This window comes from uncultured Mailhella sp. (assembly GCF_944324575.1).
In the GTDB taxonomy this organism is placed as follows: Bacteria; Desulfobacterota; Desulfovibrionia; order Desulfovibrionales; family Desulfovibrionaceae; genus Mailhella.
Genome location: NZ_CALUWV010000002.1, coordinates 1 through 57,671 on the forward strand (window position 1 = coordinate 1; position 57,671 = coordinate 57,671).

General features: G+C 60.2%; 44 protein-coding genes and 1 tRNA gene (1 of these 45 running past the window's edge). 21 read left to right on the forward strand and 24 right to left on the reverse strand.

All coding sequences use genetic code 11. The annotated features are described in order from the left end of the window. Positions 1-79: 79 nt before the first annotated feature. Positions 80-1,639 carry a 5'-nucleotidase C-terminal domain-containing protein gene (locus Q0J81_RS00320; protein WP_294445395.1) on the reverse strand — a complete coding sequence of 520 codons (1,560 nt, stop codon included), beginning with the start codon at positions 1,637-1,639 and terminating at the stop codon, positions 80-82. Positions 1,640-2,253: 614 nt separating this feature from the next. Between Q0J81_RS00320 and Q0J81_RS00325 the strand changes: the two genes are divergently transcribed. The 6 genes from Q0J81_RS00325 to Q0J81_RS00350 all read left to right on the forward strand — a co-directional run bounded on the left by Q0J81_RS00325 (position 2,254) and on the right by Q0J81_RS00350 (position 9,117). Then, a complete protein-coding gene (locus Q0J81_RS00325) occupies positions 2,254-2,502 on the forward strand; it encodes a helix-turn-helix transcriptional regulator (protein ID WP_294445396.1) in 249 nt (82 codons plus the stop codon). Positions 2,503-2,865: 363 nt separating this feature from the next. Next, a complete protein-coding gene (locus tag Q0J81_RS00330) occupies positions 2,866-4,407 on the forward strand; it encodes a sigma-54 dependent transcriptional regulator (protein ID WP_294445397.1) in 1,542 nt (513 codons plus the stop codon). 102 nt (positions 4,408-4,509) lie between these two features. After that, on the forward strand, positions 4,510-5,391 hold the full coding sequence (locus Q0J81_RS00335) for an amidohydrolase family protein (RefSeq protein WP_294445398.1): 882 nt from the start codon (positions 4,510-4,512) through the stop codon (positions 5,389-5,391). Between the two features lie 336 nt (positions 5,392-5,727). Then, positions 5,728-6,609 carry an amidohydrolase family protein gene (locus Q0J81_RS00340; RefSeq protein WP_294445399.1) on the forward strand — a complete coding sequence of 294 codons (882 nt, stop codon included), beginning with the start codon at positions 5,728-5,730 and terminating at the stop codon, positions 6,607-6,609. Between the two features lie 73 nt (positions 6,610-6,682). Further along, entirely contained in the window at positions 6,683-8,095 is a 1,413-nt protein-coding gene (locus Q0J81_RS00345; protein WP_294445400.1) for an SLC13 family permease, read from the forward strand. Between the two features lie 23 nt (positions 8,096-8,118). Then, on the forward strand, positions 8,119-9,117 hold the full coding sequence (locus Q0J81_RS00350) for a nitronate monooxygenase (protein WP_294445401.1): 999 nt from the start codon (positions 8,119-8,121) through the stop codon (positions 9,115-9,117). Positions 9,118-9,336: 219 nt separating this feature from the next. Here Q0J81_RS00350 and Q0J81_RS00355 read toward each other — a convergent pair. Further along, positions 9,337-9,421 (reverse strand) — tRNA-Leu (locus Q0J81_RS00355). 309 nt (positions 9,422-9,730) lie between these two features. Here Q0J81_RS00355 and Q0J81_RS00360 point away from each other — a divergent pair. Both Q0J81_RS00360 and Q0J81_RS00365 read left to right on the forward strand, forming a co-directional pair. Then, positions 9,731-13,330: a DUF3626 domain-containing protein gene (locus tag Q0J81_RS00360; protein WP_294445402.1), complete on the forward strand. Its 3,600-nt coding sequence runs from the start codon at positions 9,731-9,733 to the stop codon at positions 13,328-13,330. A gap of 89 nt (positions 13,331-13,419) precedes the next feature. Next, entirely contained in the window at positions 13,420-13,887 is a 468-nt protein-coding gene (locus tag Q0J81_RS00365; protein WP_294445403.1) for a type III secretion system chaperone, read from the forward strand. Positions 13,888-13,964: 77 nt separating this feature from the next. Here Q0J81_RS00365 and proB read toward each other — a convergent pair whose 3' ends face one another. From proB to groES, 7 genes are all read right to left on the reverse strand, one after another. Next, positions 13,965-15,107 (reverse strand): glutamate 5-kinase, encoded by a 1,143-nt coding sequence (proB, locus tag Q0J81_RS00370; RefSeq protein WP_294445404.1) that lies wholly within the window; start codon positions 15,105-15,107, stop codon positions 13,965-13,967. Continuing rightward, the gene (gene obgE, locus Q0J81_RS00375; RefSeq protein WP_294445405.1) at positions 15,107-16,210 is read right to left on the reverse strand and encodes a GTPase ObgE; all 1,104 of its coding nucleotides are present in this window, start codon (positions 16,208-16,210) and stop codon (positions 15,107-15,109) included. Before obgE ends, proB begins: the two co-directional genes overlap by 1 nt. A gap of 299 nt (positions 16,211-16,509) precedes the next feature. Then, complete coding sequence (rpmA, locus tag Q0J81_RS00380; protein ID WP_294445406.1) at positions 16,510-16,785, reverse strand: 50S ribosomal protein L27; 276 nt, start codon at positions 16,783-16,785, stop codon at positions 16,510-16,512. A gap of 33 nt (positions 16,786-16,818) precedes the next feature. Then, entirely contained in the window at positions 16,819-17,127 is a 309-nt protein-coding gene (rplU, locus tag Q0J81_RS00385; protein WP_294445407.1) for a 50S ribosomal protein L21, read from the reverse strand. A gap of 692 nt (positions 17,128-17,819) precedes the next feature. Continuing rightward, positions 17,820-18,233, reverse strand: a complete 414-nt coding sequence (locus tag Q0J81_RS00390; RefSeq protein ID WP_294445408.1) for a DUF1232 domain-containing protein — start codon at positions 18,231-18,233, stop codon at positions 17,820-17,822. 210 nt (positions 18,234-18,443) lie between these two features. After that, complete coding sequence (gene groL / locus Q0J81_RS00395) at positions 18,444-20,075, reverse strand: chaperonin GroEL (RefSeq protein ID WP_294445409.1); 1,632 nt, start codon at positions 20,073-20,075, stop codon at positions 18,444-18,446. A 29-nt stretch (positions 20,076-20,104) separates the two neighbouring features. Beyond that, on the reverse strand, positions 20,105-20,386 hold the full coding sequence (gene groES, locus Q0J81_RS00400; protein ID WP_294445410.1) for a co-chaperone GroES: 282 nt from the start codon (positions 20,384-20,386) through the stop codon (positions 20,105-20,107). A 611-nt stretch (positions 20,387-20,997) separates the two neighbouring features. Here groES and Q0J81_RS00405 point away from each other — a divergent pair. The 9 genes from Q0J81_RS00405 (at position 20,998) to Q0J81_RS00445 (ending at position 34,858) form a co-directional block, all read left to right on the forward strand. Beyond that, complete coding sequence (locus Q0J81_RS00405) at positions 20,998-21,732, forward strand: carboxymuconolactone decarboxylase family protein (RefSeq protein ID WP_294445411.1); 735 nt, start codon at positions 20,998-21,000, stop codon at positions 21,730-21,732. Positions 21,733-21,846: 114 nt separating this feature from the next. Continuing rightward, positions 21,847-22,299 (forward strand): CBS domain-containing protein, encoded by a 453-nt coding sequence (locus tag Q0J81_RS00410; RefSeq protein WP_294445412.1) that lies wholly within the window; start codon positions 21,847-21,849, stop codon positions 22,297-22,299. After that, positions 22,296-23,090 carry a hypothetical protein gene (locus Q0J81_RS00415; RefSeq protein WP_294445413.1) on the forward strand — a complete coding sequence of 265 codons (795 nt, stop codon included), beginning with the start codon at positions 22,296-22,298 and terminating at the stop codon, positions 23,088-23,090. Before Q0J81_RS00410 ends, Q0J81_RS00415 begins: the two co-directional genes overlap by 4 nt. 50 nt (positions 23,091-23,140) lie before the next feature. Next, on the forward strand, positions 23,141-23,881 hold the full coding sequence (locus tag Q0J81_RS00420; RefSeq protein ID WP_294445414.1) for a SprT family zinc-dependent metalloprotease: 741 nt from the start codon (positions 23,141-23,143) through the stop codon (positions 23,879-23,881). Between the two features lie 280 nt (positions 23,882-24,161). Continuing rightward, positions 24,162-25,814: a phosphoglucomutase (alpha-D-glucose-1,6-bisphosphate-dependent) gene (gene pgm / locus Q0J81_RS00425; RefSeq protein WP_294445415.1), complete on the forward strand. Its 1,653-nt coding sequence runs from the start codon at positions 24,162-24,164 to the stop codon at positions 25,812-25,814. An 844-nt stretch (positions 25,815-26,658) separates the two neighbouring features. Then, positions 26,659-27,168, forward strand: coding sequence for a hypothetical protein (locus Q0J81_RS00430; RefSeq protein ID WP_294445416.1), 510 nt, complete (start codon positions 26,659-26,661; stop codon positions 27,166-27,168). 21 nt (positions 27,169-27,189) lie between these two features. After that, on the forward strand, positions 27,190-28,890 hold the full coding sequence (locus Q0J81_RS00435) for a carbon starvation protein A (RefSeq protein WP_294445417.1): 1,701 nt from the start codon (positions 27,190-27,192) through the stop codon (positions 28,888-28,890). Positions 28,891-28,978: 88 nt separating this feature from the next. Further along, a complete protein-coding gene (gene hrpB, locus Q0J81_RS00440; protein ID WP_294445418.1) occupies positions 28,979-31,465 on the forward strand; it encodes an ATP-dependent helicase HrpB in 2,487 nt (828 codons plus the stop codon). Between the two features lie 3 nt (positions 31,466-31,468). Continuing rightward, the gene (locus tag Q0J81_RS00445) at positions 31,469-34,858 is read left to right on the forward strand and encodes a DUF3553 domain-containing protein (RefSeq protein WP_294445419.1); all 3,390 of its coding nucleotides are present in this window, start codon (positions 31,469-31,471) and stop codon (positions 34,856-34,858) included. An 8-nt stretch (positions 34,859-34,866) separates the two neighbouring features. On the opposite strand, the gene Q0J81_RS00450 is transcribed toward Q0J81_RS00445, so the two are convergent. Next, on the reverse strand, positions 34,867-35,241 hold the full coding sequence (locus Q0J81_RS00450; protein ID WP_294445420.1) for a DUF2493 domain-containing protein: 375 nt from the start codon (positions 35,239-35,241) through the stop codon (positions 34,867-34,869). Positions 35,242-35,410: 169 nt separating this feature from the next. Between Q0J81_RS00450 and Q0J81_RS00455 the strand changes: the two genes are divergently transcribed. The 3 genes from Q0J81_RS00455 (at position 35,411) to Q0J81_RS00465 (ending at position 37,345) form a co-directional block, all read left to right on the forward strand. Further along, positions 35,411-36,385 carry a hypothetical protein gene (locus Q0J81_RS00455; RefSeq protein ID WP_294445421.1) on the forward strand — a complete coding sequence of 325 codons (975 nt, stop codon included), beginning with the start codon at positions 35,411-35,413 and terminating at the stop codon, positions 36,383-36,385. 118 nt (positions 36,386-36,503) lie between these two features. Next, positions 36,504-36,947 carry a Fur family transcriptional regulator gene (locus tag Q0J81_RS00460; protein WP_294445422.1) on the forward strand — a complete coding sequence of 148 codons (444 nt, stop codon included), beginning with the start codon at positions 36,504-36,506 and terminating at the stop codon, positions 36,945-36,947. 2 nt (positions 36,948-36,949) lie between these two features. Further along, positions 36,950-37,345, forward strand: a complete 396-nt coding sequence (locus Q0J81_RS00465) for a secondary thiamine-phosphate synthase enzyme YjbQ (protein ID WP_294445453.1) — start codon at positions 36,950-36,952, stop codon at positions 37,343-37,345. A 120-nt stretch (positions 37,346-37,465) separates the two neighbouring features. On the opposite strand, the gene cfa is transcribed toward Q0J81_RS00465, so the two are convergent. Further along, complete coding sequence (gene cfa, locus Q0J81_RS00470) at positions 37,466-38,614, reverse strand: cyclopropane fatty acyl phospholipid synthase (protein WP_294445423.1); 1,149 nt, start codon at positions 38,612-38,614, stop codon at positions 37,466-37,468. Between the two features lie 222 nt (positions 38,615-38,836). On the opposite strand from cfa, the gene Q0J81_RS00475 reads away from it, so the two are divergent. Then, a complete protein-coding gene (locus tag Q0J81_RS00475) occupies positions 38,837-41,311 on the forward strand; it encodes a DUF2157 domain-containing protein (RefSeq protein WP_294445424.1) in 2,475 nt (824 codons plus the stop codon). Between the two features lie 55 nt (positions 41,312-41,366). Here the strand turns inward: Q0J81_RS00475 and Q0J81_RS00480 are convergent, their stop codons facing one another. The 13 genes from Q0J81_RS00480 to mfd form a co-directional block, all read right to left on the reverse strand. Then, entirely contained in the window at positions 41,367-42,032 is a 666-nt protein-coding gene (locus Q0J81_RS00480) for a CatA-like O-acetyltransferase (RefSeq protein WP_294445425.1), read from the reverse strand. Between the two features lie 175 nt (positions 42,033-42,207). Further along, positions 42,208-42,513: an AzlD domain-containing protein gene (locus tag Q0J81_RS00485; protein WP_294445426.1), complete on the reverse strand. Its 306-nt coding sequence runs from the start codon at positions 42,511-42,513 to the stop codon at positions 42,208-42,210. Beyond that, positions 42,506-43,258: an AzlC family ABC transporter permease gene (locus Q0J81_RS00490; protein WP_294445427.1), complete on the reverse strand. Its 753-nt coding sequence runs from the start codon at positions 43,256-43,258 to the stop codon at positions 42,506-42,508. The genes Q0J81_RS00485 and Q0J81_RS00490 overlap by 8 nt, the downstream gene beginning before the upstream one ends. Positions 43,259-43,465: 207 nt before the next feature. Continuing rightward, positions 43,466-45,535, reverse strand: coding sequence for an excinuclease ABC subunit UvrB (uvrB, locus tag Q0J81_RS00495; protein WP_294445428.1), 2,070 nt, complete (start codon positions 45,533-45,535; stop codon positions 43,466-43,468). A gap of 286 nt (positions 45,536-45,821) precedes the next feature. Beyond that, positions 45,822-46,346: a flavodoxin family protein gene (locus Q0J81_RS00500; protein ID WP_294445429.1), complete on the reverse strand. Its 525-nt coding sequence runs from the start codon at positions 46,344-46,346 to the stop codon at positions 45,822-45,824. Position 46,347: 1 nt separating this feature from the next. Next, positions 46,348-47,040 carry a Crp/Fnr family transcriptional regulator gene (locus tag Q0J81_RS00505; RefSeq protein ID WP_294445431.1) on the reverse strand — a complete coding sequence of 231 codons (693 nt, stop codon included), beginning with the start codon at positions 47,038-47,040 and terminating at the stop codon, positions 46,348-46,350. 453 nt (positions 47,041-47,493) lie between these two features. Next, a complete protein-coding gene (rpsT, locus tag Q0J81_RS00510; RefSeq protein WP_294445432.1) occupies positions 47,494-47,760 on the reverse strand; it encodes a 30S ribosomal protein S20 in 267 nt (88 codons plus the stop codon). A gap of 135 nt (positions 47,761-47,895) precedes the next feature. Then, positions 47,896-49,992: a glycine--tRNA ligase subunit beta gene (gene glyS / locus Q0J81_RS00515; protein WP_294445433.1), complete on the reverse strand. Its 2,097-nt coding sequence runs from the start codon at positions 49,990-49,992 to the stop codon at positions 47,896-47,898. Positions 49,993-49,995: 3 nt separating this feature from the next. Continuing rightward, positions 49,996-50,868: a glycine--tRNA ligase subunit alpha gene (gene glyQ, locus Q0J81_RS00520; RefSeq protein WP_294445434.1), complete on the reverse strand. Its 873-nt coding sequence runs from the start codon at positions 50,866-50,868 to the stop codon at positions 49,996-49,998. Positions 50,869-50,964: 96 nt separating this feature from the next. After that, positions 50,965-51,714, reverse strand: a complete 750-nt coding sequence (gene recO, locus Q0J81_RS00525; protein WP_294445435.1) for a DNA repair protein RecO — start codon at positions 51,712-51,714, stop codon at positions 50,965-50,967. A 306-nt stretch (positions 51,715-52,020) separates the two neighbouring features. Next, positions 52,021-52,962, reverse strand: a complete 942-nt coding sequence (locus Q0J81_RS00530; protein ID WP_294445436.1) for a helix-turn-helix domain-containing protein — start codon at positions 52,960-52,962, stop codon at positions 52,021-52,023. A gap of 8 nt (positions 52,963-52,970) precedes the next feature. Continuing rightward, the gene (locus Q0J81_RS00535; RefSeq protein ID WP_294445437.1) at positions 52,971-53,912 is read right to left on the reverse strand and encodes a SurA N-terminal domain-containing protein; all 942 of its coding nucleotides are present in this window, start codon (positions 53,910-53,912) and stop codon (positions 52,971-52,973) included. Positions 53,913-54,187: 275 nt separating this feature from the next. Then, a protein-coding gene (gene mfd, locus Q0J81_RS00540; RefSeq protein WP_294445438.1) for a transcription-repair coupling factor crosses the window boundary here: on the reverse strand, positions 54,188-57,671 show its 3' portion. Its footprint extends 20 nt past the window's final position; 3,484 of the gene's 3,504 nt are visible here — the last part of the coding sequence; its start codon lies beyond the right edge, outside the window; the stop codon is at positions 54,188-54,190.

Sequence of the window (57,671 nt, forward strand, 5' to 3'; positions counted from 1 at the left end):
TGGGGGAAGGGGGAAACTTTTTCAAAAGTTTCCCCCTTCCCCCACGTTCTTCCTTATCTCCCTATCCCTCTTCCGCCGCTCATCTGACTCTTACGATGCGTCCGCTGCGGGGCGCGGAGAGGGGATCATGGACGCGGAGGTAATCCGTGACGACGTCGAGCACGAGGGGGTCTTGAGCGGGGACGGGGCGGCCTTTTTTGAGCATGGCATAGCCGTCGCCGCCGTCTGCGAGATAATCGGAGAGGGTGACGATATAGGAGGAGGCAGGGTCGACCGGGCGGGCGCGGCCCTTCTCATCAATGATTTCTGCGCGAAGCACGCGCGCTCCAACCGGACGTCGGGCATCCACCTCATAGCGAAGTCCGGCGACCTGCAGAAGGCGCGGCCCCTCGGCTCTCTCGTCCGCCACGCCGTGTTCCAGGGCATCGAGCAGATCTTGTCCGCTGTACGCACGCACCAGCACCGCATTGCCGAAAGGGTGAACGGAAAGCACGTCGCCCCGGGTGATCGTTCCCGCTGGAAGCGCCGCGCGCAGTGCTCCGCCGTTGCAGAGCGCAACCTCGGCGCCGAAGGGCCGGGCATATTCCAGCATGGCGTCGGTGGTGACCATGCCGCCGAGGCAGTCTTCCTTCCGGCACAGGTCCATGCCGTCGGGCAGGGACAGGGCGTGTCTTCCCACCACCTCTGAGCGCAGGTCTTCCAGCGTAGCCGCGTAATGCGTGATGAGATTCTGCACGGCCGGGTCCACAGGCATGCCGGCCGTCAGCTCAGCGGCGGAACCGCGCCACGAGCGAGGAACGCCGTCTTCATCAAAATCCACGGTGAGCTCGCCGAGATACCTTGCCCCGCGTCCGGCCGTCACCACCAGCACGGGAGAACCGTCCGGCGAATGCTCCACCACGGGATACGGTCCGTCGGAAGGCGCGGGACCAAGAAAGCTGTGCGTATGCCCTCCCACGATGACATCCACGCCGTTCACGGAACGGGCAAGCGCCCTGTCTTCAGGAAGTCCGAGATGCGTGACGGCAACGATGTGCTTCACGCCCTCTGCCTCAAGCAACTTGACCTCCCGGGCGAGTGTCTCCGCCGCCGGCAAAAAAGCCGTGTGCGGACAGGCGGCGGCAAGCGTGGCGACCTTGTCGTTCGCCAGTCCCACAATGCCCACCTTTTCGCCGCGCACGCTCCTTACAATGTGAGACTGCACGCGGCTTTCGCGGAGCGGACAGCCCTGCTCCGGCGCAAGATTGGCCGCCAGCACAGGCAGGGGCGTTGCCGCAACAAAACGGGCCAGCTCTTCGCAGCCCTCGTCGAATTCGTGATTGCCCAGCGTCATGGCGTCCCAGGGGACCTCGGCGTCGACGTCTGCAATGAGCGGCCACTTGTTTACGCTGTAGAAGAGCGTGCCCTGAAACTGATCCCCGGCATCCACGGCAATCACGTTGTCGCGGCCCTCACGGGCTGCCTTCATGGCTGCTGCCGCGCGGCCGAGTCCTCCCGAGCTTCCCGTGCCGTCAAGGCTGGCGTTGCCGTGTCCGTCCGTGCCCGCAAGATATGAATGCGTGTCGTTGGTATGCAGCACGACGAGTTCAAGTCCCGGACGTTCTGCATTCTCACCGTTTTTCAGCGTGCATCTGGACATTCCTCCAAGGCCAAGCAGAACCGCCAGGGCAAGACACGCCAGGGCTTCCGCCTGTCCCTTTCCGAAATTCTTCCGTAAATTTTTCATGCCGCTATGACTCATGAATGGCTTATACCTTCATTGTTCGAGGTATGCTCTTTTCCTCTCCGGTATTTTCCTATCAGAACACGGACAGAATGTCTTTCGGCCTTCTTCGGAACCGGCATGCCTACAGGCTCCGAAGCATCTGCTCCGGCGGAATGCTCGAGACCATTTCTCCGTCTATGAACATGGCAAAAACATCGAACTGAAACTGCGCCATCAGGCATTCCCACGACCTTTGCGGACGTAACGTCTCGGAACATGAGGTTCCTCCGCAACGTCACGGCAGTGCCTCCTGCCCCGGTCACCTTCAAGACCACCACTGTCGGCCTGCTTCCTGCCATGCAGAAAAAATATCCCGCCAATGCACCACGGCCATGGACAAAACACATTGAAGCCCCATTTGATCAACGATCATCCTGTACCGTTCCTTTTCCCGTAACTCGAAAAGCCTCTTTGGAAAAAAACCTCTTTCTTTTATAATGTATACTTCAATATACTTTTTCAATCAGGTTACCGGCTACTTGTGACCCATGGAATCCAATCCCCTTCTCCAGACGGCCATAGGCACCGTACTTCTTCGCGAACGGCAGAAAAGGCATCTCACCCAGCAGGCGCTGGCTGATCATGCCGGACTGCAGCGCGTCTACATCGTGGGCATTGAGGGAGGCAGGCGCTCCGTAAGCATGACCACCGTCTTTGCCCTGGCCCACGCCCTCGGCATTTCTCCTTCCGATTTCGTCAAGAAGGTTCAGGAAGAAATGAAGCTTCGAGCAAACTGACCGTCTGCCTGTGTTCTTTCCGCAGGAATTCCCTGCCCGGAACATTGACTTCCATTCTGCTCCATCTCACGTCGAAAAGCCGCCTTCATCCTTTCGGCACCATCCATCATCCCGCAGGCACGCCGTGTCCGCATCCTGTTCGGCAAGCGTCCCGCCCCAGGCTGGCAAATCTCGCAAAAAACGTGTGCTGCTCTGCTCGCAGGACTGTCGTCATGCACGGGCAAAAGGGCGTTCTGCAAAAGCTCCACCTGCGACGCGCGCCTTCCTCGCTTTTCTGGTGCGTCATTCTTTGCTATCATCCCACCATCACACAACGAAAAGCATTCTGCGCCGTTTCTCATCAGTGCATGGCAAGGTTATCCCATGAGCGTACATAAGGCTGAATTTTTTGAGCAGGCTACGGAACATCTGCTGAAGACCCTCAATCTTCAGGAAGGCCTCGGACAGCTTCTCTCCTATCTCTCCACCGTCATGCCGTGTCAGGAGATCAGGCTTGCCACCTATTTCATGCAGGAACAGGGATCAGCCAACAATCTGCACCTGCGGGCTTCCCTGACGGGCACGTCCACCTACTACGGTCCGCTGCTCAGCAAGGCGCGTCTCGATGAGATGATATCGCTGAAGAATCACGGCGGAGAACTCATCAGCGATGCGCATCACCCGCTCGTCATCTTCTGCCGCAGATGCACCATGAGCGACCATCCGCCCATGCCGCTGCCCTGGTACGACATCGTGCTGTGGGACAAATCCCGACCCATCGGCGAATGCCGCTTCTCCGGCCCGTTCTCGCCCGACGAGCTCAAGCTGCTCGACACCCTGCGCCCCGTACTGTGCATTGCCGTGAGCAACTACCAGAAATGTCAGGAACTGGAAAACAATCTCAAGGACGCCCAGCGGGAGAATCAGCGCCTCAAAAGAAGCCTCCATACCAGTCAGGCCCGCGACATTCTTCAGGATCAGCTCGGATTGCAGCAGGTGATCGAACGCACGGGCCTTGTGGCCATGCACGACATTCCCGTTCTTGTCACCGGCGAAACCGGCAGCGGCAAGGAACTCATCGCCCGCATGATACATGAACAGTCTCCCCGGCACGACGGGCCTTTCATTGCGCTCAACTGCGGCGCCATTCCTTCCGCCCTCATCGACAGCGAACTGTTCGGCCACCGCAAAGGTTCCTTCACGGGCGCCATGCGTGATCACAAGGGCTACTTTGAACGGGCCGACGGCGGCACGCTTTTTCTGGACGAAGTCGGCGAGCTGCCCATGGACATGCAGGCCCGCCTGCTGCGCGTGCTGCAGGAACAGGAAATCGTGCCCGTGGGAGCCTCGCGCCCCATCCGCATCAACACGCGCATCGTAGCGGCCACCAACCAGGATCTGCCCGCCATGATAGAAGAAGGCAAATTCCGCGCCGATCTCTACTTCCGCCTCAACGGCGCGCACATCGCACTGCCGCCCCTGCGCGAGAGGCTGGACGATCTGCCCGTCATCGTGCATCACCTGCTCGAAAAGCTCTGCCGGGACTTCAAGATTCCCTCCATGCACCTGGCCGACGGAGAAATGGAAAAACTCCATGCCCATTCCTGGCCGGGCAACATACGAGAACTGCAGAACGTGCTCATGGAAGCCATGGCCATTTCGCCCGATCACGACCACATGCGCCTCTCCTGCGACTTTGCCGCAGGCCCCACCACGCAGCGTCACGCAGCGCTCGGAAAAGCGGAACCGGCACGGACGCAGCGCTCCATGCGCTCCTCCGACGTCATGGCCGAGCATTACCGAAACGTGATGGAATCCTGCAACTGGAAGATCAAGGGGCCGAACGGCGCCGCCGCCGTGCTCGGACTCCACCCCAGCACCCTGCGCTTCCGCCTCAGAAAGCTCGGCCTGCTCGGCGGCAAGTGACGCCCGCCGGGACGTCATGCCTTTCTGGTACGATTTTTGCATGACGTTTTCCATCCACTCTCCGACAGGGAGAGAAACGTTCCGTCAAAAAAGGAGACCGTCATGAGAACCATCGATATGCGCTGCCGTCCCCCGCTCCGCTTCAACGTGAACACCGTAGCCTTCACGGAAAAGAAATTCCAGGGCGCGCCCCTGTTCGGAGGCTGCCCCGTGGCCGAATCCGCCAGACAGAAATCGTTTGACATGTTCATGGCCGAAATGAAGGCGGCAAACATCGTGAAGGGCGTATGCGCGGTGCGTCGAGGCAAGACCACGGACGCCAACGAAGAAATCAAAGAGCTCATTGAAAAGATGCCGAACACCTTCTACGGCATGGTGGGCGTGGACGTGTACGACATGGAAACCTGCCTCCGCGAAGTGGAGGAATATGCCGTCAACGGTCCCTTTACCGGCGTCAACGTGGAACCTGCCGTCTCCCCCGCAGGGCAGAGCGCCATGTATTTCGACGATGAGCGCCTCTCTCCCGTGTTTGAGCTGTGCCAGGATCGCAACCTGCCGGTTTCCGTGACTTTCGGCGGCCCCGGCTATCCCGACGTCACGGCCTACATGCCCCAGAGAGTGGAAGCCGTACTCAAGCGCTTCCCCCGCATGAAGCTTTGTCTGTACCACGGCGCATGGCCCTGGTTCACCCAGATGAGCGCCGTATGTGCCATGTATCCCAATCTGTTCGTGTGCATCGACCGCTATCTGGTCAACATGCCCGGCTGGCAGGCCTATGTGGATGCCGCCAATTACCTGCTGCAGGATCAGCTCATGTTCGGATCCGCCTACCCGCTCCAGGATCAGAAGTTCATCCGCGACTTCTACCTGAAGGCCGGCTTCCGTCAGGAAGTGCTGCCCAAGGTGCTCTATGACAACGCCGCACGCTTCCTCGGACTGGAAGAAGGCAATCCCGGCGTAACGCTGTACGACACCTTCAAGTAAGCCTTTTTCCGCACAAACGCAGGCATGACCTTTCGGGGTCATGCCTTTTTTCATGCCGTAAGGGACAATATATTGTCCCTTTTGTCCCTGTCTGTCCCTCAGAAAACCGGCCTTTTTCCCACATATTCACCTTCAGTTCACAAAAAAGGACAAGTCGCATTGTCCCTTCTTTTGCAGAACGGTGCATATATTGTCCTTTTTTGAACATGATCATCTTTTCTCTTTTTATGGCAATATATTGAAATAAATGAAAAACTTTACAATGGCCCGTATCTTGCAACAGTACAGGCAAACATTGTCCCCGTATACTGCAACCATCAATAAGCGAGGTTCCTTATGCGTTACGGTATGAAGATAGCCGACATGCGCTGCCGTCCCCCCTTCAAGGCCTTCATGAATGAAGGTCATCCCTTCTGCCTTTTCGACAAGGAAAGCACTCTCCGCAAGGGCAACTTCCAGAGCGGCTGCCCCGATCTTTCCCGTACCATCGATTCCCGCAGCATGGATGACTTCATCCAAGAAATGGATACCGCCGGCGTGGATCTGGCCGTGGCACCCTACCGTGCCGCCTGGGGCGACCCCTGCAATCACCGCGCTCCCACCGACAACGGCGAACTCGTGGAACTCATGGAAAAGTATCCGGGCCGCATTCTCGGCGTTCCCGGCATTTCCCCCGTCTATCACACGCCGGATGAAATCGAGGCTCAGATCAACAAGTACGTGGTCAACGGTCCCTGCCGCGGCGTGGCCGTGGAACCCGCCATCGACAAGCCCAACTGGATGCTCAACGACAAGCGCGCCATGTTCATCTACGACATCTGCGCGCAGCACGGCATTCCGGTGCTCATCACATTCCGCTCCATGTCCCTGGAACAGCTCGCCGCACTGGAAGAAATTTCCGGCATCTACCGCAACAAGGTGAACTTCGTGCTCTGTCACGGCGGCGGTCCCCGTACGCTGGAAGTCATCGATCTCGCCTTCTGGAACGGCAACATCTACATCTCCCCCGACGGAACCATGCCGAACTCCCCTGCCGGCATGCTGCTCGCCAAGGCGGCGAACTACATGCTTCGCGACCGCATTCTCTTCGGCTCCGCCTTCCCCCGCTGCACCATGCAGTTCGCCGTGGACTACTGGCTGAGCTGCGGCATCCGTGAAGAGGTACTGCCGGACATCATGTACGGCAACGCCGCCCGCCTGTTCGGACTCGAAGACTAGCTCCCCACCGTCCGCCCCGCACCGGAACGGGGCGGACGCCCCCATTCTCTTCCGCATCTCGAACGAGGTTCACATGGCAATCAGCATCTCCGGCAGCGACCGCACCGTGCTCATCAAGTGGATCATCACCTTCGCACTGGCAGCAGCCGTCACCTGCATTCCCGCAAGCGAATACTTCACCCCGCAGCTGCGTTTGTTCTTCTCCTTTTCCGTATTCTTCATCAGCATACTCGCTTTTGAGCTGCTGCCCGTCGTAGCGGCATCCATGCTGCTCAGCACGCTCTTTATCGCGAGCGGACTCGTGCCGGAATCCGTGGCTCTCAAACCGTGGACCAACACCGTCATTTTCATGAGTCTCGGCGCGTTCATTCTGGCAAACGTCATGGAAGAAGTCGGCATTCTCAGGCGCATATGCATGTGGTGCATCAGCAAAACCGGCGGCACCTATACCGGAGCGCTGTACGGTTTTCTCTTCGCCGGCATCATTCTTTCCATTCTCACGTTCACACGCGGCTACATCATCATCGCCACGCTGGCCTTCGGACTGTGCAAGGTGTTCGGCTATGAGAAGCCCTGCAAGGAATCGGCCATCATTATGATTGTGGCCGCCGTGGGAGCGTTCGGCTCTTCGGCCTTCATTTACACCCCCGTTACTCTGGGTCTGCTGGAACAGGGCATGCGCCTCGTGCCCGGTCAGGAAAGCACCATGCTGCCCTGGTACACCTGCATCATCTACAACTGGCCCCAGCTTTTCGCTGACGTCTTCTTCGTATGGCTGCTGACCAAGCTGTTCAAGACCGAAACCTTCGTCACGCAAGGCAACGGACGAGAATATTTCGAAGAGGAACTCAGGAAGCTCGGTCCGCTCACGTCGGAAGAAAAACACATCTGCGTCGTGGTGACTGCCCTGTTCATTTATGTTCTCCTGCAACCGGTGCACGGCTACTCGCTGAACTATGCCTTCATGGTGTTGCCGTACCTTCTGTTCACTCCAGCGCTGCGCGCCGGCACGACCAAGTCCATCAGCCGCGTCAACATCAACGTGCTGGCCTTCATGGCCGCCTGCATGAGCATCGGCGTCGTGGGCATGGAACTGGGATTCACCCCCTTCATCAAGGAAACCGCCCTTCCCCTGCTGACGTCCCTCTCCCCGAGCATCGTGTTCATCATCATTCTCGTGATATGCGCCCTCGCCAATTTCGTCCTCAGCGCCAGCGCCATGTTCGCAGCCCTCAGCGCCCCGTTCACGCAGATAGCCCTTTCTCTGAATCTGCAGCCGGTTACGGCAATGATGTGCATCGTGCTCGGTGCGGATATGTATTTTCTGCCCCATGAAATCACCACGCTCGTGGTCATCTTCAGCTTCGGCATGATGACCATGCGCGACTTCATCATGCTCGCCAGCATCAAAAGCGCCGTCACCTTCGTCTCATTCCTCGTTCTTCAGCTGCCCTACTGGTATCTGATGGGCTGGATTTTCAATTAATCCTCTTTTCCAAGGAGAACATCATGAACAACAGCCTCTGCCGAGTCCTCGGCGTGGAAAAACCCATCATTCAGGGCCCCATGGCGTGGATCAGCACGGCACCCCTCGTCGCCGCCGTCGGTGAGGCCGGCGGGCTCGGCGTTCTCGGAACCGGCGCGGGTGTGCCGGATTTCATCCGCGACCAGATCGCGAAGACAAGATCGCTCACCGACCGCCCCTTCGCCGTCAATCTCGGCTTCCATCCCCGCTTCATCTCCGACGAAAAGCTGAACACGATCACAGCTCTGCTGAAAGAGGAAGGAGTCCGTTATCTTCATCTGGACACGCTCTGCGACGAAACCCATCATCTGGATCCCGACTTTGCGTGCAGGCATTTTGAAAACTTCAAGAAGGCCGGACTGACCATTCTGACCAAGGTGTTCACCGTACAGGACGCGCTTGTCGCCCAGGAAGCGGGCACGGACGTGCTCATCGTAAAAGGCCGCGACGGCGGCGGACACATCACTTTTCAGGGCACCATGGCGGCCGTCCCGCAGGTAGCAGACATCGCTACCGTCCCTGTGGCGGCCTCCGGCGGCATCTCCGACGGACGCGGCATGGCGGCTGCCCTCATGCTCGGCGCCTGCGGCATAGAAATGGGCACCGTATTTCTGGCGTCCGAAGAAGCCGACATTCATCCCGACTCCAAGGCAGCCATCGTGAACGCCGGAGACTTCGCCACCACGGAAGCGGGCTTCTGCACCGGAGAACCCTGCCGTCAGATGAGAAACGCCCTGACCGCCAAAATCGCCGCCGCAGAGGCCGATTACCCCTGGACTGAAGCCAAGGCCAAAGTGCTCGCTCTTGCCGCCAACTCCTCCCGCCGGGGAATGCTGGAAGGCGATCATGCCAACGGCGCCATCATGGCAGGCCAGAGCACAGGCCTGATTCGAAGTGTTCGCCCCGTTCGGGACATCATCGACGCCATACTGCACGACTGCCGGGTGCTGCTTGACCGCGCGCCGAATATTCCCCTGAACTGAGCCGTCCCCTCCCATGCCGGAATACGAAGCCGTTCCGGCCGTCTGGAGAACGCAGCTCCAGACCTTCCCCACGCCCGCGGAAGCACAGTCCCCTGTCTGCCGCGGGCGTTTGTCGTTTGTCCACGGCTTTTGCGTCTGGAGACGCACACTACTCACAGATTTTTACGCGATTAAAAACGAAAAAGCCGCAGATCCATGTCTGCGGCTCTTGCTTTCTGCTGGTGCCCAGGGGGAGACTCGAACTCCCACGCCATTCGGCGCTACCACCTCAAGATAGTGTGTCTACCAATTCCACCACCTGGGCACGAGCTGCAACTTATAGAAAATCGTCCTGACTGGCAAGCCTTTTTTTGCTGCTTTCAAAAATTTTTCCGTTTTTTCTTATTTTACCGACTTCTGGAAAGATTTCGTCTTCCTTTGCTTCCCTCGACCGCACTCATGCTGACGGGAACTTTCCCGAACGCCTTCCGAACAGCCCTCCCCGGTAGACAACCCCTGTACAACCAGCTATTTTTTTCATGAAGGCTTCTGACCTGTGAAGAAGTCTGCCTCTGGCATGAAACTTGCTACATGACAGGTAACTCCCATCACCTTTCATCCAGGAGGACCCCGTATGCCACGCATACAGCCCGACCAGATATTGCATAATCAGCTTGCATCCCGCGGTGTTACAGAAAAAACCGGCGTATTCGGCGAACATAAGGTACAGCTCGGCAAGGGAGAGCCCATCCGTCTGGATTCCATAAAGGCCAACAAGGTTCCCTTTCAGGGCTTTACAGCTGCCACAAAAGTTGTCAGAGGCAAGGAAGGTCTCACAAAAACCGCCAACGACACACTTCAGGTGCTCAAGGAGCCCGGAACGCTGAACGCCAAGTCTCTTCTCGGCTGCCTCAAGACGGCGCAGGACTTCATGACAAGGCTCGACAAGCTCGGTCAGCTTTCGCCTCAGCAGAAGGAAAGCACGCTGTGGGCCTTTGCGCCCGCCGTGGAGAACCTGAGCAATGCGGAACTCGCCGCCGTGTACCAGGCCTTCACCTCCGGAGACATGGACCTGCTGCAAAGCGCGCTCATGCGCGAAGGACAGATCAACGCCAAAGCCGGAGACGCCCGCAGCGCCGCCTCGCTGCTGTTCGATCTTCAGGCACTCGTACTCAAGGAAGTGAGCAACCGCTCCGTGCGCGGCATGGTGGACGACCTTGCGACCGCGCATCCAGAAGACGCCTCACTCACGGCCCTCAGAATGCCTCCGCGTCTCAGCGAGGAATACGGCGCTCAGGGCGCGGCCATGGCCCCGGCGCAGCCCCACGACATTTCGCCCGCCAACCTCCGCACGCTCGTGGAGACTGCGGCCGAAAGCGCCACGACGAGAGAAAAGACGGCCGCCAAAGAAGCGGAAGCGCTTCGCCGCAGGGATCTTCCTTCCGTGTCCGTAAAGGAGATGGCCGACGTTCTGCGCAGCGCGGAACTCACCATCAACGTCGACGTGGACGTGCTTTTGAGCGAGAGCGGCATCATGGCGCATCCCGACGAGCCCATGAAGAACATCTTTCATCTGGCCGAAGAAGAGACGCTGATCAAGGGCGAAGGCTACCTTGCCCGCCGCGACGCCGCGGAACGGCTGCTGTTCCCCGAGCTGGAAGGACACGCCGTGCAGGCCGACGAGCGCCCCGTGTACGGCGCGCTCAACGTTCAGGGCCGCAGAATAGGCGCCGTATCCGCAGGAGCGGGCTACGGATCGGCGGCCATAGTGCTGAAGGACGATGTGGCAAGACGCGCGACCTACATTGCCGAAGACACATTCTATGCGCCCGTGGTCAACATGTCGCAGGAGCGACGCACCAGCTTCTACGCTCTTCTGGACGGCGCGGGACTTCCGGAAGAATTCACCACGGCCTGCCGGGACGTGAACTCCAAGGAACACAAGGCGCTGGAAAACTGGTTCGACAGCATTGCAAAAGTGCCGGACGCCCGCGCTTCAGCCTTCATCGCCCTGCCCTCGGACATCAATCTCACCGACATGGACCAGGCGGCGCGCTTCAAGGGACTGCTCCTGGACTGCTTCGGCGACCGCGCCGCCACGCGCAGCCTTCTGGCCACGCACGACAATCTCGAAGCGCTCATTCCCCATATGAGCAATTTTGACGGCAATGCCCTTGCCATGGCCGCCATGAAGAACGCCGACGGCAGTCACCCCCGCGTGCACCTGACCGGAGCGCAGTACATAGAAGCGCAGATACAGGGCCCGCTCATTCCCTCCCGCGACATTGCCGAAATACGCATCAACATCGACGACGTGCCGGAAGAGAACCTCGAAGCCCTGAAGATCCGCATGGCCGCCTTTGAGGAACGCACGGGCATCCATGTGAACCTCATCGAAAACTTCGACCTCGGCAGGGAAGTGGAAGGCATCAACAGGCTGCATCAGGAAGAACAGACGTTCCAGCTCAGTCATCTGGACAGAGAACGCATTGACGCCGAAGTCGAAGCCGTGCTCACGGATCTCCCGGGACATATCGCACAGTTCATCGAAGCCGAGCAGATAGGCGGCAATCTTGCTCCGGGAACGCTCCGTCTCGAAGGCAACGCCCTCGGCAGTCTGGCCGAAAAGTTCGTGCAGACCGTCAAGGCAGACATGAAGAACCGGGGGCTGGCAAGCCTGGAGCCAGAGAGTCTGGTCCGACATGCCTTCCAGAAGATGGCGAAGCCCATGCTGCAGCAGAAGGCCAAACTTCTGGCCGAACTTGAGCATCTTCCCTTCGCCACAGAGGCGCAGAAGGATGCCTTCGCCTACTGGGTATGCAGCGCAAGGGTTCTGCGCTCTCCGGAAGAACTGCGCATCATCCATACCCATGCCACGGCACAGGCCGAGATGCTGCGCGAGCTCATAAACGCCGATACCGCACCTTCCCCGGACGATGTCTTCCGGCGTACCGGAGCGCTCATGCAGCGCGCTTCCGATGATCTCAACGCCTTCATCACATCGCTCGGAGACGCCGACTTCGGCGCGGACGACAAGGCCGCCGAACTCGACCGCATCTCCTTCATGTCTCTGGCCATGCTCGAGAACGGAACTCCCGCCGTGGACAAGCAGGCCATGCAGCGTCTTCAGACCCGTCTGAATGCTCCCGAACAGCTGCAGCTCATGGGTCAGCTCCTGCAGATCGGCCAGCGCTCCGGAGACGAAGCGCTGGCGGATTCCGAGGATTTCGGCGTGATGAACGCCACGGTACTGCTCATGCAGCGCAACGCCTTCAATACCGCGAGAGTAACCAATGTCGAGTTCAAGAACGTGCCCACCTTCACGGCAGAACTGTCGCTGATCCCGCAGTCCGCCCGCGAAGCCCTGCACGAGGTGGCCCCGCAAACAGCCGCCGCTCTCGACCGGACGCATCCGGGCTATCCGGCCTTCCCCACCGCAGCCATGCCTGCGGCCATGCCCGCAAACGGTACGGAGAGAAGAGAGTTTCTCCTTGCCAATCTCGATACCTACATGAACCATGAACGGACCTTCGAGCGCGGCACCTCAGTGCACGGACGCGGCCACATCGCCCGCGCGTTCATCTTTGCCTCGACCATGTGCTCCATACTGGAAGAACAGGGCGTTCCCATTGACCGCAACGCCGTTCTGTGCGGCATCACGGGACACGATCTCGGCAGACAGGGCGGCGGAACCGACCGCTGGGAGGACAGAAGCGCCAACATGACCGTGGATGCCATGAAGGCTGCCTTCGGCGCGACGGCCATGGGCGCGGACTACGAACAGGCCGTGAAGGACAGCATCGACGCCCACCGCGGGCAGACGCTGGAAGCCATGCTGCTCAATGCCGCGGACTCTCTGGACATAGGCCGCACGCAGGAATTCAACCCCGAGCGCTTTGCCTTCCTGCACGGCAAGGCGGGCGAGAAGCCCACACGAAACGCGGAGGCCATACGGAGAGAACTTGCCCTGGAGGCCGACAGACTTCAGCGCCTCACCAATCCGCTCTGCCAGTCCCGCAACGTACTGGACAAGCTCGTGCAGACGGCGGCCACCGCTCCCGCGCCCCTGGCCGAAAGATGCATGCAGGACAGGCAGGAGCTGCTCGACGCCATACGGGAAGAGTTCGCCAGGGAATGGAACAAGGACGCGGACTCCTTCATGCGCGGCATCGAAAAGGTGATAGCCGACCATGCGGACCTCTTCCCCCTGCTTTCCAAGTACTACAGACCGTAAGCATGACCGGGGAAGGAGCCGGGCTCCTTCCCTCCCGAGGACAGTCCCGGAATAAAAGCATGAGCCCACGCTCATCAAGGAGTTTTGCCATGGAATGGAACACCGCGCTCGAGAGCTTCGGCAGCTCTCTGGGCATTGACGGTCTTGCCCCCGACGTGGACGGCAGCTGCGCGCTGCTGTTCGACAGTCGGGACGAAGTCACCTTCACCCACGACGGGGAAGATCACGCGCTCTTCATGTACTGCGAAATAGGCGACGCCTCCGCCCTCTCGAAAGACGCCTGTCTTGCGCTGCTCGAAGCCTCACTGCTCGGCGCCAAAACCGGCGGCGCGGCGCTCTCCGTGCACGGGGCGCTCGGCCGCGTCGTGCTCTGGAAAAGATTCGACGACAACGCCCTCACCCCCGACACGCTGAGCCTTGCCGTGAACGACTTTCTGGCGCAGGTCTCGGTCTGGAAAAAGAGGCTGGCCGAGCTCAACGCCGCACCCGACGTGGAAGAAGCGCCGTCGGAAGGCACGTCTCTCGACACCATGAACAACTTCGGCATGTTCGTCTGATCATAAAAGACTTAAAACATCAGGGCCGGCGCTGCACAAGGCAGATGCCGGCCCTTTTGTGTCCAAAAAACACGCGACTATACTGCCGCGTTGATGAGCAGATTGTCGCGATGGATGACCTCGGGATAATGGGCATCACCGAGAACGGCGGCCACTTCCACGCGACGAAGCCCCTTGATGCGTTCAAGGTCCTCCGAAGAATAGTTGGTGAGGCCAACGCCTATGTGATGCTCCCCGCAGATGACGCGCACGAGAGCTCCGGGCTCAAAGCTGCCTTCCACGGCCGTCACGCCGCCGGGCAGCAGACTTCCGCCCTTTTCTTCCAGCGCACGGGCCGCGCCCTCGTCAACCAGAACGCTGCCCTGAGGCTCGGACTGATAGGCCATCCAGTACTTGCGGCGGGATACGGACTGTTCCGCAGGACATACCCAGGTACCCACCTGCTCGCCGGCAAAGGCGCGGTCAAGAATGTCGGGACGACGCCCGGGCAGAATGAGCGTGGGCACGCCGAGCTGAGCCGCCCGACGGGCGGCCATGAGCTTGGAGCGCATGCCGCCGGTTCCCACGCTGGTCTTGGCGCCGCAAAGAGACTCTATGTCCAGAGAGGCGATGTCCTCTATGCTGTCAAGATAGGGAACAACCTCGCCGGGAGCCACCTTTTCGGGATTGATCGCCAGAACGCCGTCTGCGCTCGTAAGATTGATGTAAAGATCCCCTTCCACCAGATTGAGCAGAAGACTCGCAAGCTGGTCATTGTCGCCGAACTTGAGTTCCTGCACGGCCACGGTATCGTTCTCATTGACAATGGGCACCACGCCCCAGTCGAGCAGGTTCATGAAGGTGTTGCGGGCATTGAGAAAGCGGGTGCGACTGCGCAGGTCATCCCTGGTGAGCAGCACCTGAGCGCACAGAAGTCCCTGCGAGGCAAAGGCGTGCTCGTACTCGCGCATGAGGCAGCCCTGACCTATGGCGGCAAGAGCCTGCTTGCCGGAAAGCCCTACCACGGTGCGGCCGCGGTCGGGCAACGCCGTTCTTCCGGCCGCCACGGCGCCGGAACTGACCAGACAGACACGCCTGCCCTGACGAACCAGACGGGCCAGTTGTTCCACGAGATTGTACAGCACGGAAAGGTGCAGACCGTCGGCCGTGGTAAGTACGGCGCTGCCCACCTTCACCACAAGGGTGTGCGCCGTTTTCAGCGTCTTTTCACGGGTATTCATTATTCACGCGTCCATATCACTTCAATGTCGGGGAACTCTTCATCAACCACCACTTCCTCCTGATAATGGACGAAGGGGTCATTGAAATCCAGTTCGTCGCGCAACTTCCACATACGTTCCACAAGCTCGTCGAGCCCTATGCTCTCACGGGCGGAAACGAACACGATGTCGCGCCCGTCGGCCTTCGCCCGGGCTTTGACGGCCTCAAGCTCCTCCGGCGTGCGCAGGTCTATCTTGTTGACGACCTCTATCTGACGACGCAGCGCAAGTTCCGGATCAAAGCGGGAGAGCTCTTCGTTGATGAGGTCAAAACCTTCCCAGGGATTCTCCGACTCGAGGTTCACGTCCTCAATGCTGAGAATGTGCACGAGAAAACGCGTGCGCTCCACGTGACGCAAAAAGCGGTCACCAAGGCCCTGACCGGCGTGCGCGCCCTCAATGAGGCCGGGGATGTCGGCAATGACCATGCGCCTGTCGGGATCACAGTCGTCAATGAGCACGCCGAGGTTGGGGGTCAGCGTGGTAAAGGGATAGTCCGCAATCTTGGGACGGGCCGCGGACACACGGGAAAGAAAGGTGGACTTACCGGCATTGGGCAGACCGAGAAGTCCGGCGTCGGCCAGAATCTTGAGTTCCAGACGGAAGCTGCGTTCCTCGCCGGGTTCGCCCTTCTGCGCAAAGCGCGGCGCACGCATGGTGGAGGACTTGAAATGCTCGTTGCCCTTGCCGCCGCGACCGCCCGCTGCAAGCAGCACCAGCTTTTCGGGATCGGAAATATCGGCAAAAAGCACTTCGCCTTCGCCGGTGCGTTCATAGAGCTGCGTTCCCGCGGGAAGCTCAATGATGAGATCCTCGCCCTTGTGACCGTCACACTGACTGCCCATGCCCCCCTGACCGTTGGGAGCCTCGTAAATACGCTTCAGACGGAAATCGTACAGACTGTACAGTCTGGTAGAGGCGCGGGCGTACACGTTGCCGCCGTCGCCGCCGTTGCCGCCGTCAGGGCCGCCCTTGGCCACGAACTTTTCACGGCGGAAGGAAACACAGCCGTTTCCTCCCTTGCCGGCCTTTACCTGAATGGTGGCTTCATCCACAAATTTCATATGCTTTCCTCACGATTGGGACGCAACACCGCATGGCGGCGGCAAAAGGATTCCGTCCGCCGCCCGGGACGCGGAGACTGTTCTGCTCACTAACGAAACGACATCCTTCTCACGAAGCAGAAAACGGCATTCGCTCGACGGACGCCGCCGGCAGATGCGGCACGCGTCGGATTCAGAGAGGGGGATGCCGCCGGGCAAGCCGCCGGATGCGGCAAAAGGCCTGCTTCCCCGAAAAAAGACACAAAGGGCGAGAAGAGCCATGGCCCTTCTCGCCCCAACAAATCATGCCGTAAGCGCAATTACGCCGCGGCTTCCGCGGGCACGATGCTCACGCGCTTGTGCACGCGACGCTTGCGGAGGAACTTTTCAAACTTCACCACGCCGTCGCACTTGGCGAAAAGGGTGTAGTCGCGGCCCATGCCGACGTTGGCGCCGGGATAAACCACGGTGCCGAGCTGACGAACGATGATGTTGCCGGCAAGAACATGCTGGCCGCCGAAGCGCTTCACGCCTCTGCGCTGACCTTCACTGTCACGACCGTTGCGGGAGCTGCCGCCTGCTTTTTTATGTGCCATGATGAAACTCCTTGGAAAATAACGGTACGCCCGTTAGGCGACGATACCGGTAACAGTAAGAACGGTGTATTCCTGACGATGGCCCTGGGTGCGACGTTCGGCCTTGCGGCGCTTGTGCTTGAACACCACGATCTTGTCGCCGAGGATGTGATCAACGACCTTGGCGGTCACCTTGGCGCCTTCCACGACAGGGGTGCCGATCTTGGTGTTTTCGCCGCCGATCATGAGCACGCGGTCGAGGGACACTTCGCTGTCCTTTTCAGCGTTCATGAGGTCGACAACCACCTTGTTGCCTTCCTGAACGCGGTACTGCTTGCCGAGCACTTCAACAATAGCGTACATTAAAACCTCCGAAAAACGGGTCAGAAATGAAGCCTGCTTCCCATATTACAGGTAAACCGGCGAACCGGAAGCCGCTTTATGCGGCGCACACTCCCTGAATGATGCTGGCAGGCATGATGACCTGTTCCCGTCGGTCGGTGCAGGTGCGCCGCTCAAAAGAGAGGCGACTTTTTCCATTACAGGCAAGTGCTGTGCATGTCCCTGCGGACATACGAAGGACGTACATATCCCGTTTTTCCGAAAATGGCAAGCCTTTTTCCCTGCCTCGGAAAAATTCTTCACTCGATGATGGACGGCATGCTTCTCTCCAAAAGCAGACCGGCCCAGAAACGGAAGCCCGTCTGCCGTCGGCGTCTGCTTCAAAAATCCGCCTCAAGCCTGAATCCGCCCTTTCCCAGCTTCTGAGCGGATGATGACGGGAACTGTTCTCCGGATGTTTTGCCATCTGCTGCGTAATTCCGAACGAAACGAACTGAGGGAAAAAGCATTCCGCAACGCTCCTCCAGTTTTCGGAAAGAGCACAGGAATGTCACGCCGTTCGGCCGATCGAAGAGACTCTTTTTTCGGACAGTCCGCAGGACTGGACGGACATTTTCCTCTCAGGCTCTTCTGCAACGGACCCAAAACGGGCCCCTGCAAGCCTCCGCTCTTTCCGTCTTTTGGGAACAGCAGCAGCCATTTTCAAGAAAACGCTATTCTTTCCCGAGCACCTTTTCTGCGGCGCCAAGCCAGCGCTCAAGCGCGGCGTCAGCCTGTGCCCTGGTTTCGTCGTCCACGTACATGGCCACGGCGGCAAGCGCAGCGGCAAGAATACCTATGTCATCGGTAAAGCCAAGAACGGGAACAAGGTCGGGAATGACATCTGCAGGCAGGATAAGATATCCCAGCGCCCCTAAAATGATGGCCCGCGTCTTTGCCGGCAGATCCTTGCGCCTCAGCGTATAATAAAGGATGAGGGCAGAACGGAGCCCTTCCCTGCCTATCTTTCCGGCAAAGCGCAGCAGCTTGGAATGAAAGGCCTCGTCGGAGTACGCCTTCCGGTATGTTCCGTTCACCAGAATTTCCGGCTCCACGACTCTGCGACCTTCGTCGTCATATTCCGTCATGACATCTCTCCTGAACATTGATCGGAGTCCGTCCCTACACCAGTCCGGTGCAGGACAAAAACGCCCACGACTTCAACGCATCATGTCAGCCGTGCTTTCCATGCCGCAGCGTCAGGTCCTCATCCCCGACGCCTGATAAAAAAGGGGAGCCGCAAAGACGGTTCCCCTTTTTTATCAGGCGCGGCGGGCAAAAGCCCGCCGGGGCATTTTTTAGTACATGCCGCCCATGCCGCCCATGCCGGGCGCAGCGGGAGCAGCAGGCTCGGGCTTGGGCAGTTCAGCAATGGCGCATTCGGTGGTCAGCAGGAGAGCGGCCACGGAAGAGGCATGCTGCAGAGCGAAACGGGAAACCTGCTTGGGGTCGATGATACCGGCAGCCATGAGGTCTTCGTATTCGCCGGTAGCGGCGTTGAAGCCGAAGCCGTCCTTGCCTTCGCGGACCTTTTCCACGACCACGGAGCCTTCAAAGCCGGCGTTGGCGGCAATCTGACGCAGAGGTTCTTCCACGGCGCGGCGAACGATGTTCACACCGGCCATTTCTTCTTCGGAAGCCTCGATGTCGTCGAGAACAGGCAGGCAACGGATGTAGGCAGTACCGCCGCCAGGCACGATGCCTTCGGCAACGGCGGCGCGGGTAGCGTTGAGGGCGTCCTCGACGCGGTCCTTCTTTTCCTTCATTTCGGTTTCAGTAGCAGCGCCGACCTTGATCACAGCCACGCCGCCGACCAGCTTGGCCAGGCGTTCCTGCAGCTTTTCACGGTCGTAGTCGGAAGTGGCTTCGCCGATCTGAGCGCGGATCTGAGCCACGCGGGCCTTGATGTCGGCAGACTGGCCGGCACCGTCGACGATGGTCGTGTTGTCCTTGTCGATGTGCACGCGCTTGGCAGTGCCGAGGTTGGCCAGGGTGAAGTTTTCGAGCTTGACGCCCATTTCGTCGGAAGCCACGGTACCGCCGGTAAGAATGGCGATGTCCTGCAGCATGGCCTTGCGACGGTCACCAAAGCCGGGAGCCTTGACGGCGGCAACCTGAAGGGTTCCGCGCAGCTTGTTCACCACGAGGGTAGCCAGAGCTTCGCCTTCCACGTCTTCGGCGATGATGAGCAGAGGACGGTTCATCTTGGCAACCTGTTCGAGGACAGGCAGCATTTCCTTCATGCCGGTGATCTTCTTTTCCTGGAGCAGGATGAAGGGGTTTTCAAGATCGCACACCAGCTTTTCGGGATCGGTCACGAAATAGGGGGACAGGTAACCGCGGTCGAACTGCATGCCTTCCACGGTTTCGAGGGTGGTTTCAAGGCCCTTGGCTTCTTCAACGGTGATGACGCCTTCCTTGCCGACCTTGCTCATGGCTTCGGCAATGATGTTGCCGATGGTGGCGTCGGAGTTGGCGGAAATGGTGCCGACCTGAGCGATTTCCTTCTGGTCGCGGGTGGGCTTGGCAATGTTGCCGAGCTCAGCGGTGATGGCAGCCACGGCCTTGTCGATGCCGCGCTTGATGGGCATGGGGTTGCGACCGGCAGCCACAAGCTTCACACCTTCATGATAAATGGCCTGAGCCAGAACGGTGGCGGTGGTGGTACCGTCGCCGGCGGCGTCGTTGGTCTTGGAGGCCACTTCGCGGACGAGCTGAGCGCCCATGTTCTCGAACTTGTCTTCAAGTTCGATTTCCTTGGCCACGGTCACGCCGTCCTTGGTGATGACGGGAGCGCCGTAGGCCTTTTCAATGAGCACGTTGCGGCCCTTGGGGCCAAGGGTAACCTTCACGGCATTGGCAAGCTTATCCACGCCCATGGCCAGACGTTCGCGGGCCTTGGCATCAAAAAGAATCTCTTTAGCAGACATGATATGTTCTCCTGAAAAAATAGAGGAAGTTAGTCGAGGATGGCGAGGATGTCTTCTTCGCGCATGATGATGTGATCGGCGCCGTTGACCTTGATTTCGGTACCGGCATACTTGGCGAAGAGCACGACGTCACCGGGCTTCACTTCCATGGCGACGTGCTCGCCCTTTTCATTCAGCTTGCCGGGACCGCAGGCAATGACTTCACCCTTGGAGGGCTTTTCCTTGGCGGCATCGGGGATGAACAGACCACCGGCGGTCTTTTCTTCGGATTCAAGGCGTTTCACGAGCACACGGTCATTCAGGGGTTTCATTACCCATATCCTCCCAAAAAGATTGTTGTAAAAGAATAGCTCCCGCGCTTCACCGACAAATGTCGGACGAAGTACAAAAGAAACAGCGCGGGAAGCGCTGCCCCCGGGAACCTTCGCTCCCGGCGACGAACCATAAATAAGCCCGGTTTTGGAGTTGAAAAGGGGCAGAAACGATTTTTTTTGTCCTTTTTACGTAAAAAATAAAAAATGTGTTATATATCAGTATGATAAAAATAAAAATAATTTTTATTTTTTCCTCTTTTCCCCTCTCTGTCTCCAGATCGGGCGCTCTTTTGGACAGGCGCAGGAGGACTTGTGAAGCCTGCCAGCATTTGTCTTTCAAGCTGTTTTCCCTGGCCGCCTTCACACTCCCGTCCGACAGAAAACACTCCGGCAGACAGCATGATGACGCTCCACAACTCGGCAGATTCAGGCAAGAATCAGAGAGAAACAAGACTTGCCGTCCGATACGGGAGCTCTATGATGTCATGTCAGCCCGGAAAGTCGCGTCACAGGCTCCGCCTTCTGTAATCTTCGGACAGGATCGCCAGCCCTTTCCGTTTCTGAAAAGCGCGTTCCGACTGCACACACAACAACTTACGGAGTCAGCCATGACCAGCATCAACGAATCGTCAGACGCAGTTTTGGACCTGCATGACGTTCAGCCCGATCCCGACCTCGACGCCATGAACGGGCGTCTCGAAAAGGCCGCATTCAGCCGCAAAAGTCCGCTCGACAGAGAAACACGTCGTCTCCTTCAGCTTGCCGTACTTGCCGCTCTTCAGAGCGACGACGTGAAAACGCTGGCGGAAACGGCGCTTGATGAAGGCATTTCGCCCGTCATAATCCGGGAAGCGCTCTACCAGTGCGCTCCCTACATCGGCATTCCCCGAACGAAAAACGCGCTGCGCCCCGTCAACGGGGTCTTTGCCGCCCGTGGCCTTGCCCTGCCGCTGGAAAGCCGGGCAACAGTGACGGAAGACGACCGCTTTGAAAAGGGCCTCGCCGTGCAAAAGAGCATTTTCGGCGACGTCATCGACGCCATGCACGCCGCAGCGAAGGAAAAAGAGAAGGCCATCATGGTCGATCATCTGTCCGCCTTCTGCTTCGGCGACGTCTACACAAGAAGCGGCCTTGATCTGAAAACCCGCGAACTTCTCACCTTCTGCATCATCAGCGCTCTCGGCGGATGCGAGTCGCAGGTGAAAAGCCACGTACAGGGCAACGCGAACGTAGGCAACGAAAAGCAGAAGCTCATTGATGCTCTGGAAACCTGTCTTCCGCTCATGGGCTTTCCCCGCACGCTGAACGCGCTCTGCTGCGTCAACGCCGTCATGGCTGACTGAGATTCCCCGTCATGCGGCAAGTATCCCTTGACAGTCTTCATCCTTCTTTCTTTAATGAATACAACGCAAGGAGCGTTGTCACTGGACAAGAACCTTCCACGCTGGAGGAATATCATGAAGACTGCTGCCGACATCATGACCACAAATCCCGTCACCGTCACACGGGAAACCACGCTGCGCGACGCGGCCAGGCTTCTGCTTGACGGCCATTTCAACGGCCTTCCCGTTGTGGAAAATGACAAGCTCATCGGCATACTCACGCAGTCCGACCTCATCTCGCTGGACAAGAAGCTGGAGACTCCCGGGTATTTTCTTCTGCTCGGCGGAGCCATTCCCATGCAGATGCCGGGCAAGTTCTCCCGCGAGCTGCGCCGCATGGCCGCAAGCACCGTGGGTGAAGTCATGAGCACCGACCCTCATGCCATTACGCCCGACACGCCGGTAGAGGAAATTGCATCGCTCATGGTGGAGCAGCGTTACTATACGCTGCCCGTTCAGGAAAACGGCCGACTTGTCGGGGTGGTGGGCATGGAAGACCTGCTCAAGAGACTTGCCGCTGAAGAATGAGTCTCCTGCCGCGCTTCTTCTCTCTTTTCGTTCTTGCACTGACAGCCATCCCCTTTGTGGGATGGCTTGTTCTCATCTGCGCCGATTTTCTTTCTCTCGACGACTGTCTTTCCCCTCAGCCGGGCTGGCTGGCCTTTGCGCTCATCACCTCCCTGTCGCTCACGCTTCCTCCCGTGCTCCACGGCTGGCCGGATGAAACGCGACCTCTGCGCGACATCGTGAAGGAAACGGCCCGCGCCATGCTCTTTTCCTTTGCGCTCTTCGCTCTCGTCTTTCTTGCCGGTGCGCGACCGTTCTTTCACTGGCTCGGCCTTCCGTCCCTCATGCTGCCCATGACGGCCCTTTTTCTTGCGCCGCTTCTTTCCTGTCCGCTGCTCTACATTTCCTACAAAACAGCCGCCGCTCTGCTGCCCCGTCCCGGTCCTGACACTCCCAGACCGCTCGCCGTCCGGACGTTCGGCGTTCTGTCCATGATTCTTCTCCTCGTTCTTGTCTTTCACGGCGCGCTGCTGCCCGGAGACCATCCCGTTCCGCTCATTCATTCAAACAGGGCGGGCATGATCGCCGCGGCGTGGCGCTTTTTTGCCCTGAGGCATGTTCTTGTCGTCTGCGGCAACGCAGGCTTCGTTCCGGCATGGGGCGGCTGCTGTCTCATCTCCGTGCTGGACATGCTGCGTGCTCTGCCCGGAGCCGGAGCGACGGAGCTCATGATTCTGGGTGTGCTTTTCGCCCTTATGACGGCAAGCTGCGCCTGTCTCCTTTTTCCGTCGAGCCGCCGATGGCTGCGCTGAGTCCGTCCGCCCCGTCCCGACGCTCCCGCCGAAAGTCTGACCGTCGCATCGTGGAAGAAAAACAGCTCACGCTGCCCGGCACGGATCTGGACTTTCTCTTTCAGCGCGACGGATGCCGCAGCCTGCGCATGACGGTGAAAGCCGACGGATCCGTACGCGTCAGAGCTCCGGCCGGGCTGCCGATGTCCCGGGTCTTCTCCTTCATGCGCGCCCGCCTGACCTGGATTCAGGAAAAGCGAACCTTCTTTGCCGCGCATCGCGGACCATGCGTTCCCGCCCGCGACGGCGCCACCACGCTTTATCTGGCCCGCCCCTTCACGATCCGCCCCGTGCCCGCCCCCAAAAACGCAATGGCCCGACTTGTCGGTCACGTTCTGGAACTGCCCTGCCGCTGCCGTGGGGGCGATGCCGAAGCGGACGCCAAAGCCCTGGAGCGAGCCTTCCGCCGCTGGCAGAAAAACATGGCGCATCTTGTACTCGGCCGGCGTCTTTCCCGCATGGACCGCCTCACCCGCAGCGTGTTCAACGACGACAGGCACGTCTCCTCTCTTGTCGTACGTTCCCTGAAACGTCGCTGGGGCAGTTGCTCCGCCAGAGGCGAAATCACTCTGGCCGTCCAGCTTATCGCCATGCCGCTTCCTCTCATCGACTACGTTTTATGTCATGAGCTCTGTCACCTCAGAGTCATGAATCACGGCCCCCGCTTTCACGCCCTTCTGCATACTCTTCTTCCCGATGCGAAAAAACGGGAGCAGCTCATCCACATCTGGGGGCTGGAGCATCCGAGATAGCCCTGCATCAACGGCTCAGCCGGGCCCTTCTTCCCGCCCGGACTTTTCCTTTCCGACCTGTGTCTTCCCGTCTTCAGACGAGAACTTACCCACTTCCCGCTTCTCCGGCCCGGCCCCTTCGAAAAACGCCTTCTTCCGTGGATGCAGACGAAAAAACGATACGAAAAAAGCCCGGGAATGCCCCGCAGCGCCTCTCTCCCATATTAACAAGCTCCGTCTTTTGGCGTAGTCTATCTCCCAAAACGTTCTGTCACCTCTGCCTCATTTCCGGAGACTCATCATGGCTCTTGACCCTCAGGCGGGCCAGCTTCCCCGCCCCGATCAGCTCACCGACATCCCCGCCCTCATTTCCTCCTATTACACCTATGAACCCGCTCCCGACATTCCCGAACAGGCCGTGAGCTTCGGCACCTCCGGCCATCGCGGCTCCTCTCTGCGCACGAGCTTCAACGAAGCCCACATTCTTGCCGTTACCCAGGCCGTGTGCGACGTGCGCAAGGCCGAAGGCGTGACCGGCCCGCTCTTCCTCGGCAAGGACACGCACGCGCTCTCCGAACCTGCCTGGCGCACGGCTCTCGAGGTGCTCGCCGCCAACGGCGTGGTGACCATGGTGCAGACCGGTCACGGCTATACGCCGACTCCCGCCATTTCCCATGCCATTCTCAGCTGGAACCGCCAGTCCACCGCCACAGCGGACGGCATCGTCATCACGCCTTCCCACAACCCGCCTCAGGACGGCGGCTTCAAGTACAATCCGCCCCACGGCGGCCCGGCCGACACCACCCTCACCGCCCGCATCCAGGACCGCGCCAATCAGCTTCTGGAAGACGGCAACAGGGACGTGAAGCGCATCAGCCTTTACAAGGCCCTGCGCTCCGGCCTCGTGCAGGATCATGACTACGTCGCCTGCTATGTGGATGATCTTCGCAATGTCATCGACTTCCCCGCCATCGCCGCGTCCGGGCTCAAGCTGGGCGTGAACCCCCTCGGCGGCGCAAGCCTTGCCTACTGGGCCCCCATTGCGGAAAAGTACGGCCTGAACATCGAGAACACCAACAATCAGTACGATCCCACCTTCCGCTTCATGCCCCTCGATCACGACGGCAAAATCCGCATGGACTGCTCGTCGCCCTACGCCATGGCAGAGCTTCTGAAGCTCAAGGATCGCTTCGACATCGCCTTTGCCTGCGATCCCGACTCCGACCGTCACGGCATCGTCACGCCTGAAGGTCTCATGAACCCGAACCACTACCTCTCCGTGGTGGTGGATTTCCTCATTCGCGACAGCAAGGACGGCTTCCGCAGAAACTGGCGTCCCGACGCCATGATCGGCAAGACCGTGGTCACGAGCTCCATGCTCAACCGCGTGGCGGAATCCCACGGTCGCAAGGTCATGGAAGTGCCCGTGGGCTTCAAGTGGTTCGTGCCCGGCCTGCATTCGGGAACCTGCTGCCTCGGCTGCGAGGAAAGCGCCGGAGCCTCCTTCCTGCGCGCCGACCGCCTGCCCTGGAGCACCGACAAGGACGGACTCATCCTCTGCCTGCTCGCCGCGGAAATCACGGCCAAAACCGGCAAGAATCCCGCCGTGCACTACCATGAACTCGAAGAGAAGTTCGGCGCGCCCGTGTACCGCCGCATCGACTCGCCCATGACGCCGGAAATGAAGGCAGCCTTCAAGACCGTGTCTCCCGAGGACGTCACCATGACCACGCTGGCCGGCTCTCCCGTCAAGGCCGTGCTCACCAAAGCCCCGGGCAACAACGCTCCCTTCGGCGGACTCAAGATCGTCACCGACGACGGCTGGTTCGCCGTGCGTCCCTCCGGCACCGAACCCATCTACAAGCTGTACATGGAAGACTTCAAGGGCGAAGAACACTTCCTGAAAATGCAGGAAGAGGCGCAGGCCTTCCTTGCCTCTCTGGCAAAGGCGTAACGCTTCCTCTCCTCCTATTCACGCATGAAAAGGCGCGGCCTGGGCCGCGCCTTTTTGCGTCCGCTCGCAATGTTCCCTTTCCGGTTCATCCCGGCGCCGTTCTACGCGCCGATGCCGTCCGGCGGGCCCCTCCCGCACCTTCGTCAGCAACGTCCCGGCCCGTCTTGTGCCTCCGTCAAACCTCATTCACAATTATGCGGCAAACATCGTCCCCTTACAGCTCCGCACCGCTGCAGAAGAGCACGACCATTCACCTTTTCTCCCTTTCTCGTGCACGAGCCTCGTGAACAGGCTCTTCTCACCTCTTTTTTTCCCAGGTGATGCGTCTTTCCCATAAAAATTTTTTAACGGGCACTGTTCGGTCAATCTCTCTGACACCGACAACATAAAGCCGAAACGGGAAAAAAATCATTTTGAAGCACGCTGCCCGGCAATGTCATCATATCTTTTATTAACTTGTCATATCACATTGCAGAAGCAAAAAAAATACATTGCCGTGCACAGTACAGTACTGCTTTATTCCATCTGCCGGACGCACCTGACTGCATAATACCGGCATCACCTGCCAAAGAGACTCTTTCACAGTCATTTTTCACTGCAAAAAAGTAACGACATACACGAAGTTCAATATTAATTTATTTTTTCACAATAAAATTTTTTCCTTGTGTGCCAAGCTTTTTCCATGATATCGTGAAATGCCTGCGCCGCCCATGTTCCCTTGGCTGGCGCAAAGTGCCGGATATCTGCCGGAAAAGGACAGCCCTGCTGCCTCTCTTTCCGGCAAAGAGCCTTTCGGCGACACGACCTCGCTCCGAACGCCATCGGGGTCATAAGGAGAGAAAGAATGCCCGTCAGCAGAACAAGCATGCTCGCCAAGCTCAGCGACGCCTACACCGTCTACTTCGACGCAGAGCCCGTTGACGCCGACGCGAAATGTCTTGCCGCCTGCTACGCCTTTCACTCCGCAGACGAGTGCTTCGTGCTGTCGCGCAAGGTCAGGCTCTGGCGCACGGAAATCAACGAGTTCGTATATGTGTTTTCGGTTCCCGAACTGACGGCGGACATCTATGACGAATGCCGGGGGAAGGCTCTCGAGCTTGGCATGAAGAAGATACGTCCGCACATCGAGCACAAATCGTCCTTCATCACCGCTCTTTTCATCTGCGACCTTGTGACGGAAGAAGCGGCAAAGGCCGTGCGAAGCACGCGCCATCACAAGGACTTTCTGTTCTCGCTTCACGGCTGGATGGACTTTCGCGCCGCTGCGCTGGACCTTGCGTCCGGAGCCGTGGCGGTCAACCGTGCCGGACGGGATCTGACACAGTTTCTGCTCGGAAATCTGGGGAAGTGCTAACTCAATTGAGGAGGATTTGAATTGAGTTCCGTCATCATTCTCATCGGTGGCTTCGCGTGTCTCATCGCAGGCTACATCTTCTACGGTTCATGGCTTTCCAAACAGTGGGGCGTGGATGACAGCAGGCCTACGCCGGCCATCACCATGCAGGACGGCGTGGACTACGTGCCCGCCAAGACGCCCGTACTCTTCGGCCATCATTTTTCGTCCATCGCGGGCGCAGGCCCCATCAACGGCCCCATCCAGGCCGCCTTCTTCGGCTGGCTGCCCTGCCTTCTGTGGATCATTATCGGCGGCATCTTCTTCGGCGCCGTGCATGACTACGGCGCCCTCTTCGCCTCCATCCGCCACAAGGGCGAATCCATAGGCGAAGTCATCTCCCAGAACATCGGCGTGCGCGCCAAGCGCCTGTTCATCGTGTTCGCCTACCTTGCGCTGCTGCTCGTCATCGCGGCCTTTGCCTCCATCGTGGCCAGCACCTTCAACGGCTTCGCGCCCGACGGCTCGCACATCGAGGCCAACGGCTCCACCGCCACCATCTCCCTGCTGTTCATCCTCATGGCCGTGGTCTTCGGCTTCTGCGTGTACCGCAAGAACATGTCCCTCGGCTTCTGCACCGTCATCGGCATCATCGTGCTCATCGCGTGCATCGTCATCGGCCTCAAGTGCCCCATCTACCTTTCCGGCACCACCTGGATGTATATCATCGGCGTCTACATCTTCGTGGCCTCCGTCACCCCCGTGTGGATCCTGCTTCAGCCCCGCGACTATCTGAGCTCGTTTCTGCTCTATGCCATGATGATCGCAGCCGTCATCGGCGTGTTCGCCGCCAATCCCACGCTGGATCTGCCCGCCTTCGTCGGCTTTGAAGTGAACGGTCAGTACCTCTTCCCCGTGCTCTTCGTCACCATCGCCTGCGGCGCCATTTCCGGCTTCCATTCCCTCATTTCCTCGGGCACGACCTCCAAGCAGCTCAACAGCGAAAAGAACGCCAAGATCATCGGCTACGGCGCCATGCTCGTGGAATGCGCTCTCGCCATCGTGTCCCTCATCACCATAGGCTACATCTACTCCAAGGCCGGAGCCGACGCCTTCAAGATGCCCCCTACCGCCGTGTTTGCGCGCGGCATCTCCGAAATGCTCGCCGTGGTGGGCTTCTCCAGCCCCGAGGCTCAGAAGACCGCCTACGGTCTGCTCATCCTTTCGGTGTCCGCCTTCTGCCTGACCTCCCTCGACACCGGCACGAGACTTGCCCGCTACATGTTCACCGAATTCTGGCTGAACCCCGGCGAAACTCCCGAGTCCGTCACCGGCTTCCGCAGGATACTGTGCAACAAGTACATCTCCACCGGCTCCACCGTCATCGTGGGCATTGCCTTCGGCATGGGCGGATGGTCCAAGGTGTGGCCGCTCTTCGGCGCGTCCAACCAGCTTCTCGCCGGTCTCGCCCTTCTGGCCGTGGCCGCATGGCTCAAGAACGCCGCCCGCAATCACAAGATGTTCATCTTCCCCATGGTGTTCATGATTCTTGTGACCCTCACCTCTCTGGCCCTCACCTTCAAGGACAAGATCCTCGTCATCGCCTCCGGTCAGGGCGACCTGTTCGCGGCCTACCTGCAGGCCGGCCTTGCCGCCATCCTGTTCGTGCTCGCCATCTTCCTCGTGCGTGAGGCTCTGCCCGTGCTCACCGGCAAGAAGCATCCCGCCGTCGTTGCCAAGTAAGTTCGGCACCATGATTTCATGAAAAGGCGCGCCCTTCGGGGTGCGCCTTTTCTTTTTCCCTTCTTCCCGCTACATTTCCCGCATGAACATGCCCGTTGAATCCTCGTTTTCCGACCTTCTCGAAGTACTCCGCACCCATGACCGCGCCCTTCTCGTCGCCCCTCCCGGTTCCGGCAAGACCACGCGCGTACCGCTTTTTCTCATGAAGCACATGGAGGGCACCATTCTCATGCTCGAACCGCGGCGTCTTGCCGCCAGATCCGCGGCAAGATACATGGCCGCCTCGCTCGGCGAATCCGCCGGGCAGAGCGTGGGATACAGAGTCAGGCTTGAAAGCCGCGTGAGCCGCGAAACCCGCGTGGAAATCATTACCGAGGGCATACTTACCAGACGCCTCATTGCCGACCCCGAGCTCTCCGGCGTTTCCTGCGTCATCTTCGATGAATTTCACGAGCGTTCCCTGCAGGCCGACACGGCGCTCGCCTTCTGCCTCGAGGCCCAGGCGGCGCTCCGGCCTGACCTCAAAATCCTCGTCATGTCGGCCACGCTCGATGCCGAAGAGCTCTCCGGCCTGCTTGCCCCCTGCCCCGTGATCCGCGCCGAGGGCAGAATGTGGCCCGTGGACATACGGTACGCTCCCTGCCCGGCGGGCTCCGGCAGCTTCGGCACCTTTTCCGGCCGGGAGGCTCTTCTTGTGCACACGGCATCCACAGTACGCCGCGCTCTTGCCGAAGAGAAAGGCTCCGTCCTCGTATTTCTGCCCGGTCAGAGCGAAATACGCAGAACGGCGGAACTGCTCGCAAATCTTCCCCCTCACGTATCCCTGCACCCGCTCTACGGCGACCTTTCCGCGTCGGAGCAGGACGCCGCCATTGCTCCCGCCGCGCCGGGGGCGCGCAAGGTGGTGCTTGCCACGTCCATTGCGGAAACGAGCCTCACCATTGAAGGCGTGCGCGTGGTGGTGGACTCCGGGCTTGCCCGAAGCTCCCGCTTTTCTCCGTCCACGGGCATGAGCGCTCTTGTGACCTGCCGCGTCACCCAGGATGCCGCAGACCAGCGCGCCGGACGCGCCGGACGCGTGGAGAGCGGCGTGTGCCTGCGTCTCTGGCCCGAGGGAGAAACGCTTCTGCCCTCGCGTCGCCCGGAGATTCTGGACGCCGATCTTGCGCCCTTTCTTCTCGACTGCCTGGCCTGGGGCTCCATGCCGCAGGCTCTTCCTCTTCTCACGCCCGCGCCCGAAGCCTCTCTCGCCCGGGCGCGGCAGACTCTGGATTTTCTTGGCGCACTCAGAGAAAAGGACGGACGAATTCTTCTCTCCTCTCACGGAGAGGAACTCTCAAGGCTTCCTCTGCATCCGCGTCTCGCGCACATGGCGCTTCTTTCCGGCGGGCATCTGCCTCTTGCCGCCGCGCTCTGCGCGCTCGTTGAGGAACGCTTCCAGGGCTCAGGCTGCGACATCCGTCCGCGCCTCGGAGAACTTCGGCGTTCCTCGCGTCTTCGCCGCGCCGCGGAACATATATGCTCCCTCGTAAAGCCCGGAGCACGCCTTTCCCTGAACGACGTCATGGAGGATGAAGACAGCGCGGGAGCCATGCTGTCGCTGGCATGGCCCGAGCGCATGGCTCAGAAACGCGAAAGAGGCAGATTCCGTCTAGCCTCCGGTCGAGGCGCGGAACTTCCGCCTGAAGACGCGCTTGCCGACGCTCCCTTTCTGGCCGTCGCCGCCATGGACGGAGGAACGCAGGGCACGGGACGCATTCATCTTGCCGCCCCTCTGGAAAAAAGCGTGCTGGAACGCCTGCACGGCGACCTTCTGACGCATGAAGACGTCGTGATGTGGGACGAATCATCCGCCTCGGTAATGGCCCGGAGAAGGACCATGCTCGGCAGTCTCATTCTGGATGACGCCCCTCTGCGCGGAAAGGACCTGCCCGAAGACAAGGTGCTGGAAGCGCTCACGCAGGCCGTCGTCCGGTTCGGTCCCTCCTGTCTGCCGTGGACGGAGGAGCTCAGGGAATGGCAGGCGCGCGTTTCCCTCATGAGAAGCATGGACGAAGAGGGCGGCTGGCCCGACGTGAGCGACAAGGCGCTTTTTGCCTCGCTCACGACCTCCCCCCTCGACAACTGGCTGAGTCCGTGGCTTTCCGGCATGACGAAGCGCTCGCAGCTCTCATCCCTTCCTCTGGACAAGGCGCTGCATGCCCTTCTTCCCTACCCCCTGGCCCGTCGTCTCGACAGGGAGGCTCCCGCCGTCATCGAGGCGCCTTCCGGCTCTCTCGTGCGCATCGACTATCTACCGGAAGGCGGACCGGTCATGGCGGTAAAGCTCCAGGAAATGTTCGGCATGGAGGACACTCCCTCCGTCTGCCGGGGCAGATGTCCGCTCACCGTGCACCTTCTCTCGCCTGCGGGCCGTCCGCTTCAGGTCACGCGCGACCTTGCCGGTTTCTGGCGCGGCGCCTATGCCGCCGTGCGCGCGGAAATGCGCGGCCGCTACCCGAAACACCCCTGGCCGGAAGACCCGCTCTCCGCCATTCCCACGAAAAAAACCAAGAAGGCGCTGGAAAGGGGGTAGGACATGGAATTTCATGCGGGCGACAAGGTTATCAATCCTTCCATGCCTCAGTGGGGCGTGGGGGAAGTGCTGGCCGTCACGGAAGGCAAGGTGATGGTGCAGTTCAGGCATCACGGCGTGCGCAGGATGGCGGCGTCCTTTCTTGCCATGGCCGACACCGGCGAATGCCCCGAACCTTCGACCGCGCAGAAAAAAGCCGCCGCATCAAAAAAATCGACGCCTTCCCCCTCGTCCGCCCGGCCGAAGCCGACAGGAACACCCGGAGGAAAGAACGCATCCGCCCCGTCGGATGGGAAAAAAACAGACCTCGTCTCGCAGGCGCTCGCCATGATGGGGCAGCAGGGCCCCTCTTCCGACGCTGTGCTGGAAAAGGCGGAACGCGCGGCCTCTCTTGCCGCCGACGCCGGGAAAAAGGCCGAAGAGGACGCCCTTCGCCGCCGCAACGCGGCCATACTCCGCTTCTGGCGCGATGCGGAGGTCTTTCTTATCCCCGAAGTTCCGCGTTCCTCGCGTCCGCCCGTCACGACGGCAAGGCGCTGGGAAACCGTTTCCGCGTCGCTTCCGGCATGGAGCGCGAAAAGGGATTCCGCCACGAGCCGGGACGAGCTTTCCGCCGTGCCCGGCCCCGACGTGGAGAACGGAGAACTTCCGTGGTTTCGACCTCTGCCCACGGGCTTTTCCGCAGCATGGCACATCGTCTATCTGGGCGTCATGCCGCGGCAGCACATTTCCGACCTCATTCTTGAAAAGACGGGAAGTCGTCCCGAGAGCCCGGAGGAACCGGGACTCGGCGAGGGGTGTCTTGCCGCCGTGGTGCTGGACATGGCAGGCATGCCCGTGCCGGAAAGCTATGTGCCCTCCTCCTTCGTGCCCGGCCTTGCCCGCTGCCTTGCGGGCAGGAGTCTGGATCAGCTTGCCCTCGACATGCTGAAGATGCAGTCCGACTTCGACCGGCGCAGAAGCGCCCTCGACGAACCTTTCCGCGGACCGTGGATACAGGAGGAAATCGAGCGTCTTTTCAACATGATGCAGGTGGAAGGCGAGGAAGCGCGCATCGTTGTGCGTTCCGTGTACTTTCGTCCCGATCCCAGGGGACGACGCATCGACGACGTGCAGAACGACCTTCTGAACTCCTTCTATCTCTCCGACCTCGACCGTCTGCTTCAGCTTTCAAAAACGGGCTTTCGCGGCGTGTTCGCCCGCTATCTGGAAGGCGCTCAAAAGAACGCCTCCCGCTGCGACGTGCTCGCGCACGGCGAGGAAAGCCGCCTTGCCCGGGAACAGGCACTCTCGCTTGCGCGCCTGCCTTCCGGGCGCTGGCCGCACGCACCCTCGCAGCACCTCCTGCCGGCACAGCTTGCGGCGGTCACGGAAATTCTGAACGGAGAGCTCACGGCCGTGAACGGGCCTCCGGGCACGGGCAAGACAAGGCTCCTTTGCGACGTGGCGGCGGACCTCGTGGTGCGAAGAGCCCGAAGAATCGCCGCCCTGAAGCAGCCCTTCGAGGTTTTCGTCAACTCCTCCGGCGACTTCTATTCCCTGCGGCGCGATCTCATGCGCGGCACGGGCATGGTGGTCGCAAGCAGCAACAACGCCGCCGTGGAGAACATCACGAAGTATCTGCCCTCGGAAGAGGCCGTATGCAGAGACGCCTTTCCCGAAGCTTCCTATTTTTCCGAAGTGGCCTTTGCCGTAAACGCTGCCTTCCATCCCGCCGACAGCGACAAGCCGCCTCGTCCCGCCTGGGGGCTTGTTTCCGCCGTGCTCGGTTCCGCATGGAACTGCGAACAGTTTGCCCGTGCCTTTTTCTGGGGTTTCCGCGATCAGGAAAAAAAGATCGTGCTGCCCGGCATGAAGGACGTTCTCGACAGATATCGAGGCTACGAGGCAAAGCAGTATGCCCGCCGCGAGTGGCAGCGGGCCAGACAGGATTTTCTTGCCGCAGAGACCGAACTTGAAGAATACAAAAAGGCTCTGGCACAACGGGCCGAAAGCTGTCTCTCTCCGGCTGCTCAGCGCGAGGAAAGTCCCCTTCTCGGACGTTTCATGGCTCTCATGGAGGAAAGCCGTCATCTGCGGGCCGCGGCCGGAGAGGAAAACCGGGCCGCGCTGGAGCTCGCCGAGAGACTGGAAGCTCTGGAGGAGCTGGCCCGCAGGGTACAGAAGGAGACGCACGACCGAAAGAACGATATTGAAGCGCTGCGTGTTCCCTGTCGTGAGTTCTGGAAGGATGGAGCGTGGCAGATCAAAAGCGTGTGGAACGACGAAAGGCTGGAAATGCTGCGTTCCCGGCTCTTTCTTCTGGCGCTTCGTCTGCATGAATGGACCATCAAGGCATGCGCACGGGAGTTTTCCGCCGACATCGGCGTCGTGACGCGCTATCTTCGGGGAGCGCCCGTTGAGGACACGGAGGTCGCCGACATCTGGAACGCACTTTTCTTCGTGGTTCCGGTGGTCTCTTCCACGCTGGCCTCATTCAGCCGCCTTTTTTCCGGCATGGGACAGGGCTCGATCGACTGGGTTCTTCTGGACGAGGCCGGACAGGCTACGCCGCAAAGCGCGGCAGGAGCACTCTGGCGTGCGGCAAGGGCAGCCGTCATCGGAGACCCTCAGCAGATAGAACCCGTGGTACCTCAGCCCGGGTCTCTTCTGGAGACGCTGCGCGCAAGACAGGAACAAGGAGCGGTCAGGCTTGAGGACTGGTCGCCGGCAACGCAGTCGGCCCAGACGCTGGCCGACAGAAGCTCCCTTCGCGGCACCTGGATGGAAAGCGCGGGACGGCGGGTGTGGACGGGCTATCCTCTGCGCGCGCATTACCGCTGCGCCGAGCCCATGTTCGGCACGGCCAACCGCATAGCCTACGACAATCAGATGGTGCAGGCGCAGACGACCTTTCCGCTCGTGCGCTCACCGCTCGCAGAAAGCTGCTGGTTCCACGTGAACGGGCAGCACGCGGACACGCAGCTTGTGGAAGAGGAACTTGCCTGCCTGAGAAAACTTCTTCTGCGCTTTCTGGAAGACTGGCCTGAAGTGGAAGCACAGGGAACGCGCCGGGAAGCGTCGGTATTCGTCATTTCTCCCTTCCGCAAGGTGGCCCGGCACTGCCGCGCGCTGCTGCGGGCCATGCGCGTTTCCGAAGAGCGCGTGCGCTGCGGCACCATACACACCTTTCAGGGCAGAGAAGCGGACATCGTCTTTCTCGTGCTCGGCTCCACGCCCGGTCAGGCCGGATGGGGAAGCCGTCAGTGGGCTTCACGCACGCCGAACATCCTGAACGTGGCGCTCACCCGCGCCCGCTCGCTCATCTACGTCATAGGCAACTGGCGCGACTGGAGACGGCATCCCTTCTTCGACGTGCTCTCGGAAGAGCTTCCCGTGAGGGACGAGCCGTAAGGGCGGCATCAGAGCGTTCCGTTGCCGTTTTCAGGACTGCAGGGAAAAATCATCACGCGCCTGCCCGCGAGACGTGCCCGGGCAAGGGTGTCCCGCGTGCCCGGGGAACAGCCGTCCCAGAATGCGACCACGACGTCGGCAAGTCTCACGATTTCCGAGTTGCGCACGGGACCCGCGCTTCTGCCGAACTTCTTCCAGTCGGCAGGAACCACCACAAGCGGAACCCCGTGAGATGCGGCAAAGCGTTCGGCCAGCGCGTCCGCTCCCCTAGCGCCGCCGGAAACGACGGCCTCAAGATCCTCCGCGCGCACGAAGGAAAAAATACACTGCTCCATCCACGCGTAGTCGTCAAAATTGCGGGATCCCACAACCGCCAGTTTCATGTTCACTCCGTCGATTCTTCAACGCGGCCGCCCTTCGGCATGATTTCCGTCCCGGGAGCCAGCATAGGAAAAGCCGGCCCATGCGGCAAGCGCTTGATTTCAGCGCCCGGCAAGGCAATAATGACAACGCTTCCCCTGCGGGAAGTCAACCTGAACCACGAGATGTCTCATGCCTGAAATGTTACCCATCGACTCTGAACTGGCCGCCAGGGCCGACGCCCTTTTTCGTGAACTGGGACTGGATCTGCCCACGGCCGTGCAGCTTTTTCTGCGGCAGTCTCTGAGGGAGCACGGACTTCCCTTCACGCCCAGACTCACGCCGCCCAGCCCCCGGCACAGCCCTGCGTCGCCCGCCCCCGCCCTTTCCCCGGAAGAAGACGCGTCCGCCTCTTTGAAAACGGCATCCCCCGCCGAGGACGAAGCGCGCGCATCCGCGGCAGAGAGCGAGAACGAAGACGCCCGGACGGAAGAGAATCACGGCATGAACGACGAAGCAGACTTTTCCGGCGAAGAAAAGAAAGAGCCTGCCGAAGAAGCATGTCCTGCTGAGGACGAAACTTCCGACCAGCCTTCCCGCAGCGATGCCATCTCCCCGGAATCCGACGCCCATGCGACCGACGAAGGCGGCGAGCTGCGGCAGGCCTTCCGCAACGCCAGACTCATCGGTGCTTCGCTCAGACGCGTGCGCTCGCTGAACCGGCTTTATTCCATAGGCGAACCCAATGCTCAGGTGCACGGCTGGCGCGAAGTGTACGTGTCCGGCGACGAGCCCTTTGCCCTGGACTTCGGCGCCGTGCGGGTGGAGCTCGGCTTTCACGGCGGCGGGAGCCTCCGCATGATGGACGGCAGGCTTCCCGACAGCGTGCTCGAGGCGGACGCCGTGTATCCGCGCGACCTCAGCGCCGTGTTTTCCTCCGTCATCGGCCAGCGGCTCGTCGACGTCGCCTCCAGCCGCATCTGGAATGAAGGACAGGAGAGAGAACAGCTCTGCCTGCGCTTTGCCAACGGCTGCACGCTGAACTTTGCTCCCGGAGGTGACTGGGGCGCGCTGTGGCTCACGGACGTGCACGGCTCGGTCATGTTCGCTCCCGAGGCCGTATGGCTGCGCGTTCTGGACGACAGAACAAGAAGCTCTCTGCGCTAGACCCGGCGCTCCGCCTGAAAGACCGGCACTTACCTTGTCCGACGGGAAGACGTCTCCGTTGACCGGAGCCATTTAAACGCGTATTTATGGAAAACTCCACTCCCGCAAAGGATCTGCTATGGAAAAACATCTTGCAGAAATACAACACAAGTTCTCCGACTATCTCAAGCAAAAAGGTCTACGCGTCACGCCGCAGCGGCTGAAGATACTGGAAGCCTTTCTGCACGCCAACGATCATGTGTCCATGGAAGAGCTCTTTCTTCTGGTGCGCAGCCAAGACAACAGCATCGGTCAGGTCACGGTGTACCGTACGCTCAAGCTGCTCTGTGAAGCCGGTCTCGCCTCTGCCGTGAACTTTGAGGAAGGCATGGTGCGCTACGAGCCTGTGGAAATGCATCACCATGACCATCTCGTATGCGAAAAATGCGGCAAGAAAATAGAATTCGTCAACGACGCCATAGAGGATCTGCAGAACAAGGTCTGCCGCGTGCACGACTTCATTCCCACCACCCATCACATGGTGCTCTACGGCGTGTGCGCCGACTGCCGGAAAAAGGCGTGACCATGGAAAAACTCACGCTTTCCACCCGCGTCCGGGAAGAAATGCTTAACGTTACCGACGCTCTGCGCCTCACCGTCGAAGAACGCGGCTGGAAGGACGGCGTTCTTGTCGTCTTCTGCCCGCACACCACCTGCGGCCTTACCGTCAATGAAGGCTTCGATCCGGACGTCGCCTTCGACATGACGCGCTTCTTTCATGAGCAGGTTCCGCAGAACTACGGCTTCCGTCATGCGGAAGGCAACGCCGACGCCCACATCAAGGCCGGCCTTTTCGGCTCGTCGGTCAGCCTCATCGTGGAAGAGGGCCGTCTTCTGCTCGGAACATGGCAGGCCGTGTGGCTGTTTGAAGGCGACGGCCCCCGCCGTCGCGAGCTCTGGCTGAAGTGGCTTGCCGCCTGAGCTTCCTGCGGGCGGTCCGGATTGCGACGCCTCCCGGCCTCTCCCTCAAGAAAAAAAGCGTCCCGTCCGGCAATCTTCCGGACAAGACGCCCGCCGTACGCCGTGCCGCGCTTCGTCCCGTCAGCCCTGCGTGCTGCGGCAATAGCCTCCGCTCATGCCTTCAGGACTCAGCACGAGCTGCCAGAGCTGTATGCTCCTTGCCCGGAACGCTCCCGCGCAGGAAAGAAGATAATACTGATACATCCTGTGCTGCCTCTCCGTACAGGAGAAGGCTCCGTCACGAAGGCCGAGCTCAAAGTTCTCATGCCACGCCATGAGCGTCTTGTCGTAGTCCACGCCGAAATTCTGCCAGTCCTCAAGAATGAAGTCCCGCTCCAGCGCATCCACGAGCGTTGAAGGCGACGGAAGCACGCCGTTGGGAAAAATGTAGTGCGTAAGCCACGGATCCGCCCCGGCCCCCACGCCGAAAGCTCCGTTGCTGCCTATGCTGTGCAGAAGGAAAAGCCCTCCCCCTTTCAGGCAGTTTCTGGCAATGTCCATGAATTCCCGGTAATTGCGTCTGCCCACGTGCTCAAACATGCCTACGGACACCACCCTGTCCCACTCGCCCCGCAAGCTGCGGTAGTCCATGAGCCGGTATTCCACGTCCACGCCTGAAGAGGCCGCCTTATCCTGCGCAAAGGCAAGCTGTTCACGCGAGACGGTAATGCCCGTCACCTGCACGCCGTGCTCCTCTGCCATATGCAGCGCAAGAGAACCCCAGCCGCAGCCTATGTCGAGCACAGTCATGCCCGGTTCAAGCGCCAGCTTGCGGCAGATCATTTCCATCTTCTGTTCCTGCGCCGCATTGAGTCCCGCCGCTCCCACGGCATCCACGCCCTCCCAGCGCGCGCAGCTGTACTGCATGGACGGGCCAAGCATGGTCCGAAACAGCGCAGGATCGGTGTCGTAATGGGCTCGCGCCACCATGAAGGCACGGGCGCGGCTCTGAAGGTTGAACAGCGCCTGTGCCGCCTCCGTCAACCAGAAGGGCACATTGCGGGTAAACGCCTGCTCGATGCGCGCACGAAGCGCCCGGCAGAACATGACGTCCATGGCCTCGCAGTCCCACCAGCCGTCCATATAGGCCTCTCCGAGTCCCAGCGTTCCCTGTCTGAGCACTCGCGCGTACAAGTCGTCGTTGTGCACCTGAATGTCCCACGGCCTGTCACCGTTGATGCGTATGTCCGCCCTTTCGGCAAGTCGCTGCACAATTTCCCGTGCCTGCATGAAAAATCTCCTTTTTTCCTGCATAGTAACGGGAACACAGTCCTGATTCCATGATAGTGCGTTCTCCGAAGGGAAAAATAATCGCCTCCTTTTTTGGTCTCTCGAGTCGCTCCCGTCTTTCGCTTCCGCCCGACGCACTTTTTACTTGAAACTTCACGGGAAACCGTGGTTCACTTTTTACAACCCTGCTGCCTGAATCCGCCATTTTTCAGGAGAGCCTTCATGACCTTTCCATCCCGCACTCCGTCTTTCCCCTTCCGACCCGGCCTGATGCTCCTTGTCGCCGGAGCCTTTCTCTCGCTCTCGGCCCTCGTCATGTTCTTTGCCGGAAACTGGCATACTCTGCCCGCCCCGGCAAAATTCTCCCTTGCCGCAGGCGGAACGGCGCTCATGCTCGCGCTTGCCCTGGCCTCCGAACGAAAAGGACTCCACCATCCTGCCACTCTTGCTCTGTTTTCATCCGCCATGTTCACGGGCCTGTTCTGGGTCGTGTTCGGGCAGACCTTCCAGAGCGGGGCTACGTTCCGGGAGCTGTGTCTTGCCTGGGCCGTCTCCGTCGTTCCGATATTTCTTCTGCGCCGCACCGCGTCCCTCTGGAACCAGCTTGTCGTTCTTCTCTCCGTCGCCGCCTGTTCTCAGCCTGTTCTGGAAGACTGGCAGGGCACGTACGTCTCGCATCTTCTCGCACCGCTTCTGACAGCCGCCGCCTTTCTGACAGCAGCACTTCTGCCGCCCTCATGGCTGCGCCGCCCCCGCGGCCTGAATGCATGGCTTGCCCTGCCGCTCACCCTGCTTCTTGCGGAAGCCACGGTCCTGTGCACGTTCTGCATTCTTTCCCTGCCACTCCGGTATCAACCATCCCTGCCGGAACTTGCGGCCGGACCGCTCGTGCTGGTCGCCGCTCTCGGCGCAGGCCTCATCACCCGCCATGCGCTCACGCTCTGCGAAATCTCCCTGTACGGCGTCGTGCTGATGAATGCGGCCCTGTTCCGACTTCTCGATGATCTTCCCGTCACAGCCGAGGCCACGCTGTTCACGCTTGCCAACGGCGCATCTGCCCTCCTTCTGGCCTCCGCCCTGCCGAGGCTTTCCTCATGGAAACATCACCCGCGCCTGCACCGGACGCTTGCCCGCGTGCCAGCCTTCTTCGGCGGACTGCTCTGCGCCCTCTCCCTTATGACCATGACGGCGTTTGTCTTTGCCCGGGAGCATTTCAGTGCCACGCTCCTTGCGGCAGGGCTTCTCTATATGTTGCTGGGCACGCTGCTGTGGCGCATCCGCAGACAAAGCACATTCGTCGCCGTGCTCGGCTCCATGCTCGTATCCGGCGGATCCCTCAGCTTTCACATCGGCCTTCTGGACTACAGAGCCGGCATCATTCTCGCTTCCGTATGGGCAGCGGCAGCCATGCTCTATGCTCTCATCAACTACACTCCGCTGCGCTTCTTTACCGTGTTCTGGGCACTCGTCTCCACCATGGTCTTTCTTCCTCAGCTGGCGGGCGACCATCTGCCTCTTTCTCTCCCCGTCTTTGTCTTCTGCGCTCTTCCCCTCGCAACGGCAGCGTGGGGCCGATTTCCCCAAGGTATTCTGCGGCCGGCCGCCTTCGCCTGCCTCGCCTCTCTTCCGTTTCTCTCCCCCTTCCTTCCTCCCCTCTCCCCGCTGCGCCTAGACTTCGGTACCCCGGAAGAAAAAGCCGTCGTTACCCTCGCCGTTCTCAATCTGGCCGTAATGATGATGCGACGGCTGACTTCGCCTGCACGTTCCGCCCGTTCCAGCCCCTCAGTCATCGCGGCAGCCGTCGCCGTTCTGCCGGTGCTGTGGTTTCTGAGCACGCCGGAAACGCTCATCGCTCTGAACATGCTTGCCGCAGGCACGGGAGAAAACTGTCTCCGCCCCCGCAATACCTGCGCTCCCGCCTCTCACGGCGACGGAGCGCTCATCGCCTTCGGAGCGCTGGCGCTCATCGGAAGCAGCGTTCTTTTCTGCGTTGTTCCGGAGTTTTCCTTTCGCTTCAAAATGCTGCACCTGGGCATTCCCGGCCTCTGCCTGTTCTTCTCCGGGCTTCAGATGGAACGCAGAACCACTGCCTTTGCCCGAAGCCTCCATCCCGACAATTCAAAAACTTCCCTTCTGCGGCAGTCTCTGCCCTTTGCGCTTTGCGCTCTGGCCATAGCCGCCCTGTTTTCCGTCGCCGTAGCGGACAGACTGACCATGTTCCGCGAGGGAAGAACCGTGCTTCTGCGCCTCCGTCCGCAGGAACGGCAGGTCTTCATGCTCGGCGACTCCATGCATCTTTTATACGACGCCGACCGAAATATTTCTTCCGGCCTCAGCGGCCCCGGATGTCTGCCGCTCGATGTGAGAGAAAACGGCACGGCCGAGGCTCTGCCGGAGGCCTTTATCGAAGGAGCGGACTGCAGCACGTTTTCCGGCCCCGCCATCACCGTGGAAAAAACGGCGTTCGGACGCATGCGCCTTCGTCTGCCGCGCCGCTGGTACTTTCAGGAAGGACTCGGCATGTACTACGAGGACGCCGTCTTCGCCGCGCTTCTCTTCGACGGGAAAAACCGCATTCTTCTGAGAGGACTTGCCGACAAAAAGGGCCGCATCATCCTTCCCCCGCACACGGAAGGCTTTACGGACGAAAAAAGCGCGCCTTCATCCCCGAAGGAGGATGAAAACGCGCCTGAATAGGCTTTCGCCCAAAGACGGGCAGGAGTCTCCGAGCCTGTCTCGTCCAGAGCCCTGCCTATGACAGGTATGCTTCCGGAGCGGCGGCCATGTCCTGCATCTCGTTGATGAGACGGCAGGTGTGATAGCCGTCGGCCACGGCGTGACTGACGGATACCGACACCGGAATGACGAGCTTCTCTCCCCGCATCCCGTATTTCCCGAACTTGATGAGCGGTGCGAAGAACTCGCTCTCAGCGTAGGAATCCTGGGCAAAATGCGTGAAGGCAAGCCACGGCACGTTGGACACGGGGCAGATGTTGGGCGGCTGTCCGTCGCGTGCCTTGATTCTGCCCGTTACGTGGCGGTAGCGCTCCATGTCCTCCGTCACCGTGGCATAAAAGCGGGAAAAGTCCTCGGAATATTCGCTCCAGATGTCGGTGAAGGTCTCGTTTTCCGGATGGAACAGCGTGTAGCACGGCATGAGCTCATCCCAGAAGCCGAGTTCATGATGTTCGTTGAAGGCCATGCGGAATTCTTCATGCGCATTCACGACGCGCATGACGATATAGAGCATGACGGGAAAAAACTTCAGTCCGCGCTCCCGGCGAAAGCGCTGAAGATTTGTGATGTCGAGATCGGTCCCGATGTTGTAACGACACTTGATGGTGTTGAAATAATAGTCGAAATACGCGCTTCTTGCCCAGGTGTCACGATTGATGACATGAAAGACGGCTTCCTTCATGAATCCTCCGCTTCCGGCGTTTTCCCGCCGATTTCCATGCAGGGCGCGCAAAAGGCGCGCCTCGTTGCTCCGGACAGCGCGCCTTTCGGAACCGCCGATTGCCCTCGTCGTTTCATGTCCGTCTCTTTTCCGTCCGACGCAGAAACCTCAGTTCCTCGTCCGCTTGGAAACAGACTCAGGCAATGAACAGCTCCACCACGAAAACCAGCACGCATGCCGCCACGGCCACGCTGAAAAGGCTTGCGCCGAACCAGGCGAGAACCACGGCCGCCACCAGTCCGGCAAGACCGGAAATCTGGCTGCCCGTGGAATCCAGTATGGCCGGAAACGTCATGACGGACAAGGTCACATAGGGAATGTAGTAAAGAAACGAACGGATGGTGACATTGTGCACCTCACGCCGTATGAGCGTAAGTGGAAGCACGCGTATGAGGTAGGTCACCACGGCCATTACGGCAATGTACATAAGCGTGTCACGCATGACTCTGCCCTCCGTCCTCATTTTCTGCGCCATGGCCCGCAAGCCCCCTGTCCACGGGGAAAAGAAACGCCGCCGCTCCGGAAATGAGCACCGTGAGAATGATGATCTTCATGCCGCCGGAAATACCGCTGAAAAGCGGCAGCCGGGCAAAAAGCCAGCTCAGCGCCATGGATGCGAGAATAAGCACGGCAAGCAGCCTGTCCCGGCGCGCCGGAGGCACGATAATGGCGATGAACATGCCGTAGAGAGCTACGCTGAGCGCAACCACAATGCGCGCAGGCAGTACGTTGCCGAGCACCACGCCGAAAAGCGTGCCGAGAGCCCATGCCGGAGAGGCGATGCTCACGGCTCCGTACACATAAAAGGGGTCGAGTCTGCCGGGCACGTTCACGGAAATACCGAAAATTTCATCCGTCACGCCGTAGCCCACAAGAAGCCGGTGATACATGGGCGTTTCGGGCGCCATCTTCTGCGAGAGCGAACAGGACATGAGCATGTAGCGCAGATTGATGACAAACTGTGAGAGCGCCATTTCCCAGTAGGACGAACCCGCCGCCATGATGCCGAGGGCCGCAAACTCTCCGGCCGACGTCAGGTTGGTGAAGCTCATGAGCGTGGAGTCGAAGGCGGAAAGTCCGATGTTGCGGCAGGCGATGCCCAGCGTGAAGGACACGGCAAAGTATCCCAGCGCAATGGGAATGCCGTCGTGCATTCCGCTCAAAAAATTCTTTCTGTGGTCTGCCATGGAATGATGTTCCCCCGAGCCCTCGCATCGTCGTCGCAGCCGACAGGGCGCGCGAACGCTCCCCGGCCTCGAGACCGGGCTGTTTTCTGAAGGCACCGGCGCAGGGCCGGGCATGCCCGTCACTGTTGGTTGTCTTTTTCCGGGAAGTAATCTTCCCTGTCCCGCATTCGTCCCCAAAACAGCCTCCATGCCCGAAGGCTACGGACGCTACGGCTTCTCCTCGTCCTCTCCGCTGACGTAAAGGCGCTCCTTCAAAGCGCGCACTCTGTCGCGCAGCTCGGCCGCCCGCTCGAACTCGAGTTCCCTTGCCGCAGCGCGCATGGCCTTTTCCAGCTCCTCGATGAGCTTTGCGATGTCTGCGGGCGTCTGCGGCGTTTCGCTCTCCGCCTTCTGCGTCGCTCTTCCTTTTTTCCCGGTCGTGCCCGAAGCCTTGCCGCGCCCCTTTTTCGTCGCGCCATCCTCATCCTTGCCGTACAGATTGTCCAGAGGATTTTCCAGAGACTTCATGATGGTGCGTGGCACGATGCCGTGTTCCTCGTTGTAGGCAATCTGCTTGGCGCGACGACGTCCGGTTTCGTCCATTGCTGCCTGCATGGAAGGCGTCACGCGGTCGGCATACAGAATGACGCGGCCTTCCGCATTTCTGGCAGCGCGCCCGAAGGTCTGAATGAGCGCGCCCGTGGAACGGAGGAAACCTTCCTTGTCGGCATCGAGAATGGCCACAAGCGACACTTCCGGAATGTCGAGCCCTTCGCGCAGAAGGTTGATGCCGATGAGAACGTCGAACTCTCCGGCGCGCAGCGCCCGGATGATGGCGATGCGCTCAAGGGTGTCGATGTCCGAATGAAGGTAGCGCGAAGAGACTCCCATGTTGTTGAAATACTCGGTGAGATCCTCGGCCATGCGCTTGGTGAGCGTGGTCACGAGCACGCGCTCGCCCTTTGCGGCACGCGCCTTGCACTCGCCGAGCAGATCGTCCATCTGTCCCTTCACCGGACGGATTTCCACGGGCGGATCCAGAAGGCCCGTGGGACGGATGACCTGCTCGACCACGAGTCCCGCGCTTCGGTCCAGTTCCCACCGTCCGGGTGTGGCGGAAACAAAAATGCTCTGTCCTATGCGCTGCTCGAACTCGGCAAACTGCAGCGGACGGTTGTCCAGCGCCGAGGGCAGGCGGAAGCCATAGTCCACCAGCGTGGTCTTGCGGGAGCGGTCGCCCTTGAACATGGCCCCTACCTGGGGAATGCTCATGTGCGACTCGTCCACGAAGAGCAGAAAGTCCTTCGGAAAATAGTCAAGCAGCGTGGACGGCGGCTCTCCCTGAGAGCGGCCGTCGAGATGTCGGGAATAGTTTTCAATGCCGTTGCAGTAGCCAAGCTCCTCCATCATCTCGAGATCAAGCTGAGTGCGCTGTTCCAGCCTCTGGGCCTCAAGGAGCTTTCCGCCTTCCTGAAACTGCACGAGCCGCTCACGCAGCTCGTCCCGTATGTCGCCCATGGCGCGCACCAGGTTGTCCCTGTCGGAAACGTAATGACTCGCGGGATAGATGACGGTCTTGGAAATGCGTCCGAGCACTTCGCCGGTAAGCGGATCAATCTCGCGTATGCCGTCGATCTCATCACCGAAGAATTCTATGTGAAGGGCTTTTTCGTCCTCATATGCGGGAATGATCTCAAGAACATCGCCCCTCACGCGGAAGGTACCGCGATGAAAGTCGTAGTCATTGCGCGTATACTGAATGTCCACAAGACGCCCTATGATGCTCTCCATGGACACGGCCTGCCCCTCTTCCACGGGAATGATGAGCCTTGCGTAATACTCCGGGGAGCCGAGGCCGTAAATGCACGACACCGACGCAACGATGATGACGTCGCGCCTTGTCAGCAGCGCATGCGTGGCGGCATGACGCAGCTTGTCGATGTTGTCGTTGATGGCCGAGTCCTTCTCTATGTAGGTATCGGAAGAAGGCACATAGGCTTCCGGCTGATAATAGTCGTAATAGGAAACGAAGTATTCCACTGCGTTTTTGGGGAACAGCGCGCGGAATTCGCCGTAGAGCTGCGCGGCGAGCGTCTTGTTGTGGGCAAGAATGAGCGCCGGACGATTGGTCCGGGCAATGACGTTGGCCATGGTGAAGGTCTTGCCCGAGCCCGTGACGCCAAGGAGCACCTGATCGCGAATGCCCGCGTTCAGATTGGAGACCAGTTCATCAATGGCGGAGGGCTGATCCCCGGTGGGCACAAAAGAGGAATGGAGCTGAAAAAGCTGTTCGGACATGACCATGACTCGCTGTACAGGAAGAAAAAGAAGCGGGTCCGGATGACATTCCTTCCCGCGCGAGGCACATTCTGCCTTAACAGGGGATTTTTTCAAGAGGAAGCATACCACGCCGCAAGAGGCTGAAAACGTCGGATGACGCGACGCGTCCCGGCCTCTTCTCACGACGCAGAACACCGGCGGCAGCACGGCAACCACCCCGACTCCGAAGAGAACACAGCCTACTCAAAGGCCCGCACCACCTGTCCCCGCCCCGGTCCGGCCTGGCCGCCCTCTTCCGAAGCTCCTAAGCGCTTTGTTTCAAAAACGTCCCCGTCAGCTCCGCTCCGCGCGACGCGTTCAGAGAAAAGGCTTTCCTGACAGCCTCCTCCGCTGCTCTGAAATCCTGCCGGTTCGGATGCCTTGCCGCTTCGGCAAGCCGGGCCATGCGTTCCGGCGTGCGCGGATGCGTGCTTCTCGCGAGTACCTCGGGATCAAGTCTGCCCTGACAGAAAAAATGCCCGAGCACACGGCAGTTTCCGCGGAAAAGAAGCTCCTCGGCCAGAAGCGCGCAACGCTCGGCATGGGAAGAATCGGGAAAGGCGGCCATGGTGCCGAAGAAAAACACGCTTTTATGGCAAAGGCGCCCCATGAAGGCGCGCATGGCCTCGTCGGGCCCGCCTCTCCATGTCCAGAATCCGAGAATGAAACGCTCAAAACCAAGCGGAGCCTCATCCACGGCATATATGGGGAAGCCGAAGCAGTCGGCCAGATAAGCTCCTACGGCACGGGTATTGCCCGTGCGGGAAGAATACACGATGCAGGTATGCATATCAGTTTTCCAGAAGACAACGGCGAAGGGCCTCTTCGTCTTCAATGACGATAGTCCGGCGCTCGAGACGTATGAGCCCTTCCTGCACGAAGCGGCTGAGCTGTCGGCTGAGGCTCTCGCGGGAAAGTCCGAGCAGGCCGGCCAGCACCTCGCGCGTCATGACGTCGTCAAGCACGCGGGATCTTTCCACGCGGGCTTTATGAAGAAGCCAGCCCGCCACGCGACGGCGCACGGAAATCTTGCCCTGAGAGACGGCAATTTTGTTGATGAACATTCGCTGACGCATGGCAAGCGCCAGCATGACACGTTGCGCAAGACCGATGTTTTCGGAAAGAAGTGTGCGAAACACCCTGTTTTCCATGGAAAGCACCGAACACGGCGTAAGGGCCCTGGCTGAAAGAAAGGCAGCTCCTTTGCCGAAAACCCCGTAAAGATCGAGAAAATGACCGGCCCTCACCACGTGGAGCACGGTGTTCTTGCCAGACATGGACCCTTTCAGAAGTTCCACGTGCCCGGACACGAGCCAGAAGGTAACGGATGCGCCGTCTCCTTCCACGCATATCCATTCTCCCTTGGAAAACGAGCAGAGCCGCGTGACCGTCGCGAGTCTTTCCACGTCCTGAGCGCCGAGCTCCGGAAAGCTCGTGCGCAAATATTCCTGCACGTCTCGGAAAGATTCTCCAGATTCCGTCATGGCCCGCTCCTGAAAAGAGAATGAAGTCCCTGTGAAAAACGCCCCGGTATGATCGGACAGCCCCGCATTCGTGCCGGACAAGAACGGCATGAACGAGACTGAAGCCGTGCCCGTCCGACCGGACTGAACTGTCCGAACAGCAAGGAATCCGCGTTCATGCAAAACCGAAGCCCGGCGTCGTATCCGCCGGTCTCACCTGCGTACTCTAACGGAAATCTTCCTCTCCAGCCATGACCGCAGTCACATTCCGGAAAGCTGCACACAAGCTCCACAGCCAGCCCCTGCCGCCGAGTCCGGACAGTCGACGGGGCGTTTCTCTCTGTCGACATGAGGCCGAAGGCTCGAGCGCAGAAACGGCTTTTCTCAGCGCACGTGACAGTTAAAAATAAAACACCGAAAGGGAGAAAGCAAAAAACCTTCTCCCTTTCGGTGTTTTTCTGAAAAAGAAAAAACTTAGGCGTCGAGAGCGTTGACGGCCTTGGCAAGGCGGGAAACCTTGCGGGAAGCGTTCTTCCAGTGAATCACGCCCTTGCCGGCGATCTTGGAAACAGTGGAAGTAGCGGTCTTCAGAGCTTCTTCAGCGGCGACCTTGTCCTTCTTCTGAATAGCGGCGCGCACGGCCTTCACCACGTTCTTGATGCGGGTACGGGCGGCGCGGTTGCGGGCGTTGCGCTTGACACTCTGCTTTTGGCGCTTGATGGCGGAAGCATGATTGGCCACGGGAATCCTCCAGAATGATGCCCCCATGAGGGGTGTGATGCGATACGATGTCGGGCGGCAGGACGCCGCCCGTTATTGCCAGAACGACTATTTTTATGCGCCTTGGCGTTTTCTGTCAAGAGGGCGTCTGCTCTCCTACATCTGCAGGGCCGAGAAGTCGGCGAGCCTGCCCATGCGGGAAAGGAGAACCTGCAAAAGATTCAAGCGGTTGGCGCGCACGTCCATATCCTCCGCCATGACCATGACGCCGTCGAAGAAGGCATCCACCGCAGGGCGCACGCCTTCCATGAGCGAAAGGAGCTCATCGAAGCGGTCTTCGGCCCACATTTCGTCGAACCGGACAGTCATGGCATCAAGGGCGTCGGCAAGAGCCTTTTCCGGCTCTTCGGCAAGAAGCTCGCGGCGGTATTCACCCGTCGCCCCCGCGCCCTGCTTGCGCAGAATGTTGGCCACGCGCTTGAAGGTCTGGGCAGTATCGACAAAGCCGGGCTTTGCGCTTTCGGCCACCATGGCGGCAAGGCGGCGGGAAGCGGCCCACACGTCGCTGCAGCCTGCGCCCATCACTGCTTCCACGATCAGCGTGTCGTTGCCCTGAGTGAGGAAATAGTTCTTCACGCGACCGGCAAAGAAGTCGCCGAGCTTGGCCAGAGCTTCAGTCTTTTCCAGCTTCCAGCGGATGTCGTCGCTGTAGAGGGACTGGGCCTTGGCAAAGAGATCCTCCACGCGGATGCGATAGCCCTTTTCAATGAGAATACGGGCAATGCCGAGCGCACAGCGACGCAGCGCGAAGGGATCGGCCGCACCTGTGGGAATGTTGCCGAGACCGAAGCAGCCCACCAGCGTGTCGGCCTTGTCGGCCATGGACAAAAGCGCACCGAGATCGGTGGAAGGCACGGGGGTATCGGGACCGGCAGGCAGATACTGCTCGGCAATGGCATCCGCAGCCGCAGGATCGAGTCCCATCTTATGGCCGTAGATACCGCCCATGATGCCCTGAAGCGTGTCGAACTCGCCCACCATCTGGGAGACGAGATCGGCCTTGGCGCAGCGTCCCGCCACGGCGGCGGATTCGGGGTTCACCCCGGCCACCTGGGATACGCCGGGCTGTTCGGCCAGCCAGCGGCACAGCTCGGACAGACGGCGGCACTTGTCACCCATGGAGCCGAGAGGTCCGAGGAAGATGACATGATCGAGCTTTTCCTTCCATATCTCGAAGGAAGCCTTCATGTCGGTGTTCCAGTAGAACCTCGCGTCTTCCAGACGGGCGCGCAGCACGCGTTCCCAGCCCTTCTTCACCACTTCGGGCTCGCGGGAGCTCAGGTTGGCCACCGTGAGGAAGTACGGCAGAAGTCTCCCGTCCTCGCTCTCCACGCCGAAGCTCTTCTGATGCGTTTCCATGCTGGTGAGCAGAACGACGGAAGGCAGCTCCAGGAAGGAAGGATCGAAGCCGCCGAGAATGGGTGCGGGATGCTCGCAGAGTCCCTGCACTTCGTCGAGCAGGCTTTCCTTCCACAGAATGCGGCCGCCCACGCTGCGGGCAAGCTCATTGCCGCCCTCCACCACGATTCTGCGGCGTTCGACGCCGGAGAGCGTAACGCCGCACTTTTCGGCCATCACGGCATCGAAGTCGTCGGCACAGGCCACTTCAAAGGGACCACGGCCGTGCACGCGATGACCGGTGGTCATGCGGCCGGACTGCACGTCGGCCACGGTGAAGGGAATAACCTCGCCGTCCATGAGAGCCACCACCCAGCGGAGAGGACGGGCAAAGAGAAAATGGCTCGGGCTCCAGTGCATTCTCTTGGGGAAGGGAAGCGCGGCAATGATGGAGGGCGCGGCTTCGGCAATGATGGAGGAAGCCGACACGCCGCCCACGCTCTTGCGCACGGCCACGTATTCACCCTTGGGGGTCTGCTCGCGGAACAGTGCGGAAACGTCCACGCCCTGACCGCGGGCAAAGCCCAGCGCGGCCTTGGTGGGGTTGCCGTCGGCGTCGTAGGCCGCCTTCACGGAAGGACCGAGAGCCACTTCCTCGCGAACGGGGGTGGAAGAAAGAAGACCGCGGGCGTGCACCACGGCACGGCGGGGCGTGGTGTCCACGGTCAGGGAATCGAAGGTCAGACCGTGCTCCGCAAACAGTGCGGCAAAACGGTCGTGCAGCTCGCGCTCAAGGGAGGCGAGAAAACGGGCGGGCAGTTCTTCCACGCCGAGTTCAAGAACAAAAAGACTCATGGCTTACCCCTTCTTCAGCATGGGATAACCCATGGCTTCGCGCTGGGCGGCATAAAGATGGGCCACGCCGGAAGCCAGCGTGCGCACGCGGGCGATGTACCCGGCGCGTTCCGTGATGGAAATGGCTCCGCGGGCATCCAGCAGGTTGAACGTATGGGAACACTTCAGGCAGTAGTCGTAGGCGGGCAGCGGGAGCTTCACGTCGATAAGGCGCAGGCATTCCTTTTCGTAGTCGTTGAAATGCTGCAGCAGCATGGCCGCGTCGCTCTGATCGAAGTTGTAGCAGGACTGCTCGTATTCGTTCTGATGATACACGTCGCCGTAGGTGATGGAGTCGTTCCACTTGATGTCGTACACGGACTCCACGCCCTGCAGGTACATGGTCAGACGCTCAAGACCATAGGTGAGCTCCACGCTGGCGGGAGAAAGGTCTATGCCGCCAACCTGCTGGAAATAGGTGAACTGCGACACTTCCATGCCGTTCAGCCACACTTCCCAGCCGAGACCCCACGCGCCGAGGGTGGGAGATTCCCAGTCGTCTTCCACAAAGCGGATGTCATGCACGGCCGGGTCGATGCCGAGGGCCTTCAGGCTGTCGAGGTACAGCTGCTGAGGATCGGCCGGCGCGGGCTTCATGATGACCTGGAACTGAAAATAATGCTGCAGACGGTTGGGGTTGTCGCCATAGCGGCCGTCGGTGGGACGACGCGAAGGCTCCACGTAGGCGGCCTTCCAGGGCTCGGGTCCGATAACGCGCAGGAACGTGGAGGGGTTGAACGTGCCCGCACCGCATTCCAGATCCACCGGCTGCACCACGGCGCAGCCCTGTCTGGCCCAGTAATCCTGCAAGGTCAGAATAACATCCTGAAAATTCATGTAGTTCTCCTGAAGTTCGCCAATGGAGCCATTGGCCTTGCTTCCCATGCGCGAAGCGCACGGAAAAACGTCTCCCTGTCCGCCCGCGCCGCGCCGCTAAATGGACCTGAACCGGCCGTTGCCCCATTCAAGCCCGAGATGATATCGCACAAAAGCGTCGATAAGGCGCGCGGCCTGCCTTGCGCCTTCCGGCGAAGGGTGCAGCCTGCCCCATGACTCCGGTGAGTATTCCTTCACTTTTCCCAGTACGTCAAGAGCTTCCTGCTCAAGAGAGAGACTCATGTCGCCTGAACGACGGCACGAGGCGCAGCACACCTCGCCTTCCCCCACCAGAAAATGTACCTTATGCTCTCCGGCGAGAAGACGGCCGCAGCGCGCACAAAACGAAAGTTCCGGCGCGTAGCCCTGCTCTGAGGCCAGACGAAAGCGAAACAGCACCGGCATGACCGCCGGCACATCCTCTTCTCTTTCCAGAAGCTCCAGCATGCCCCGCATGAGCAGAAAGCTCGCCCCCGCATTGTCCGGCGGCACGCCCATGGCCTCAAGAAAACGCACGCAGTTGGCGGCCATGCCCTGCCTGCGCCAGTTGCGGCGCAGTCTGTCGGGCCCGGCCAGAAGCGTGGCCTCGCTCAGGTTGAGAAAACGCCCGTCCCGGGAATACGCAGCGCTTACCCGAAGCTCGTTGAACGCGTCGAGGCAGCCGGTGAAACGTCTGCGACTCCGACTTCCACCGAAGGCGAAGGCCGTAAGCAGTCCCTTTTCACGCGCCAGAAGACGTACCCACAGATCCGCCTCCCTGAACTTTCCGACGCGAAGCACCAGAGCGTCGTCCGACCACTGCTGCATGACAAAATTCCGTACCGGACAAGAGGCGAACAGAAAAGCCTCCCCGTCTCCTCCGGCGCATAAGGAAAACGACCGGGACATGACGCCCCGGCGCGGGTCTTTCAGAGAAAACGGGCTTCGGACGAGTCTGCGGCCCTGCCTTTTCCTGAAAAATTGCGACGCAGAGCGTCGCAATCACGGATTTTCCCGCAAAAGACTCGAAGCGGCACAAGCGCGTTCCCGGATCCCGGCCTGCGTACAAAGCACACAGACCACAACCTCAGAAACACCGGCCCCTGCGTCTTCCAGAACGATTTCTTCCGTCTTCTACTCGGCGGGCGGGAAGCTCATGGTCACCACTCTCGGCGAGGTGGAGCGCTCAAGTTCCTTGCCGTCGTACACGACCCGCACGGCTCTTGCGTTGCCGAGACGGATGACGAGAGAATCACGGAACGACATGGAAAACGTGTCGCCCCTGCGCAGCGTACGCTGCTGCTTCTTGCCGTCCGGTTCAAAGCCCATCCAGCAGTCGCCCGTGTCGGCAATGACTTCGACCTGATGCATGCCGTCGGGAAGAGCCGCGGGCTGTTCCTCGTCCGCGGGCGCAGCAGAAGCGGCTGCATCCTGCACGACCTCAGCATCCGCCGGGGATGCGGGAGCGGGCTCCTGCGGCTGCGACACGGCGGCAGAGGGGGCAGAAGCCACGTCCTGCACGGCTTCGGACTGCTGCACAGGCTGCTGCACGACGGGAGCCGCCTGCGTTTCGGGAGCCGGAGGAGCAGGAACCGGAGCGGGTGCGGCATTGCCCCAGGTAGGCATGGCCGAAGAAGGGGCGCTCTCTGCGCCGGACACGGAAGACGGGGCTTCATAATCCCTTGCGGCAAAGAAGTGCAGATAGGCCATGTACGCACCGCTGGCCAGCGCAAGCACCAGCACTATCTTGAACACGCCTCCGAGAATGACCGGAAGAATGCTCGGCTTCACCGACGTATAGGTGGCGCTTTCCGCAATGACCGGATGGGACACGCTTTCAAAGCCCTCGAGACCGCGCAGCCACTCGGTCACATCTTCCTGGGCAAAGCCGAGAAGAAGTGCGTATTCTTTAATGAAATGATGAACGTAGACGGTACGGGGAAGCGTATCCGACCCGTTTTCTATCCCCTGAAGTATGCGGGTGGGAATCTTGAGACGGTCGGCAACGTCAGCCACGGTCATGTCGCGGCCCTCGCGGGCCTCACGGAGCTTAGCTCCCAGTTCTGCCAGAGTCATAGCGCGCCTCAGTTACGGATGTCGATGAGCGCCTTGTCACGAAGCTGAGCAGTATACTGCTGAAAACGCTCCTGAAGGCGGGGACGGCGCAGAATCTGTTCGATGCGGCTTGCGGTTTCGGCATCGGGCACGGCATTGCTGTGATCCACGCCCTCCGCCTCCTCAAAGTCGAGCAGGGCAATCTGCGCCTTGTTGGCGTTCATGCTGAGAAGAGGAGACACGTCGCCCTTCTTCATGCGCGAAACCTGCTCCATCATGCCGGGAGCCATGTCGGAAAGCGCCATGAAGCCGAGATCGCCGCCCTCCTGGGCATTGGGGCCGATGGAAACGGCACGCACGGCATCGCGGAAGGAAACCTTGCCGGACGCAATGTCACGCGCCCACTTTTCCGCATCGGCCTCCACGGGATAGATGAGCATGGCCACTCTTGCGCGGCCGGAAGCGAATCCCGCCATGTTCTTACGATAGTAGTCGTTGATTTCATCTTCCGTAACGACGACCTTGTTCACCACGTTGCGGCTCATGAGCCGCTGCGACACGATCTGCACGTACAGCCTGTCGCGAAAGACTTTTTCAGAAATGCCTTCCTGGGCAAGCTGCTTGAAGAACACGTCTCGGGAAAGCTGGCTGTCCTTGACGATGCGGTCAATGGCGGCATCCACGTCGGCGTCTGAGATCTCTATCTTTTCCTTGTCCGCTTCCTGAAGCAGAATTTTATCGTTGATCATCCTGTCGAGGACGGCCTTGCGGACTTCCGCCACCATCTGAGGATTCTTGGCGGGATCAAGCTTCTGTCCGACAAGTTCGGACTGAAGTTCCCTGTCGAGCTCACGGGCAGTGATCATGTCGCCGTTGACGACTGCGGCGATGCGGGAAACGGGCACCGCGAACACCGGCTGTGCGGAAAAAAGGGACGCCGCACAGGCAAGAGATATGAAAAGGGTACGCAAAACAGCACACTCCTGATATTTGATAAGATAGTTGTTTATAGCCTGTTTTTTACGCACTGGCAACGTTCGCCCCAGGAGGCTCATGCTGCGGAACAACGCCGCCTCCCGTACCATAATAATGTGCGTTCATTGAAAATATTTCACCTTCGTCATAAAAGATTCCGGCGCTCCCGGCCATGCCGCACGTTATTTTATCAGACGCCGGAACGTTGAAGCGCCGGGGCAGTTCCGAGGCGTGAAGGGCCCTCCGCAGCGGCAGACAGAAAAAAACGTCATCAGACGGCAGTGCCGGACGCATCCTGCTCCTGAAGCGTCCCCAGAAGCCGACGCGCCTCGTCGAGCTGCCGGGCGGGCGTTTCCCCGTCGCCCAGAGAAAGCTCCAGCGTAGCCGGAGGCTGCAGGCGTATGCGATCCCTGTGCGCCATGACGAGCCGTACGATGTCTTCCGGCCGAACTTTCTTCTGTCCGTCCGCCCATGTCACGCGGACCCGGTCCGGCAGAATGTCCGCCCGGGCCACGCCAAGCTCGTTCACGCGGCGCTTGAAGGCGAGCACGGCAAGAAAGTTTTCCACAGGTTCGGGGAACGGACCGAAACGGTCGCGTATTTCCATTTCCACGTTTTCCCGCGTCACGGCATCGGAAGCAGAGGAAAGCATCTTGTAGTACTTGAGCCTTTCGTGAGCGTCCTCCACGTAAGTGTCTGGAATGTGGGCGGGAATGCCGAGGTTGATTTCCGTCTCCGTACGAAGCAGCTCCTCCTCGCCCTTGAGTCTGGCCACGGCGTCCTCCAGCATTTCCAGATACAGGTCGAGTCCCACGCGGGCCATATGACCGGACTGAGCCTCGCCGAGTATGTTGCCCGCCCCGCGCAGGCGAAGATCCTCCATGGCCACCTGAAATCCTGCGCCGAGATAGTCCATTTCCAAAATGATGCGCAGCCTCTCCCTGGCAAGGCTCGGCAGATGCTCCACGTCCGACACCACGAACACCGCGTAGGCCTGACGGTCGGATCTCCCCACTCTGCCTCGGAGCTGATAGAGCTGCCCCAGACCGAACATCTGCGCCTGATCCACGATGAGCGTGTTCGCTCTGGGGAAGTCAAGACCGGATTCCACAATGGCCGTGCACACGAGCACGTCGAGCTCCCCGTGCCAGAACTTGTGCATGGTGTCCTCAAGTTCCTTTTCCGCCATCTGCCCGTGAGCCATGCCCACGCGCGCATTCGGCACGAGTTCCTTCACCATGGCCGCCGTCTGCGGCAGCGTCTGCACCCGGTTGTGCACAAAAAACACCTGCCCCTGCCTCGAAAGCTCGCGTTCCATGACCTGCCGGAGTGCCCCGCGGTCCCGGTCGATGATGGCCGTAGCCACGGGCTTGCGTTCGGCCGGCGCGGTCTCAAGAACGGAAAGCTCACGTATGCCGGACATGGAAAGCTGAAGCGTACGGGGAATGGGCGTAGCCGTCAGCGTGAGCACGTCCACGTTTTTTCGGAGCGCCTTCAGCTTTTCCTTGTGGCGCACGCCGAACCGCTGTTCCTCGTCCAGAATGAGCAGTCCGAGATTGGGGAGCTGCACGTCCTTGGAAAGCAGTCTGTGCGTACCTATGAGAATGTCTGTCTGACCACGCGCCGCAGCTTTCAGGGTCTCGGTCTGTCTTGCCTTCGGCACGAAGCGGCTGAGCAGTCCCACATTGACGGGAAAACCCGCCATGCGCGAACGAAACGTCTGATAATGCTGCTCCGCAAGCACGGTGGTAGGACACAGAAGCGCCACCTGACGCCCGTCACAGGCTGCGCGGAAGGCCGCGCGAAGCGCCACTTCCGTCTTGCCGAACCCCACGTCGCCGCAGACAAGCCGGTCCATGGGCACGGGCTTGTCCATATCCGCAAACACTTCCTGAATGGCGCGGGCCTGATCGGGCGTTTCCTCAAAGCCGAAGGTTGCCTCAAACTCGTGATACATCTCCCCTACGGGAGAATAGGAAAAGCCTTTGGCCACCTTGCGCCACGCGTACATCTGCATGAGATCGGCAGCCACTTTCTCCACGGCGCGGCGCGCCTTTTCGCGGCTGCTCGTCCACGCCGTACCGCCAAGACGATCCAGCGTCGGCGGCGGTCCGTCGGCCTTGAACTTCTGCACCACGGACAGCCTGTCCACAGGCAGATAGAGCTTTGCGCCATCGGCATATTCGAGGAGAAGATAATCATTGTCCACGCCGGTGTTGCCGGGACTCATGCGGTGCAGGCCGCCGAATCGTCCCACGCCGTAGTCGCGGTGCACGAGCAGGTCGCCCACGCGCAGGTCATCATACCGGTCAAGCCCCCGGAACGCCCCCGAAGCCACTCGATGCGAACTCTCCGCCTTGGGCTGAAGTATCTCCTCGCCGAGAACGAGACAGCCGTCCCACACGAGGTCCGCGCCCTGACGATACGGGGCCACCACGGCGTAAAGCCCACGGCCCTCGGGATCATACCGCAGCGAGGGCAGAATGCCGTCCTGCTCCGCCAGCTTGAGAAACTTGCGTCTGCCCCGCTCCGAGGCAAAGGCCAGCACCACCTGTCTGTGCGAGGCCGTCCAGGATCTGAGTCCGGCAGAAAGCTGCTGCCAGGGGCGGTCCTGCTCCGTCCGGCCGGGAAAAAGCTCGGCAAAACTGTGCAGGCTGCGCTCAAGAAGATCCTCGCCCGTCTGCTCCGTACCCATGGTCAGAGGCTCGGAATAAAGACGGGGACGGCTTTCCAGCGCCTTCCGTACAGTTTCGGCATCGCGCACGGCCATGTACGCAGGCTGCGCGAGGCTGCTTTCTTCCGACTGCACGCGAACATGCTCCCGCCACCGGCTTTCCGTCTCAGCGAGCTCGTCGCATACCTCGCGGCGCCCGGGCAGAAAGCACATGGTGTCCGGAGCAAGCCAGTCGTCCAGCGACGATGCGGCGGCATACAGACAGCCGGGCAGAAGACGAGCGTCCTTCTCCTCCAGCGCACGCTCAAGAGACATACGGGAACGTTCGCTCATCGTGCCCGCCTTCGCGCGGGACTTCCAGAAGTCGCGAACGCTCTTTTCCCATGCGCTGCCGGAAGCAAACGGCGTCACGGGCAGCAGCGTCACCTCGTCAAGCTGCCCCACGGAACGCTGAGTCACGAAATCGAACACGCGCATTTCATCGACGGTGTCGCCGAAAAATTCCAGTCTGAGCGGTTTTTCATAGCCCGGAGGCAGCACGTCCAGAATGTCGCCGCGGCGGGCCATGTCGCCCGCATGAGCCACCATGGGCACACGCTGATATCCCCATTCCGCAAGCTGGTCGAGAAGAAGCTCGGGCGACAGATCCTCGCCGCGACGAACGGTCATGGTCCGGCCGTCCAGAAAATCAAGCGGGGGCAGCAGCGGTATCATGTTGTCCAGAGTGAACACCACGCCCCGGGCCTGCCCCGTGCGCAGGGCGTACAGCACGGCAAAACGCTCAGCCCATCCTTCCCGGCTGAGAGAGCGCGCACTGAAAGGCGGAAGAAACACCCACGGTCTTTCCCATACGGGCAGACCGGACGCACTGCGGGACTCTCCGGCGTGAGAATCAAGACGTCCCACGGAAAGCTCGGGCGTGAAAAGCGTGGTCAGACCACGCATGACGGCAAGCGCCTCCCGGCTGCGCACGGCCACGGCCGCGTGACGGCCAAGGCGCGTCGCTTCCACGGCCAGTCGGGCCAGCGTGGCCGAGCCTGCGCGGCATACGGTGAGCCCGGCGTGCTCTTCCATCCTACGA

Bases quoted from the DNA above. Each gene is read 5' to 3' on its own strand.
- Q0J81_RS00430 (WP_294445416.1), top strand. From the start codon at position 26,659: ATGCCCGTCAGCAGAACAAGCATGCTCGCCAAGCTCAGCGACGCCTAC.
- pgm (WP_294445415.1), top strand. From the start codon at position 24,162: ATGGCTCTTGACCCTCAGGCGGGCCAGCTTCCCCGCCCCGATCAGCTC.
- Q0J81_RS00390 (WP_294445408.1), bottom strand. From the start codon at position 18,233: ATGACGGAATATGACGACGAAGGTCGCAGAGTCGTGGAGCCGGAAATT.
- glyS (WP_294445433.1), bottom strand. From the start codon at position 49,992: ATGAGTCTTTTTGTTCTTGAACTCGGCGTGGAAGAACTGCCCGCCCGT.
- Q0J81_RS00410 (WP_294445412.1), top strand. From the start codon at position 21,847: ATGAAGACTGCTGCCGACATCATGACCACAAATCCCGTCACCGTCACA.
- rplU (WP_294445407.1), bottom strand. From the start codon at position 17,127: ATGTACGCTATTGTTGAAGTGCTCGGCAAGCAGTACCGCGTTCAGGAA.
- recO (WP_294445435.1), bottom strand. From the start codon at position 51,714: ATGCAGCAGTGGTCGGACGACGCTCTGGTGCTTCGCGTCGGAAAGTTC.
- Q0J81_RS00405 (WP_294445411.1), top strand. From the start codon at position 20,998: ATGACCAGCATCAACGAATCGTCAGACGCAGTTTTGGACCTGCATGAC.
- Q0J81_RS00490 (WP_294445427.1), bottom strand. From the start codon at position 43,258: ATGGCAGACCACAGAAAGAATTTTTTGAGCGGAATGCACGACGGCATT.
- groL (WP_294445409.1), bottom strand. From the start codon at position 20,075: ATGTCTGCTAAAGAGATTCTTTTTGATGCCAAGGCCCGCGAACGTCTG.
- rpmA (WP_294445406.1), bottom strand. From the start codon at position 16,785: ATGGCACATAAAAAAGCAGGCGGCAGCTCCCGCAACGGTCGTGACAGT.
- Q0J81_RS00465 (WP_294445453.1), top strand. From the start codon at position 36,950: ATGGAAAAACTCACGCTTTCCACCCGCGTCCGGGAAGAAATGCTTAAC.
- Q0J81_RS00455 (WP_294445421.1), top strand. From the start codon at position 35,411: ATGCCTGAAATGTTACCCATCGACTCTGAACTGGCCGCCAGGGCCGAC.
- cfa (WP_294445423.1), bottom strand. From the start codon at position 38,614: ATGCAGGCACGGGAAATTGTGCAGCGACTTGCCGAAAGGGCGGACATA.
- Q0J81_RS00500 (WP_294445429.1), bottom strand. From the start codon at position 46,346: ATGCATACCTGCATCGTGTATTCTTCCCGCACGGGCAATACCCGTGCC.
- Q0J81_RS00450 (WP_294445420.1), bottom strand. From the start codon at position 35,241: ATGAAACTGGCGGTTGTGGGATCCCGCAATTTTGACGACTACGCGTGG.
- groES (WP_294445410.1), bottom strand. From the start codon at position 20,386: ATGAAACCCCTGAATGACCGTGTGCTCGTGAAACGCCTTGAATCCGAA.
- Q0J81_RS00530 (WP_294445436.1), bottom strand. From the start codon at position 52,962: ATGACTCTGGCAGAACTGGGAGCTAAGCTCCGTGAGGCCCGCGAGGGC.
- Q0J81_RS00330 (WP_294445397.1), top strand. From the start codon at position 2,866: ATGAGCGTACATAAGGCTGAATTTTTTGAGCAGGCTACGGAACATCTG.
- Q0J81_RS00415 (WP_294445413.1), top strand. From the start codon at position 22,296: ATGAGTCTCCTGCCGCGCTTCTTCTCTCTTTTCGTTCTTGCACTGACA.
- Q0J81_RS00505 (WP_294445431.1), bottom strand. From the start codon at position 47,040: ATGACGGAATCTGGAGAATCTTTCCGAGACGTGCAGGAATATTTGCGC.
- Q0J81_RS00460 (WP_294445422.1), top strand. From the start codon at position 36,504: ATGGAAAAACATCTTGCAGAAATACAACACAAGTTCTCCGACTATCTC.
- Q0J81_RS00350 (WP_294445401.1), top strand. From the start codon at position 8,119: ATGAACAACAGCCTCTGCCGAGTCCTCGGCGTGGAAAAACCCATCATT.
- Q0J81_RS00485 (WP_294445426.1), bottom strand. From the start codon at position 42,513: ATGCGTGACACGCTTATGTACATTGCCGTAATGGCCGTGGTGACCTAC.
- Q0J81_RS00445 (WP_294445419.1), top strand. From the start codon at position 31,469: ATGGAATTTCATGCGGGCGACAAGGTTATCAATCCTTCCATGCCTCAG.
- uvrB (WP_294445428.1), bottom strand. From the start codon at position 45,535: ATGTCCGAACAGCTTTTTCAGCTCCATTCCTCTTTTGTGCCCACCGGG.
- Q0J81_RS00480 (WP_294445425.1), bottom strand. From the start codon at position 42,032: ATGAAGGAAGCCGTCTTTCATGTCATCAATCGTGACACCTGGGCAAGA.
- Q0J81_RS00365 (WP_294445403.1), top strand. From the start codon at position 13,420: ATGGAATGGAACACCGCGCTCGAGAGCTTCGGCAGCTCTCTGGGCATT.
- obgE (WP_294445405.1), bottom strand. From the start codon at position 16,210: ATGAAATTTGTGGATGAAGCCACCATTCAGGTAAAGGCCGGCAAGGGA.
- Q0J81_RS00320 (WP_294445395.1), bottom strand. From the start codon at position 1,639: ATGTCCAGATGCACGCTGAAAAACGGTGAGAATGCAGAACGTCCGGGA.
- Q0J81_RS00360 (WP_294445402.1), top strand. From the start codon at position 9,731: ATGCCACGCATACAGCCCGACCAGATATTGCATAATCAGCTTGCATCC.
- glyQ (WP_294445434.1), bottom strand. From the start codon at position 50,868: ATGAATTTTCAGGATGTTATTCTGACCTTGCAGGATTACTGGGCCAGA.
- Q0J81_RS00335 (WP_294445398.1), top strand. From the start codon at position 4,510: ATGAGAACCATCGATATGCGCTGCCGTCCCCCGCTCCGCTTCAACGTG.
- Q0J81_RS00475 (WP_294445424.1), top strand. From the start codon at position 38,837: ATGACCTTTCCATCCCGCACTCCGTCTTTCCCCTTCCGACCCGGCCTG.
- Q0J81_RS00340 (WP_294445399.1), top strand. From the start codon at position 5,728: ATGCGTTACGGTATGAAGATAGCCGACATGCGCTGCCGTCCCCCCTTC.
- hrpB (WP_294445418.1), top strand. From the start codon at position 28,979: ATGCCCGTTGAATCCTCGTTTTCCGACCTTCTCGAAGTACTCCGCACC.
- Q0J81_RS00325 (WP_294445396.1), top strand. From the start codon at position 2,254: ATGGAATCCAATCCCCTTCTCCAGACGGCCATAGGCACCGTACTTCTT.
- Q0J81_RS00345 (WP_294445400.1), top strand. From the start codon at position 6,683: ATGGCAATCAGCATCTCCGGCAGCGACCGCACCGTGCTCATCAAGTGG.
- proB (WP_294445404.1), bottom strand. From the start codon at position 15,107: ATGAATACCCGTGAAAAGACGCTGAAAACGGCGCACACCCTTGTGGTG.